42 protein-coding genes and 3 pseudogenes are annotated in these 46,918 nt (G+C 67.2%); 16 read left to right on the top strand and 29 right to left on the bottom strand.

Features of this window, described 5'->3' with window-relative positions; genetic code table 11:
• Together AC1DVI_RS25170 and AC1DVI_RS25165 are read right to left on the bottom strand one after the other, a co-directional pair.
• Nucleotides 1-131, bottom strand: a 131-nt coding sequence (locus AC1DVI_RS25170; protein ID WP_476960293.1) for an arsenate reductase/protein-tyrosine-phosphatase family protein, incomplete at its 3' end; no start/stop codon positions are given.
• Nucleotides 128-535, bottom strand: coding sequence for an ArsR/SmtB family transcription factor (locus tag AC1DVI_RS25165; protein ID WP_476960290.1), 408 nt, complete (start codon nucleotides 533-535; stop codon nucleotides 128-130). The genes AC1DVI_RS25165 and AC1DVI_RS25170, both read right to left, overlap by 4 nt.
• Nucleotides 536-1,075: 540 nt before the next feature.
• Between AC1DVI_RS25165 and AC1DVI_RS25160 the strand changes: the two genes are divergently transcribed.
• The 3 genes from AC1DVI_RS25160 to AC1DVI_RS25150 all read left to right on the top strand — a co-directional run bounded on the left by AC1DVI_RS25160 (nucleotide 1,076) and on the right by AC1DVI_RS25150 (nucleotide 5,800).
• Complete coding sequence (locus AC1DVI_RS25160) at nucleotides 1,076-3,253, top strand: ATP-dependent nuclease (protein ID WP_476960289.1); 2,178 nt, start codon at nucleotides 1,076-1,078, stop codon at nucleotides 3,251-3,253.
• Complete coding sequence (locus AC1DVI_RS25155; protein WP_476960288.1) at nucleotides 3,250-5,322, top strand: UvrD-helicase domain-containing protein; 2,073 nt, start codon at nucleotides 3,250-3,252, stop codon at nucleotides 5,320-5,322. Before AC1DVI_RS25160 ends, AC1DVI_RS25155 begins: the two co-directional genes overlap by 4 nt.
• Before the next feature lie 133 nt (nucleotides 5,323-5,455).
• Nucleotides 5,456-5,800, top strand: coding sequence for an ArsR/SmtB family transcription factor (locus tag AC1DVI_RS25150; RefSeq protein WP_476960287.1), 345 nt, complete (start codon nucleotides 5,456-5,458; stop codon nucleotides 5,798-5,800).
• 3 nt (nucleotides 5,801-5,803) lie between these two features.
• Here AC1DVI_RS25150 and AC1DVI_RS25145 read toward each other — a convergent pair whose 3' ends face one another.
• From AC1DVI_RS25145 to AC1DVI_RS25130, 4 genes are all read right to left on the bottom strand, one after another.
• A complete protein-coding gene (locus tag AC1DVI_RS25145) occupies nucleotides 5,804-6,469 on the bottom strand; it encodes a hypothetical protein (RefSeq protein WP_476960286.1) in 666 nt (221 codons plus the stop codon).
• Nucleotides 6,466-7,815, bottom strand: a complete 1,350-nt coding sequence (locus AC1DVI_RS25140; RefSeq protein WP_476960285.1) for an NAD(P)-binding domain-containing protein — start codon at nucleotides 7,813-7,815, stop codon at nucleotides 6,466-6,468. Before AC1DVI_RS25140 ends, AC1DVI_RS25145 begins: the two co-directional genes overlap by 4 nt.
• A gap of 246 nt (nucleotides 7,816-8,061) precedes the next feature.
• The gene (locus AC1DVI_RS25135) at nucleotides 8,062-8,880 is read right to left on the bottom strand and encodes a hypothetical protein (RefSeq protein WP_476960284.1); all 819 of its coding nucleotides are present in this window, start codon (nucleotides 8,878-8,880) and stop codon (nucleotides 8,062-8,064) included.
• 44 nt (nucleotides 8,881-8,924) lie between these two features.
• Entirely contained in the window at nucleotides 8,925-9,203 is a 279-nt protein-coding gene (locus AC1DVI_RS25130; RefSeq protein WP_476960283.1) for a hypothetical protein, read from the bottom strand.
• A gap of 296 nt (nucleotides 9,204-9,499) precedes the next feature.
• Between AC1DVI_RS25130 and AC1DVI_RS25125 the strand changes: the two are divergent.
• The 5 genes and pseudogenes from AC1DVI_RS25125 to AC1DVI_RS25105 all read left to right on the top strand — a co-directional run.
• A pseudogene (locus tag AC1DVI_RS25125) lies at nucleotides 9,500-9,571 on the top strand (hypothetical protein); the annotation flags it as partial.
• 661 nt (nucleotides 9,572-10,232) lie between these two features.
• Nucleotides 10,233-10,664 (top strand): hypothetical protein, encoded by a 432-nt coding sequence (locus AC1DVI_RS25120; RefSeq protein WP_476960282.1) that lies wholly within the window; start codon nucleotides 10,233-10,235, stop codon nucleotides 10,662-10,664.
• 115 nt (nucleotides 10,665-10,779) lie between these two features.
• Nucleotides 10,780-12,294 (top strand): efflux RND transporter periplasmic adaptor subunit, encoded by a 1,515-nt coding sequence (locus AC1DVI_RS25115; RefSeq protein WP_476960281.1) that lies wholly within the window; start codon nucleotides 10,780-10,782, stop codon nucleotides 12,292-12,294.
• Nucleotides 12,291-15,470, top strand: coding sequence for an efflux RND transporter permease subunit (locus AC1DVI_RS25110; RefSeq protein ID WP_476960280.1), 3,180 nt, complete (start codon nucleotides 12,291-12,293; stop codon nucleotides 15,468-15,470). Before AC1DVI_RS25115 ends, AC1DVI_RS25110 begins: the two co-directional genes overlap by 4 nt.
• An 11-nt stretch (nucleotides 15,471-15,481) precedes the next feature.
• Nucleotides 15,482-15,838, top strand: a complete 357-nt coding sequence (locus AC1DVI_RS25105) for a copper-binding protein (protein ID WP_476960279.1) — start codon at nucleotides 15,482-15,484, stop codon at nucleotides 15,836-15,838.
• A 64-nt stretch (nucleotides 15,839-15,902) separates the two neighbouring features.
• On the opposite strand, the gene AC1DVI_RS25100 is transcribed toward AC1DVI_RS25105, so the two are convergent.
• On the bottom strand, nucleotides 15,903-16,193 hold the full coding sequence (locus AC1DVI_RS25100; protein WP_476960278.1) for a hypothetical protein: 291 nt from the start codon (nucleotides 16,191-16,193) through the stop codon (nucleotides 15,903-15,905).
• Here AC1DVI_RS25100 and AC1DVI_RS25095 point away from each other — a divergent pair.
• The gene (locus tag AC1DVI_RS25095) at nucleotides 16,150-16,413 is read left to right on the top strand and encodes a hypothetical protein (RefSeq protein WP_476960277.1); all 264 of its coding nucleotides are present in this window, start codon (nucleotides 16,150-16,152) and stop codon (nucleotides 16,411-16,413) included. The genes AC1DVI_RS25100 and AC1DVI_RS25095 overlap by 44 nt on opposite strands.
• Nucleotides 16,414-16,482: 69 nt before the next feature.
• On the opposite strand, the gene mntR is transcribed toward AC1DVI_RS25095, so the two are convergent.
• On the bottom strand, nucleotides 16,483-16,941 hold the full coding sequence (gene mntR / locus AC1DVI_RS25090) for a manganese-binding transcriptional regulator MntR (RefSeq protein ID WP_476960276.1): 459 nt from the start codon (nucleotides 16,939-16,941) through the stop codon (nucleotides 16,483-16,485).
• A 191-nt stretch (nucleotides 16,942-17,132) separates the two neighbouring features.
• Between mntR and AC1DVI_RS25085 the strand changes: the two genes are divergently transcribed.
• Together AC1DVI_RS25085 and AC1DVI_RS25080 are read left to right on the top strand one after the other, a co-directional pair.
• Nucleotides 17,133-18,248 (top strand): multicopper oxidase domain-containing protein, encoded by a 1,116-nt coding sequence (locus AC1DVI_RS25085; protein ID WP_476960275.1) that lies wholly within the window; start codon nucleotides 17,133-17,135, stop codon nucleotides 18,246-18,248.
• Nucleotides 18,245-19,402: a ZIP family metal transporter gene (locus AC1DVI_RS25080; protein ID WP_476960274.1), complete on the top strand. Its 1,158-nt coding sequence runs from the start codon at nucleotides 18,245-18,247 to the stop codon at nucleotides 19,400-19,402. The genes AC1DVI_RS25085 and AC1DVI_RS25080 overlap by 4 nt, the downstream gene beginning before the upstream one ends.
• 124 nt (nucleotides 19,403-19,526) lie before the next feature.
• Here AC1DVI_RS25080 and AC1DVI_RS25075 read toward each other — a convergent pair whose 3' ends face one another.
• The gene (locus AC1DVI_RS25075; protein WP_476960273.1) at nucleotides 19,527-20,174 is read right to left on the bottom strand and encodes a tetratricopeptide repeat protein; all 648 of its coding nucleotides are present in this window, start codon (nucleotides 20,172-20,174) and stop codon (nucleotides 19,527-19,529) included.
• Nucleotides 20,175-20,350: 176 nt separating this feature from the next.
• Entirely contained in the window at nucleotides 20,351-21,373 is a 1,023-nt protein-coding gene (locus AC1DVI_RS25070) for a TMEM43 family protein (RefSeq protein ID WP_476960272.1), read from the bottom strand.
• Between the two features lie 441 nt (nucleotides 21,374-21,814).
• On the opposite strand from AC1DVI_RS25070, the gene AC1DVI_RS25065 reads away from it, so the two are divergent.
• Nucleotides 21,815-23,239, top strand: coding sequence for a nitrous oxide reductase family maturation protein NosD (locus AC1DVI_RS25065; RefSeq protein ID WP_476960271.1), 1,425 nt, complete (start codon nucleotides 21,815-21,817; stop codon nucleotides 23,237-23,239).
• 103 nt (nucleotides 23,240-23,342) lie between these two features.
• Here the strand turns inward: AC1DVI_RS25065 and AC1DVI_RS25060 are convergent, their stop codons facing one another.
• The 9 genes from AC1DVI_RS25060 to AC1DVI_RS25020 all read right to left on the bottom strand — a co-directional run bounded on the left by AC1DVI_RS25060 (nucleotide 23,343) and on the right by AC1DVI_RS25020 (nucleotide 32,400).
• On the bottom strand, nucleotides 23,343-25,442 hold the full coding sequence (locus tag AC1DVI_RS25060) for a protein-disulfide reductase DsbD family protein (protein WP_476960270.1): 2,100 nt from the start codon (nucleotides 25,440-25,442) through the stop codon (nucleotides 23,343-23,345).
• 92 nt (nucleotides 25,443-25,534) lie between these two features.
• Nucleotides 25,535-26,017 (bottom strand): DUF411 domain-containing protein, encoded by a 483-nt coding sequence (locus AC1DVI_RS25055; protein ID WP_476960269.1) that lies wholly within the window; start codon nucleotides 26,015-26,017, stop codon nucleotides 25,535-25,537.
• Between the two features lie 155 nt (nucleotides 26,018-26,172).
• Nucleotides 26,173-26,310 carry a hypothetical protein gene (locus tag AC1DVI_RS25050; RefSeq protein WP_476960268.1) on the bottom strand — a complete coding sequence of 46 codons (138 nt, stop codon included), beginning with the start codon at nucleotides 26,308-26,310 and terminating at the stop codon, nucleotides 26,173-26,175.
• Nucleotides 26,311-26,729: 419 nt separating this feature from the next.
• On the bottom strand, nucleotides 26,730-27,599 hold the full coding sequence (locus tag AC1DVI_RS25045) for a cation diffusion facilitator family transporter (protein WP_476960267.1): 870 nt from the start codon (nucleotides 27,597-27,599) through the stop codon (nucleotides 26,730-26,732).
• 180 nt (nucleotides 27,600-27,779) lie between these two features.
• A complete protein-coding gene (locus AC1DVI_RS25040; protein ID WP_476960266.1) occupies nucleotides 27,780-28,418 on the bottom strand; it encodes a DsbA family protein in 639 nt (212 codons plus the stop codon).
• Nucleotides 28,419-28,464: 46 nt separating this feature from the next.
• Entirely contained in the window at nucleotides 28,465-29,094 is a 630-nt protein-coding gene (locus AC1DVI_RS25035; protein WP_476960265.1) for an SCO family protein, read from the bottom strand.
• 7 nt (nucleotides 29,095-29,101) lie between these two features.
• A complete protein-coding gene (locus tag AC1DVI_RS25030; RefSeq protein ID WP_476960264.1) occupies nucleotides 29,102-29,560 on the bottom strand; it encodes a copper chaperone PCu(A)C in 459 nt (152 codons plus the stop codon).
• Nucleotides 29,561-29,674: 114 nt separating this feature from the next.
• Nucleotides 29,675-30,208 carry a signal peptidase II gene (gene lspA, locus AC1DVI_RS25025; protein ID WP_476960263.1) on the bottom strand — a complete coding sequence of 178 codons (534 nt, stop codon included), beginning with the start codon at nucleotides 30,206-30,208 and terminating at the stop codon, nucleotides 29,675-29,677.
• Entirely contained in the window at nucleotides 30,205-32,400 is a 2,196-nt protein-coding gene (locus AC1DVI_RS25020; RefSeq protein WP_476960262.1) for a heavy metal translocating P-type ATPase, read from the bottom strand. The genes lspA and AC1DVI_RS25020 overlap by 4 nt, the downstream gene beginning before the upstream one ends.
• Before the next feature lie 110 nt (nucleotides 32,401-32,510).
• Here AC1DVI_RS25020 and AC1DVI_RS25015 point away from each other — a divergent pair, with 110 nt between their 5' ends.
• Nucleotides 32,511-32,939: a MerR family transcriptional regulator gene (locus tag AC1DVI_RS25015; RefSeq protein ID WP_476960261.1), complete on the top strand. Its 429-nt coding sequence runs from the start codon at nucleotides 32,511-32,513 to the stop codon at nucleotides 32,937-32,939.
• Nucleotides 32,940-33,048: 109 nt separating this feature from the next.
• Here the strand turns inward: AC1DVI_RS25015 and AC1DVI_RS25010 are convergent, their stop codons facing one another.
• Entirely contained in the window at nucleotides 33,049-33,504 is a 456-nt protein-coding gene (locus AC1DVI_RS25010; protein ID WP_476960260.1) for a transposase, read from the bottom strand.
• 136 nt (nucleotides 33,505-33,640) lie between these two features.
• On the opposite strand from AC1DVI_RS25010, the pseudogene AC1DVI_RS25005 reads away from it, so the two are divergent.
• Nucleotides 33,641-33,787, top strand: a pseudogene (locus AC1DVI_RS25005) (IS3 family transposase); the annotation flags it as partial.
• 94 nt (nucleotides 33,788-33,881) lie between these two features.
• Here the strand turns inward: AC1DVI_RS25005 and AC1DVI_RS25000 are convergent.
• Nucleotides 33,882-34,658 (bottom strand): trypsin-like serine protease, encoded by a 777-nt coding sequence (locus tag AC1DVI_RS25000; RefSeq protein ID WP_476960292.1) that lies wholly within the window; start codon nucleotides 34,656-34,658, stop codon nucleotides 33,882-33,884.
• Nucleotides 34,659-34,902: 244 nt separating this feature from the next.
• Here AC1DVI_RS25000 and AC1DVI_RS24995 point away from each other — a divergent pair.
• Together AC1DVI_RS24995 and copM are read left to right on the top strand one after the other, a co-directional pair.
• Nucleotides 34,903-35,403: pseudogene (locus tag AC1DVI_RS24995) on the top strand (IS5 family transposase); the annotation flags it as partial.
• Between the two features lie 327 nt (nucleotides 35,404-35,730).
• Nucleotides 35,731-36,225, top strand: coding sequence for a CopM family metallochaperone (gene copM, locus AC1DVI_RS24990; protein WP_476960259.1), 495 nt, complete (start codon nucleotides 35,731-35,733; stop codon nucleotides 36,223-36,225).
• A 242-nt stretch (nucleotides 36,226-36,467) separates the two neighbouring features.
• Here copM and AC1DVI_RS24985 read toward each other — a convergent pair whose 3' ends face one another.
• From AC1DVI_RS24985 to AC1DVI_RS24950, 8 genes are all read right to left on the bottom strand, one after another.
• Nucleotides 36,468-37,724 carry a glycosyltransferase gene (locus AC1DVI_RS24985; protein ID WP_476960258.1) on the bottom strand — a complete coding sequence of 419 codons (1,257 nt, stop codon included), beginning with the start codon at nucleotides 37,722-37,724 and terminating at the stop codon, nucleotides 36,468-36,470.
• Between the two features lie 2 nt (nucleotides 37,725-37,726).
• Nucleotides 37,727-38,965 (bottom strand): glycosyltransferase family protein, encoded by a 1,239-nt coding sequence (locus tag AC1DVI_RS24980; RefSeq protein WP_476960257.1) that lies wholly within the window; start codon nucleotides 38,963-38,965, stop codon nucleotides 37,727-37,729.
• 531 nt (nucleotides 38,966-39,496) lie between these two features.
• On the bottom strand, nucleotides 39,497-39,751 hold the full coding sequence (locus AC1DVI_RS24975) for a DUF411 domain-containing protein (RefSeq protein ID WP_476960291.1): 255 nt from the start codon (nucleotides 39,749-39,751) through the stop codon (nucleotides 39,497-39,499).
• Between the two features lie 368 nt (nucleotides 39,752-40,119).
• Nucleotides 40,120-40,467 (bottom strand): copper-binding protein, encoded by a 348-nt coding sequence (locus AC1DVI_RS24970; RefSeq protein WP_476960256.1) that lies wholly within the window; start codon nucleotides 40,465-40,467, stop codon nucleotides 40,120-40,122.
• The gene (locus AC1DVI_RS24965; protein WP_476960255.1) at nucleotides 40,457-43,648 is read right to left on the bottom strand and encodes an efflux RND transporter permease subunit; all 3,192 of its coding nucleotides are present in this window, start codon (nucleotides 43,646-43,648) and stop codon (nucleotides 40,457-40,459) included. The genes AC1DVI_RS24970 and AC1DVI_RS24965 overlap by 11 nt, the downstream gene beginning before the upstream one ends.
• 18 nt (nucleotides 43,649-43,666) lie before the next feature.
• The gene (locus AC1DVI_RS24960) at nucleotides 43,667-44,929 is read right to left on the bottom strand and encodes an efflux RND transporter periplasmic adaptor subunit (RefSeq protein ID WP_476960254.1); all 1,263 of its coding nucleotides are present in this window, start codon (nucleotides 44,927-44,929) and stop codon (nucleotides 43,667-43,669) included.
• Nucleotides 44,926-46,197 carry a TolC family protein gene (locus AC1DVI_RS24955; RefSeq protein WP_476960253.1) on the bottom strand — a complete coding sequence of 424 codons (1,272 nt, stop codon included), beginning with the start codon at nucleotides 46,195-46,197 and terminating at the stop codon, nucleotides 44,926-44,928. Before AC1DVI_RS24955 ends, AC1DVI_RS24960 begins: the two co-directional genes overlap by 4 nt.
• 137 nt (nucleotides 46,198-46,334) lie before the next feature.
• Complete coding sequence (locus AC1DVI_RS24950) at nucleotides 46,335-46,703, bottom strand: hypothetical protein (protein WP_476960252.1); 369 nt, start codon at nucleotides 46,701-46,703, stop codon at nucleotides 46,335-46,337.
• Nucleotides 46,704-46,918: the final 215 nt, after the last annotated feature.

The raw sequence follows: 46,918 nt of genomic DNA, 5'->3' as shown, positions 1-46,918 counted from the left end.
GTCGGCTGGCTGCCGGCGCTGTAGGCGCGGAAACGGCCGCGGCCCTCGCGGTTGAGCAGGCATTCGGCCATGACGCTGCGGGCGCTGTTGTGGGTGCACAGGAACAGGACGTTGTAGACGCGGTCGGTCATCGCGGGATCGCCTTTTCCGGGCCGCGGGATGCGGCAGGATCGGTTCGGTCAGGCGCCGGGCCGCAGCCCGCCGGGCCGCAGGTCCCCGCCTGGACAAGGTCGGTGGAGCAGAGTTCGGGGCGCCCCTGGCAGCAATCCTCCATCAGGAAGGCGATCAGTTGCCGGGTGCCCTCGTAGTCGGAGGCGTAGAAGATTTGCCGCTGGACCCGCCAGGAGCGTAGCAACCCGGCACGCTCCAGCGTCGCCAGATGGTGCGACAGGGTTGATCCGGGCACGCCCACCTGCTGGGCAATCTCGCCGGCGGTCAGCCCGTTCGGTCCGGCCTGGATGAGCAGGCGGAACACGGCCAGGCGGGTGTCCTGAGCGAGCGCGGCAAAGGCCTCGATGGCGTTCTTCGGTTCCATATTTCTACCCTAGTCGAATAATGAATATGTGGCAAGCGCCTTGCCCGGTCCCTGCCACGCGCATGCGGCGTCGGACTGACCGTCTGCGCCATTGCCGCGCCCCGCAGCCGCCGGTAGATCGACAATTCGATGGATCGACTATAAACGAAAAAACCCACACGCCTTGCTGCGCGCGATGGGCTCCCTTCTCAACCATGGGACGTCGACATGCGGAACGATGAGGAAGCGGGGGCGGACGCCGACGCTCCACGGACGCGGTGGGCGGTTCTAGGAACCTTGGGCGCCACGCGCTTGGCGCCGACGGCATGAGCTTCAAGAACACCGAGTATCCCAACAGCCTGTGACGCCCAAACGCTGGAGCGGGGGCGGGATGGACAAGCGCTCCGCCCCCGCTCCACAGCTCCGCCCATCCAGGGAGGACGATGAAGAGTCCGAGACGAGCGGAGCGCCTTCGTTTCTTGATTTTAATGATGACTGGGTTGCTGAACGCCTTGCCGAGGGTGTAAATAATGGCAGTACACCAAAGGCGTGTGATATCTGATGCATCTGGCGGAACTCCACCTGGAGAATTTTCGGCTCTTTGCGCGTTTGGCGATCACACTGCGCCCCGGGCTGAACGTCCTCGTGGGTGAGAACGACGCAGGAAAGTCGGCGATCATCGATGCGGTCCGTTTGGTTGTTGGCGCCGCCGGACACGACACCGCACGGATCGATGCGGATCGTGATTTCCACTGGAGGAATGATCAGCTGGAGCCGGAAGCGCGGCTGTCGATCACCTGCAAGTTCGCCGGCATCTCCGAAGCCGACGCCTCCGGCTTTATCGAGCATCTCACTTACGAAGGCGCTCCCGAAGCACCGCAGGCGCCTGTTCTATACCTGACGCTGGTGGCACACCGTCCCACGAGAGCGGGCTCGGTCAAGGTCAAGCACGGCTCTCGCTGGCGGGTCTCGGTGGAGTTGCGGTCTGGAAAGGGTGGTCAGGGGCCCTGGTTCGAAGGACCCGCCCGAGCGCTTCTGGAAGCCACCTATCTAAAGCCTCTGCGTGATGCCGAACGTGAGTTGTCCTCCGGGCGGAACTCGCGTCTATCGCAGATTCTTCGTCACACGCTTGCCATTGCAGCGGAGGATGACGAGGCGTTCGACGTCGATGCCTTCGTCAACGCCCTCGGTTCGGGAGACTCGAACGTGTCGCTTCCGCAGACGCTGTTGCGGCGCGGTGAACTGGCCGATCATTTGATCGAAACCCACTCCGGGGTGAGCAAGGCGCGCGCCCGTCTGAACGAGGATTTTCTGCACCATCTCGCCTTGGGCTCCGATCGGATGTCCAGCCACATCGGCGTTGCATGCGGCGCCGATGAGATGCGGCTGCGGTTGTTGCTGGAGAAGTTGGAATTGCTGCTGCTTCCGAGTGCGCCGCCAGCCGCTGACACCGAGTCGTCGGGCGCGGCGACGGCACGCCGCCCCCGTCTGCTTCCGCGTGGGCTCGGCTATCAGAACCTGCTGTTCATGGCCTGTGAGCTGTTGCTTTTGGGACAGGACGAGGAAAAGATGCCGCTTCTCCTCATCGAGGAGCCGGAGGCGCATCTGCATCCCCAACTTCAGCTTCGCCTCATTGATTTTCTGCTCAGCCGCACCGAGCCAGGTCTTCGCTCCGCCGCCGGGGTGCGGAAGGAGGAACCGGCAGCAGATCCGGAACCGACGGACAGCGACCGGAACATCGGGAAGGTGGCGCCGTCGGGAACTGGCAATGGCGCGGCACGGCCAGACACCCGGTCGGAGCGCCCGGTGCAGGTGCTGATGTCCACCCACAGCCCGGTCCTTGCGTCGAAACTGCCGCTTGGTAGCCTGATCGTTCTCGCGGGTGGTCAAGGCTTCTCCTTGGCGGAAGGCCGGACCCGGCTGGACGCTGGAGACTACCGGTTCCTGCAACGTTTTCTGGACGCGACCAAGGCCAACCTGTTCTTCGCGCGCGGCGTCATTATCGTCGAAGGGTCGGCGGAGGCGTTGCTGTTGCCGACCATTGCGTCCCTGCTCGGCATCGATCTGGCCAAGCATGGAGTGTCGATCGTCAATGTCGGCGGAACCGGTTTGCACCGCTACGCCCGCATTCTTATGCGCAGTGATGACGCTCCAGGCCCCTGTCCCGTTGCCTGCGTGACCGATCGTGACGTGCTGCCGGATTGCGCGCGAGACATCCTCAACCTGAAGCCTGGAAGCCGGCAGAAGACAGAATCCCAGATCGATGCCGAAGCGTGGATGAAGACGAAGGTCAAAGCGGATGGGCAACGCGTGAAGACGTTCGTTTCGGATCACTGGACCTTGGAATACGATCTGGCGCGCGCCGGGTTGGAGCGCGAAGTCTTCATCGCCGGGCGTATGGCGGCACACGACAATGAGCTCGACGGACCGGGCGACATGGCTGGAGCGGCGTGGACAGTACGGGAAGCCGAGGCCGAACAAGCCTATAAGCGCTTGCAGGAAGGCTGCCCCGACCCGATCGAGCGGGCGGTACACGTCTACAAGGTGGTGGCGGCCGGTTCGAAGGCGGCGGCGGCTCAAATCCTAGCCCGTATACTGGAGGAGCGCTACGGCACGGCCGCCGAACGGCTGGTTTTCGCCGGCAAGGTGCCGCGCTACCTGAGCGAGGCCTTGCGGCATGCCACGGCCACCGACCAACCGATGCCCGTTGCCAGAGCCGAGGCGCTCGCCGACGAATGAGCGAGGCCTTTTCGCTGCCCGTCATTGATGACGCCGATATTTTCTGGATTGAAGAGGCGTTGGGATTGCGCTTCGAGGGCGAACGCCGGGATGTTCTGCGGGCCTTGGACTCCGGCGATGTCGAAGCCTGCCCAGGGAGCGGCAAGACGACGCTCCTGGTTGCCAAACTAGCCATTCTGGCGCGCAAATGGACGGCGCGGAGTCGTGGCATCTGCGTGCTCTCCTACACGACCGTCGCCCGCGATGAACTGGAAAAGGGGGTGCAGCGGGTACCGGAGGCGGCACGCCTGCTGGCCTATCCGCATTATGTCGGGACCATACACGGGTTCGTGAACAGCTTCCTGGCCTTGCCCTTCCTGCGGTCGTACCGTACAGGGCCGATTGGAGTTCGCTTCATCGACGATGACCGGTGTCGGGCCATCGCGCACCGGATCATTTGGGAGGATGATGGGTTCGAACCGATTAGAAATTTCGCCCGCATCCGCGCCCAGAATTCATCGCGGAAAGCCACGGCCGGCGCTCCGAAGAAGACCGTCACGGAAGTCCTATCTGAACTGTGCGATACACTGGAGTACCGAGGGGCTGATTTAGGTCTGGACCTGTCGTCCTTCCAATTGAAGGATCCGGAGCAGGCTACCTACAAATCCATGATTAAACTTCGGCGCCGCCTCCGCCAACTCGGGTGTTTCTTCCATAACGACATGTTCGCGTTCGGGGAACGGCTGATTGCCGAGGTGCCTCAGTACCCCGCTCTGATACGGCACCGCTTCCCCTGTGTTTTCATGGATGAGATGCAGGACACCCGCCCTTTGCATGCCGCCATGCTGTCACGGCTTTTCCCCAAGGACGCCTGTGCGCTGCGGCAGCGCTTTGGCGACAGCGATCAGGCCATATATGACGGAGACCGCGGCGAGCCCGAAGCCGTTCCGGTGGATGCCTTTCCGGACGCGCAGGCGCGCAGCCTGCCGCGCAGCAACCGGTTCGGGGGCTGGATCGCCGCGCGGGCGTCCGCCGTGGCGCCGAGCCGGCGTGAGATGGAAGGCGATGCCTTGCATCGCTGGGGGGCCTTGAAAGGCGAACCGACCGGCAGCCGTGGCCACACCATTTTCCTCTTCGGCCCCGAGGCCATGCATGAACGTCCGCTGCAAGCCTTCGGCGCGCTGCTGTGCCGAGAGTTCGACGGCGATACCCTTCGCCATGGGGTGTTCACGGCCATCGGGCGGGTTCACGCCCCTCCAGGTCAGCGCGCACGTAAGGCGGATCAGTTGCCACACTCCGTCCGTGACTATTGGAACCGGTACGAGCCAGAAGCCTCCCGCCGCACGGCGCGGCCGCGTGTTCTTGCCGATTACCTATGTCTGGCTCACCACCGACGAACCGAAAGCGGCGAACTGGGGCCAGCCATTACGGAACTGGCACTGGGTTTAATCCATCTGCTGGAAGCGTGCGGAGCGCCCGATTTCGGAACGCGCCACAACCCGCTTCGTCAACTTCGTGCGTATGCGTCCGAACGGCCGGCCTTGTGGCAGGCGCTGCAGAAATGGCTTTGGGACTGCGCGACCATGAGCACGCCTCCCAATCCAGCCGCTTGGCCTGTCATCAGAGTCGCGACGGAAGCGCTCCTTAAAAGCCACCAGGAAGGAGGATGGCATGGTTCGCGCCAAATGGAACCGATCGATGCGTTTTTAGCGTGGCCCGAGGAAGCGATTGTCCGGCCGCCCGAACAGCCTCCCCGCCACCTCTATGTCCACCAGGGCGAGGACGGGAGGTCGGTGAACATCCGGCTCGGCTCGATCCACAGCGTTAAAGGGCAAACCCACACCGCCACCCTGATCCTCGACACGTTTTTTTACTCTTGCCACATTGGACGACATTTTCGGCTGCTGGCTGGCCGTAAGAGCCCCATGGCCCTAGATGCACAGCGATTGCTTTACGTTGCCATGACACGGCCAAGCCATTTGCTGTGCGTGGCGTTGAGAGCCAATCATCTCGGTGAGGGCAAAGCCGCGCTTGGTTGGGAGCGTCGCCTGCAAGACGTTGGTTGGCGGATTGAGCGCGTTGCTCCTTAACCGTACCCCTCTCAGCCCGACGCCCGGTTGGTCCACTCAATTCGATGGTTCTGGAAACTGCGATGCTGGTGGCCCATCTTGTCCCCGAAAGCGGCGCGTGTCCCAGGCCGCCGCATGGAACGAGATGGCCCCGATGACCTCGCTGGATGTGACCACCGCCGCCCGTTGCTTCGCCGAGTTGGGCCATCCAACCCGGTTGGCGATTTACCAGCGTCTGGTGCAGGCCGGCGAAGGCGGCATGACGGTGGGCGCCATCGGCGAGGAGCTGGGCGTGCCGGCCTCCACCCTGTCGCATCACCTCAAGCAGCTGATGATCGTCGGGCTGATCGAGCAGGTGCGCGAGGGCCGCATCCTGCATTGCCGTCCGCTCTACCCGCAGATGGACGGCTTGGTCCGCTTCCTCACCGAGCAGTGCTGCGCCCGCCCGATGGCGCCCCGGGCGGCCGAGGCGGAGGCCGACGCCCAGACCTGCTGCTGACGGTCAGCGTGGCAGACGGCTTGCGGCGAAGCCGAAGCGTCCCACCACCACGAGCGAGGCGGTGATCGTCGCGGTCATCACCGGGCCGTAAGAGCCGTTCCATTGCCACAGCATGGCGGCCAGCGTCGGCGCGACGGCCTTGAGCAGCGCCGTCGGCACCGTCAGCATGCCATTGACCACGCCATAGGCCGAGCGGGTCAGCATGTCCGGCACCGCCGCGCCGCGCACGATGGTCATGATGCCGTTGGCGCCGCCGTAGAGCGGCGCGAAGGCGAAGCCGGGTTCGTAGAGCGTCATCGACTGGGCGAGTCCAAGGCCGATGAAGACCAGCACGAGCGGACAGCCGCCGGGAAGCGCCGACCAAGCCCACAGCAGGACGCCGGCCAGCAGCGAGCCCGCCGTCATCACCGCCCGCCCATGGCCGCGGTCGATGGCGCTGCCGACCGGGATGGCGGTCAGGCCGGAGCAACCCAGCGCCAGCGACGCCAGCAGGTAGACCTCGGCCTTGCTCCAGCCGAGTTCGGCCGCCATCGGTTCGGCGAGCAGCGGGAAGCTGTAGATCAGGGAGCCCCAGGAGACGATCTGCGCGGCGCCGAGGCCGGCGATGAAGGCTTGTGGCGAGCGCAGCGCCCGGACCGGCGCCTGCCCGTTGGACAGCGTGCCTCTCACGGCGCGCCCGGCCTGCAGCAGCCACCCGCCTGGACGGAAGCGGCGAGCACGGGCTCGGGCGCGCCGCAGCAGCCGGCGTCCTCCGGGACGCCCGCGGCGCTGGGAAGGTCGCTGCTGCACACCCCGGTTTCCGGCAGGTCGAGATGCACCGCGTGGGCGGCGTCGAGATCGCCGGCGAGGAAGGCGGCGATCGAGCGCACCTGCTCGTAGCCGGTCGCCATCAGGAAGGTCGGGGCGCGGCCGTAGCTCTTGACGCCGACGGTGTAGAAGCCCGGCTCGGGGTGCGTCAGCTCGCGCACGCCGTGCGGCCGCACCGTGCCGCAGCTGTGCAGATTGGGGTCGATCAGCGGGCCCAGGGCGTCGGCGCATTCCAGCCAGGGATCAAGGCGGAGGCGCAACTCGCGCAGAGGCGCGAGGTCGGGCCGCTGGCCGGCGGCCACGATGACCTCGTCGATCCCCGCGATGCGGCGCCCACCGCCGTCCTCGACGGCGAGGCGGCCGTCCTCCGCCACCACCGCGGCGGCGCGGAAGCCGGTGACCAGCGCGATGGCGCCGCCTTCCTGCCGCTGGCGCAGCGCCGTGCCCAGGGCGCCCCGCGCGCGCAGCGCGTCGGCGTCGCCACCGCCGAACACCCGCCGCAGGTCGTCGCTGCCGCGCACCGCCCAGACCACCTCGGTGCCCGGCTCTCCCTCGGCCAGCGTCGCGAGATCGAGCAGCGCGTTGGCGGCCGAGTGGCCAGAGCCGATGACGAGAACTCGCTTGCCGGCGTAGCGGGCACGCGCCGCTCCCAGCACGTCGGGGATGCCGTAGGCGATGTGGGCGGCGTTGGCCGTCTCGCCAAGCGCCGGCAGGCCGTTGGCGCCCATCGGGTTGGGCGTGCTCCAGGTTCCCGAGGCGTCGAGAACCGCGCTCGCCAGCAACTCCGTGTCGCCCGCCGGGGTCGAAACCCGCAGGACGAAGGGGGCCGCGGCACGGCCGGCGGTCTTGACCTTGTCGACACTCTGGCGGCTGATCGCCGTCACCCGGTGGATCAGGCGCAGGCGGGCGGCGATCGACGGCAGGGCGGCCAGTGGACGCAGGTAGCGGTCGACCAACTCGCCGCCGGTCGGCAGGGCGTCGGGCGGCGGCGCCTGCCAGCCGCTGGCCTCCAGCAGGGCGCGGGCTACGTGGTCGACGTTGTAGCGCCACGGAGAGAAGAGCTGGACCTGGGCCCAGTCGCGGACATGGGCGGCGATGTCAGGGGCCGCCTCCAGAACCAGCGGCTCGAGGCCGCGGTCGAGGAGGTGGGCGGCGGCGGCCAAGCCGACCGGCCCGGCGCCGATCACGATGATGGGAAGGGACGTCATCTCCGGACCTCCAGGCAAGGGAGTGAGATTGCGCGGACCGGCGCACTCGGCGATTATAATTCTATGAAACCAGAAATATCGTACCTTCTCGGTCGGGTCAAAGGATAGTTCCAACTTCATCGAAATGTCTGAACGAGAGACAGCGCCGTTCGATGAGTCGATGGGGGCCTGCTGCGCTCCCCGCCTGTAGCGCGTGGCCCGGGGCCAGTCCCTTCCCCGGATCATCAGGGTGCGACTGCGTCGTGCCTAAGGGTCTTGGGTGTGGAAGTCTGGACACGGCCCATGCGGAATGGGTGCTGGTGCAGGACCCTGCTCCATCTTTAGCTGTTCTAACTGGTAGCTGGCCTCCTTCATCATGCGAAACCACGCTTGCCGCCGGGACTTTGGGTCCGTCCGTTGGGCTCGGGAAGGACACTCCATGGCGATGGCGGCACGCGCCGCTGCCAAAAACAGGTTAGGGGAAAGAAGACGGGAGGATGGCTCAGGCGCCGGTGGGCGCGGCGCATCGTGGTCTGGCAGATTTTGTGCGGGAGCTTTTGCTGTGATCACATAGGGCGGCACCCTGTCGGCGACCGGCTGGTCATTGTCCGTGTTCGGCGCATGACGAAGCGCCAGCAACTCGTCCACCGTCAGCAGGTCATGATCACGGAGCCTGTGGAACTTGAGCAGGAGGAGATGGTGATCAAGAGGTGAGCCTTCCGTAATGGGAACGAACACATCGTCGTCTTGGTGGCGTTCCGCCACTCCATGGCGCTCATCCTCCGCGTCGTGCATGGCTGTGAAAGCCGCTTCGAAGCGCTCGGCAAGGGGCGGTGCCCAGGCCTTCGACTGATTGAGGAGAGCGGCGTGCGTCTCCGGGGCTGCGGCACACAGCAGTTGCGCGAGCGGGTCTGCGAGGCAATAGACGCGCCAATCCTCCCGCGAGGGAGACCATCGCCGCAGGGAAATCAGCCGCTCGGCACCGCTGAGCATCGTGTAGACCGCCACCAGAAGGTCGAAGCGCTCCGGACCAGCAAGTGTGCCGAAGTCGGAGAGGAGGTTTGTCGGAACCCAACCAGGGGTCACGACACGAAAGTTTCGACTTTGCGCATTTGGGGACACTTGTCCTGTCATGCGCGGGTCCAAAAGGCTGGCTCATCGGTGATGAAGGCGAGGGCCTCGTTCAGTTCGAAGACGGCACCGAAGGCTCCAACCGGCCCCCAGACGTCTCGCCGCCACCACAGGATTTCCACCCGCTCGCCACCGCGGCAAGGCCGCAGGCGAGCGACCGGTACTCCGGTCCGGGCGCTGAACAGGGAGTAGCCGTGGTTCACACGGCGGGCCACGATGCCGCCACGCGGCCATGGGTGAGCGGCGATCCGCTCCAGGACGGGGTCATGCACGGGCATCGCGATACCGTCTGCGAAAGGCTGTCGGCTGGTCAACGCCCGACCACACCACAGGTGCCCCATGGCACATCCCTCTGTCTCTCTTCCCCGTACCTTCGTCGCTTGGTTGTGGCCCTATCTGGATGCCTTCTCGGGACGCACCCGCTCCACGGCGGCGCTCGCCGTCGATGCGGTGCTGACGGTCGGTCCGCGCACCGTCAGCAACCTGCTGCGCACCCTCGGCCTGGCCGGCGAACCCGGCTTCGCCGCCTTTCACCGCGTGCGCCCGGCGAGCCGCGGCAGCATCATCTCGCCCCGTGAGCCTGGTCGAGCGGAGGGCCGAGCGGTTGCCCTTCCCGGAGGACAGCTTCGACACGGTGGTGGTGACGTGGTCGCTGTGCAGCATCCCCGATCCGATCGCCGCGCTGCGCGAGGCGGGCAGTTGCGCTTCGCCGAGTACGGGCTGGCGCCCGCGATCCCAGCGTCCGGTGGTGGCAGCATCGCCTGACGCCGTTGTGGATGAGGTGCGCCGGAGGTTGCCACCTGGACCGGAAGATGGACGACCTGGTCCGGGCCTCCGGCTTCGGCCTGTCCGACCTGAAGGCGGGCTACCTGCCCGGCATCAAGCTCCTGGCCTTCATGTACGAAGGGACCGCCATCCGTTGACGGCCATGCCGTTCAGCTTCGGGATCGCAAATACTTGACCAGTGCCGCAATGCCGAGGACGACGAGCACGAGGATCAGGACCCAGAGGAGTCCCATTCCACCCATCATCCCGCTCATGCCGTTCATCATCGTAGGCTCTCCTTGGGTTTTCGTGGATCACCGTCCGCGAGGCAGCGTGCCGCCAACCGGGCACGAGCGCTGCTTCCGCCATCGCGGCGTAGCAGGCCACGGGCCAGTGCCTCCTCCCATCGGCACACCTTGACGCTCCCCGGGGACGAGTTCACATTGCCGTGACTTGCCGGAAGGCACCGACATACAACAACCTGGAAAAGGTAAACCGGCGCTGCACCTGCCTTGGGAGCGGCGTAGTTGCACTGGATAGAGATGGCACTCTTCGGCACGTTGGCTTCACACGGATGCAGACGGCTCGCCGGATGGCGGGGCCGGACGCTGTGGGTCGCCTGGGTTGCCGCGGTCGCCTTCGTCCTGTTCCAGATCTCCGTCACCCTGATGCCAATGCCCGCCGCGGCCGCGCCGACGGTGGCCCCTAGCGACCCCTGCCAGTCCATGATGATGAACGGCGCCCCGATGGACATGGGCGGCGACCAAGCTCCGGCCCCGGACGCCGATCACGGCATGAACGCGACCTGCCCGCTGATGAAGGTCGGTGGGTGCTTCGCCATTTGCGCCACTGTCCTGCCGTCGCCGCCCGCCGTTCCGGCCACCGAGCGAACCACGTTGACGCTCCAACTCATCGAGATCCAAGGGGCGCCCCTCATCGTCTCCCCACCGCAGCGCCCCCCAAGACGCACCTGACGCCACAGTTGTGACCCGGCATCCATAGCCGGACCGCATCCGCATGCGCGTCCAGGCTTCCGCTGCGCACCCGCGCGGCGGTGGATGCCATGGCCATCCATCGTCCAGGTGTCCAATGAAACCGAAAACACTTCTCGTTGCCCTGCTCGGCATCGCGGCCGGGCTCGGCGGCGGCATCCTGTTGGAGCGTCAGGTGCTGTCCGCCCCCGCACCGGCGCCGCAGCAAGCCGAGAGCGGCCCGCGGATCCTGTACTGGTGGGATCCGATGATCCCAGACTTCAAGAGCGACAAGCCTGGCAAGTCGCCGATGGGCATGGACATGTTCCCCGTCTACGAGGGCCAGGAGACCGGCCGGGCCGAGGACAAGGGCGCCGTCACCGTCTTCCCGGCGGCCGTCCAGAACCTCGGGATCCGCACCGCAAGAGCCGAGCGGACGGACCTCGTACCGGCCATCGAGACCTTCGGCTCGGTCAGCTTCGACGAGAGCCGGACCACCCACCTGCACGTTCGCGGCCGCGGCTGGATCGAGCGGCTCTACACCCGGGTCATGGGCGAGCACGTCGAGCGCGGCCAACTGCTGATGGAGGTCTTCTCGCCCGAGCTCGTGACCGCCGCATACGAATACGTGCGCGAGGCCGAGCGCGGGCCGTCGGGCAACACCGACGGCGCCCGGCGCAAGCTGACCGCGCTGGGCGTCTCCGACCGGCAGATCGAGGAGATCCGCCGGACCAGGGCCGTGCCCGAGCGCATCAAGGTGTACGCGCCGCAGCCGGGCATCGTCGAGGCGCTCGGCGTGGCGGAAGGCATGTACGTCGAGTCCGACGTCACGCTCATGTCCATCGTCGACCACGCCTCGGTATGGGTGATGGGCGAGGTGTTCGAGAGCCAGGTCGGCCTCGTGTTCCGCGGCATGCAGGCCGAAGTGCGGATCGCGGGTCAGCCCGGCCGGACGTGGACCGGCGCGGTCGACTACGTCTACCCGGAACTCAAGCCCGACACCCGGACCGCCCGGCTGCGCATCCGCCTCGACAACGCCGACGGCGCGCTCCAGCCCAACATGTACGCCTCGGTGCGGCTCGTCACGAAGCCGCGGACGAACGTCCTGGCCATCCCCAACGACGCTCTGATCCGCACCGGGCAGGCCGAGCGCGTGGTGCTGGCGCTCGGCGAGGGGCGGTTCAGGCCGATCCCGGTCAAGGCGGGGCTGGCGGTCGGCGACAAGGTCGAGATCGCGGAGGGGCTGAAGGAGGGCGACCGCGTCGTCACCTCGGCGCAGTTCCTCATCGACAGCGAGAGCAGCCTGTCGGCCGGGCTGGCGCGCATGCAGGACGCCGAGTCGCCGACGGCGACGGCCGCCGCCCCAGCCATGGGCGAGGGCGAGGTCACGTCCGTCGCCGCCGACGGCGGCACGATCACCATCAGCCACGGGCCGATTCCCGAGTTCTCCTGGCCGTCGATGACCATGGAGTTCGGCGTCGGCCCCGGCGCCTCGGCCCAGGGCGTCGCCCCCGGCGACCGCGTCCGCTTCGGCGTCGTCCCAGGGGCTGGCGGCACCTACACGGCCGCCACCATCGAGCGCCTCGGCGGAAGCGGAGCCGCCCCGGCCGGTTCGCGGGGGAGGACGCCATGATCGAGGCCCTGATCCGCTGGTCGGTGGGCAACCGCGGCATCGTCCTGCTGCTGGCTGCCGTGCTGGCCGGATGGGGCGTCTGGGCGGTGCGCCACACGCCCGTGGATGCCATCCCCGATCTCTCCGACGTCCAGGTGATCATCAAGACCACCTACCCCGGCCAGGCACCGCAGGTGGTAGAGGACCAAATCACTTACCCGCTGTCCACCGCCCTGCTCGCCGTCCCCGGTGCCACTACCGTGCGCGGCGTCTCGATGTTCGGTGACAGCTACGTCTACGTCCTCTTCCGCGAGGGCACCGACCTCTACTGGGCGCGCTCGCGCGTGCTCGAGTACCTGAGCCAGGTCGCCCCGCGGTTGCCGCCCGGCGCCCGCCCGGCGCTGGGGCCCGACGCCACGGGAGTCGGCTGGATCTTCCAATACGCCCTGGTGGACCGCACCGGACGGCACGACGTCGGCCAACTGCGCGCCCTCCAGGACTGGTTCCTCAAGTTCGAACTCCAGGCCACGCCCGGCGTCGCCGAGGTGGCGCCGATCGGCGGCATGGTCCGACAGTACCAAGTCGTCGTGGACCCGAACGCGCTGCGCGCCTACGGGCTGCCGCTGGCGCAGGTGCGCGAGGCCATCGAGCGCGCCAACCAGGAGTCCGGCGGGTCGGTGCTGGAGATGGCCGAGGCCGAGTACATGGTCCGCGCCAGCGGCTACATCAAAGGCGTCGAGGATCTCCGGAACGTCCCGCTCAAGGCCAATCCGGCCGGGGTTCCGGTCCTGTTGAAGGACGTCGCCGACATCCGCCTCGGGCCGGAACTGCGCCGCAGCGTCGGCGAACTGGACGGCCAGGGCGAGGCGGCCGGCGGCGTCGTGGTCATGCGCTGGGGCGAGAACGCGCTCACCACCATCGACGCCATCAAGGCCAAGATCGAGCGCCTGCGCCACAGCCTGCCCGAGGGCGTGGAGATCGTCACCACCTACGACCGCTCCGACCTGATCGGGCGCGCTATCGACAACCTCAAGGACAAGCTGACCGAGGAGTCGATCGTTGTCGTCCTGGTCTGCGCCGCCTTCCTGCTGCACCTCCGGTCGTCGCTGGTCATCATCCTGACGCTGCCGCTCGGCGTGCTGGCCGCCTTCGTCGTGATGCACGCCCAGGGCATCAACGCCAACATCATGAGCCTGGGCGGTATCGCCATCGCCATCGGCGCCATGGTCGATGCCGCCATCGTGATGATCGAGAGCCTGCACCGGCGCATCGAGCACGAACCGCTCACGAGCGAGAACCGCTGGCGGCTGGTCGCCGAGACGGCGGCCGAGGTCGGCCCGGCGCTGTTCTTCTCGCTCGTCATCATCACGCTGAGCTTCCTGCCGGTCTTCGCGCTGGAGGCCCAGGAGGGCAGGATGTTCAAGCCGCTGGCGTTCACCAAGACCTACGCCATGGCGGCCGCCTCGGTGCTGTCGGTGACCCTCGTGCCGGTGCTGATGGGCTACTTCGTGCGCGGGCGGATCCTGCCGGAGCGCCAGAACCCGCTGAACACCCTGCTGATCTGGTTGTACCGCCCGGTCCTGCGCGGCGCTCTGGCGGCGCCCTGGGTGACCATCCTGGCCGCCGTCCTGCTGGTCGCCAGCATGGCGTGGCCCCTCCAGCGCATCGGCTCGGAGTTCATGCCGGACCTCGACGAGGGCGACCTGCTCTACATGCCGAGCCTGATGCCCGACGTCTCCCTCGGCAAGGCGCGCGAGGTGCTCCAGCAGACCGACCGGCTGATCCGGACGGTGCCCGAGGTCGAGGCCGTGTACGGCAAGATCGGCCGCGCCGAGACGGCGACCGACCCGGCGCCGATCTCGATGTTCGAGACCACCATCAAGCTGAAGCCGCGCGAGCAATGGCGGCCGGGCATGGACATGGCGGGCATCCGGGCGGAGCTCGACCGCGCGGTCAGGGTGCCCGGCGTGACCAACGTCTGGATCATGCCGATCAAGAACCGCATCGACATGCTGGCCACCGGCGTGAAGACGCCGGTCGGCATCAAGGTGGCCGGACCCGACCTCGCCGAGATCGGCCGCATCGCTGCGCAGGTCGAGGCGGCGGTCCGGGCCATCCCCGGCACGGCCTCGGCCTACGCCGAGCGCCCCGTCGGAGGCCGCTACGTCGACGTGGACATCGACCGCCGGGCGGCGGCGCGCTACGGCCTGAACATCGCCGACGTGCAGCATGTCGTGCGCACCGCCGTCGGCGGCGAGGAGGTGACGCAGAGCATCGAGGGGCTCCAGCGGTTTCCCGTGAACGTCCGCTACCCGCGGGAGTGGCGGGACACGCCGGATGCCCTGGCGGCGCTGCCCATCGTGACGCCGAGCGGCGCCCACATCGCGCTCGGCGACGTGGCCAAGGTCCGCATCTCGGACGGCTCCGGGATGATCCGCACGGAGAACGCGCGGCTGAACGGCTGGGTGTTCGTTGACCTCGCCGGGCGCGATCTGGGCGGCTATGTGGCCGAGGCGCGGGACGTCGTCGCCCGGTCCGTCCGGCTGCCGCCGGGCTACTCGCTCAGCTGGTCGGGGCAGTTCGAGTACCTGGAGCGCGTCCGCGGGCGGCTGATGGCCATCGCGCCGCTGACCGTGGCACTGATCGCCCTGATGCTCTGGTTCACCTTCCACCGTCTCGGCGAGGTGCTGGTGGTCATGGCGTCGTTGCCGGTGGCCTTGGCGGGCGGCGTCTGGCTGCTCTGGTACTTGGGCTTCAACCTGTCGGTGGCCGTCGGCGTCGGCTTCATCGCGCTGGCCGGTGTCGCCGTCGAGACGGCCATCGTGATGCTCGTCTACCTGAACCTGGCGCTCGAGCGCCACCGGGCCGAAGCATCGGCCGAAGGGCGCGCGCTGACCCCGGAGGACGTCGAGGCCGCCGTGATCGAGGGCGCGCTGCTGCGGCTGCGGCCCAAGGTGATGACGGTGGCGACCATCTTCGCGGGCCTGCTGCCAATTATGGTCGGCGGCGGCACCGGCTCGGAGGTGATGCGCCGGATCGCCGCGCCGATGGTCGGCGGCATGGCCAGCGCCACGGCCCTGACGCTGATCGTCATCCCCTCCGTCTACCTGATCTGGCAGCGGTTCCGCTTGCGGACCCAGGCCGCTGCCGAAGCGGAGCATCTCCGCGCCCACGGGACCGCACACCCAGCCGAATGAGGACAAGCACGATGACCGCTACCAAGACCGCCGTTCTCGCCGTTGCCGCCGCGCTTCTGGCCGGACCGGCCCTGGCCCAGTCGAACCAGGGCATGCAGGGCATGTCGGGGATGAACATGGGGGCGCAGGCGAGCCAGCCGATCACCGGCAAGGGCGTGGTGAAGAAGGTCGACCCGGCGAAGAAGACGGTGAACCTGAACCACGAGCCGATCCCGGCCATCAACTGGCCCGCGATGACCATGGACTTCGCCGTGGCGCCGAGCGTCGACCTCTCCAAGGTCCAGCCGGGCCAGCAGGTCGACTTCGGGCTGGAGAAGGGGGACGGGGGCAACTACACCGTCACCAGCATCACGCCTGCGGCGAAGTGACGGCGGTCCCGGAGTCCCGGCCGGGCCGGGGCTCCGGGCCGCGCGGGTACCCCGCGGACGTCCGTCAGACGGCCCCGGCCGCGGCGGCGGTCACGGTGACCTTGATGACCGCGGAGACGGGCGGGACCTGGAACTCGTGGCCCGCCGCCCGCACCGGCTTGTCCTCGGACGGCCCGGTGTTCGGCTTGCCCTGCCGCGGTGCTTGGTTCGGGCCGACGCCGGGCGGCTCGTTGGCCTCGGTTCCAGCGTCGATCAGGAGGCCGGTCCGGACGGTGACGTTGGCTGACCAAGCGGACCGGCCGTGCGGCGAGATGGACGACCTCGTCGCCGAGCAACTACACGAGGTCGAGCGCAAGATCGCCGTCCTCCAGCGCCTGCGCGAGGATCTCGACCGCCTTGCCACCAGTGCCGCCGCGGGGGGCACGACGCCATTGTCCACCGTCATCGACGATGGTGACGGTCAGCATCGTGCCTCGGATGGGGCTGCTGCCGGACAAGTCAACGTGGCCTGGCCCAACCTCGACCGGCCTGAGACCGGAGAAATAAGGACTTCGCGTCCCGGCACTCCGCCTTGAACCGGGGCGAGCGGGGGCGTGGCGGGGTCGCTTCACGGCCAAGCTCCTGCCGCGTTTCGCCGAATCGCCTCACTCCGACGACCGGGCCTTGATCACCCGTTCGAAGGCTGCGAGCGTTTCGTCGCTCACATGATGCTCGACGCCTTCGGCGTCGCGCTCCGCCGTCTCGTCGCTCACCCCGATCGCCTTGAGGAAGCCGACGACGATCGCATGACGTTGGCGGGACCGTTCGGCCATGGCGCGCCCGGCGTCGGTCAGGAAGATGGAGCGGTAGGGCTGAGTCTCGACCAGACCGTCCCGTTGCAGGCGGGCGATCGTCTTGACCACGGTCGGGTGGGCGACGCCGAGGCGCCGGGCGATGTCGGCCGCGCGGGCCTCGCCCGTCGTGTCGATCAGGTCGGCGATCAGCTCCACATAGTCCTCGGCGACCTCGGTCTGGTGGGCCTCCCGGACCCGCTGAAAGTTGGCCGCCTGCCGGTCCGCGTCCGGCATCGCCACCGGTGTCCTGCGCGCACGCTCAGCGTTCACTGTCCCACCCCTCCCATCGAACATGCATTGTGCCACACCCCTGCGCCGCCGTGGCAGCGGGGCTTCCAATTCCCCCAAAGGAGCCGTTGACCTGCCGGACACCGTTGAGAATTATAGCCGAGGCTACATGTTATAGCGTACGACACATCGCCGGGCCGGTGCGGCACCGGCCCCGAGGCGGGAGCGGCGACATGGCGTCCCTGTTCGGTCTTCCCGTAACGCGACGGTTGCTTCTGGCGGGCAGCGCCTTGCTGGGCGGCGCCCAGGCCGCCGGGCTCGCCCTGCGCCGCGCCGCGGCCCAGCCACACCGTGCCGGACACCCCCCCCCTTCGGCTCCGTCCCCCGCCGCCCATGCCATGCACGGCGGCATGATGACGGTCGGCGACGTTGACCACGCCCACAATGGCTTCGACCCGCACGGCATGCTGACGGACTGGGACACCGGCACGATGGTCCAGGACCCCGATGGCCAAACCTGCCGCGAGTTCGAGATCGTCGCCGAGGACAAGGAGATCGAGATTGCGCCGGGCATCCTATTTCCGGCTTGGACCTACAACGGCCGCGTCCCGGGGCCGACCATCCGGGTCACCGAGGGCGAGCGGGTGCGCGTCCGTTTCCGTAACCGCGGATCGCACACACATTCCATCCACTTCCATGGCATTCATGCCGCCCGCATGGACGGCGTGCCGGGCGCCGGGGACGTCCTGCCGGGTGGCGAGTTCGCCTACGAGTTCACCGCCTTCCCGTTCGGCTGCCACCTGTACCACTGCCACACCGTTCCGGTGAAACGGCACATCCACAAGGGGCTGTACGGCGCCTTCGTCGTCGATCCCGATCCGGCACGCCACGTGGAGCATGAGGCAACCGCGCGGTCGCGCCTGCTGGGGACGGACGAGAACCGGGAGTGGCAGGAGTTCGTGATGGTGATGAACGCCTTCGACACGAACTTCGACGAGGAGAACGAGGTCTACGCCGCCAACACGGTTGCCCACGCCTACTCCAAGCGTCCCATCGTTCTCGACCGCACGCGGCCGGTGCGGGTCTATCTGATCAACGTGACCGAGTTCGATCCGCTCAACAGCTTCCACCTGCACGGCAATTTCTTCGACTACTACGACCACGGGACGACGCTGACGCCGACGCTCCGGACCGTCGATACGGTGATGCAGTGCCAGGGGCAGCGCGGCATCCTCGAGTTCAGCTTCAAGGAGCACGAACCGGGCCTCTACATGTTCCATGCCCATCAGTCCGAATTCATCGAACTCGGCTGGATGAGCGTGTTCGACGTCCGGGAGAGCGTCGCATGACCGCACCCGGCCGCACCATCCTCGCCGTTGCCGCGCCTCTGCTGCTGATCGCCGCCGTCGCGGCCGCGTTCCTCGCCGCCGACCCGTTGCGCCCGCTGACCGGATCGGTGCCGCCGGTCGAGCGGGTCACCGTCGAGCGGCACGTCCTCGACAGCGACGGCATTGGGCTCCTGGTCCGCGCCGGAGGCACGGAGCCCCTGCGGATCGCCCAAGTGCAGGTCGACGGCGCCTACTGGAGCTTCGTCCAGGATCCGCCCGGCGACCTCGGGCGGCTGTCGACGGCGTGGCTGCGCATCCCCTATCCATGGGTGCTCGGCGAAACCCACAAGGTCGTCGTCGTCACCCGGACCGGACTCACCTTCGAACACACCATCGACGTCGCCGTGGCGACGCCGGGGCGCAACAGCCTCGGCCTGCTTGGCCTCGTCGGGGTGTTTGTCGGCGTCGTGCCGGTCGTCCTCGGGATGCTGTTCTACCCGGCCCTGCGCGCGGGCGGTTCCCGGACCCTCGGCTTCGCCCTGGCGCTCACCGTCGGCCTGCTCGGGTTTCTGCTCGTCGACACGCTCGGCGAGGCGCTAGAACTCGCCGCCGGGTCGGCTCCCGGCTTCAAGGGCGGCGCCATGGTGTGGATCGCCGCTGCCCTGACCTTCGCGCTGCTCATGACGGTCGGCCACCGTAAAGGCGGTGAGGTCGGGGCCATGGGTCTCGCCACCGCGATCGCGTTTGGGATCGGACTGCACAACCTCGGCGAGGGACTCGCCATCGGCTCGGCCTTTGCCACCGGCGCCGCGGCGCTCGGCACGTTCCTGGTGCTGGGCTTCACGTTGCACAACGTGACCGAGGGCATCGGCATCGTCGCGCCGCTGGTCGGCGAGCGGCCACGCTGGCCCAGCTTCATCGGCTTGGCTGCGCTCGCCGGGTTGCCCGCCGTCGCGGGCATCTGGCTGGGCAGCTACGCCTTCTCGCCGCACTGGGCGGCTTTGGCGTTGGCCGTGGGTGCCGGGGCCATCCTCCAGGTCGTCGTCGAGGTCGGTGGCCTGATGGTCCGTCAGGCACGCCGACAGGGAGGAACATGGACCACCCCGTCCGCCCTCGCCGGAGTGTTCCTGGGCGTGGCGATCATGTACGGGACGGCGCTGCTGGTCCAGGTCTGAGAGCATCCCCGCGCCGAGGCTCCAGGAACGTTCTGCTGTCTCGCGGCCCGCTTCCTTGGCGCTCCCGATCAGGCGGATGGCCGGAGATTGGAGGCGGACTCCGGTCGAGTGAATCGCGAAAGGACTATCGGCGTCGGCTCCAAAGACGAGGATCCTGGGTGATCCGCTCAGCCATCTGGCGCTCTCGGGCCGAGAGCGTGTCGCAGTCCTCCTGAGCGCCGAGATCGGTTTCGACGCCCAGGTTCTCAGCCGCAGCGAGCAATCCACATCCCAAAATCCGGTCGCGCGGAATGCCGTCGCCGTTCATGTACATGATGGCAAGGTTGTAGACGGCGTCGGGAAATCCCTGGAGGGCGGCCCGCTCGAACAGCTCGACCGCCTTCCCCGCGTCGTGTTCGACGCCGTGGCCCATGGCATAGGCGACACCAAGGTTGTACTGCGCCTCGGGGTTTCCGTGGCTCGCGGCCTCGCGGAACCACGCGGTTGCCCGTGCTGGGTCCTTCTCGAGAAAACCAAGCTCCATTTCGGCGCCAGGATGATGCAGGGTCGCCGCCGTTCCAAAATGGCGACGCGCTTGCGCTTCATCGGGGGCGGCGCCATCGTCCCCCTGAAGCACAGCCAGCCCCTTGCGGTAGGCCGCCTCAGCCGCGTCGTCGACCGCGCGGGCGATCGATGGAACGCCTGAGGCCACCGTGCCGACAACGATGCAGACAAGCGCGAGCGCGCCTCGTTGCGATGGGAGGATCTTCGGTGTGAGCGGCCGCCTGCCCATGATGTCTCCCGGCACGGACTTCAGACGACCCGGGTGACGCCAAACGGCGACTGCCGGTGGCCCCCACCTGAAGGGTCGCGAGGGAGACACCGTAGCGTTCCTTGCGGTCGAGCGCGACCCGCTTGAGGAGTTCTTCGGTGACTTGGCACGGTGCTGCGACGCGACCCACGACCGGATCAGACCAGGATGCCGCGCCGCCGGGCGGCCAAACCGATCAGCAGCACGTACCCGAGCGCAACGGCTTGGCCAGTGAGAAAGCTGCCGGCCACGCCACCCGGCACGGCCGCGACCGTTGCGGCCGTGAGTGTCGCGAGGATACCACCCAAGGGGACGATGGTCAGAGCGATCCAGCGCCGCACCGGCGCCCAGAACGCCGGGACCAGGAACAACACCCACCCGGCGGCGAGAGTCCAGAGCATGGTTTCGGCGCGCGCCGCGTTGGCCTTCTTCAGAACATCGTCGACCATGGTCGCGGCATCGACGCTTCCATTCGCCAGAAGCGCCACGTCGTCCCCGTCGATGCGTAGCGGCACCAATCCGTGGCCGCTCCGGTCGACCGCAGCGATCACGCTCAAGGACCCGTCCCGCAAAGTCCGGTAGATGAGTCGACGGTCATTGGCCGCCGGACGAGACACCGGGTCGTGATCCTGTGCGCTGCCACTTGGTTGATAAGCCGCGTGGGGATCGCTGACGGAGCGCACCATACCCGCGGGCAACCGGTAATCCTCGCCTGGGCGCAAGGTTTCCAGCGCCGAGGGCATCGCGGCCAGAAGCGGGTCCGTCAACGCCCAGCCGTCAAGACGCGCGCCGGACGATGGCATGAACTGCGTCTCCTCCGGGCTCCAGCCTGCCTTCCGGCCGCCGCGGTACCGCTCCACGACCCTCTGGGTGATCAACGTGTTTTCGAAGGTGACGCCCGTGCTGGCGTCGGTGATCGGCTGCCCAGCCGCTGCTTTTCCCCGGACGTAGACGACGCGCCCGGCCAGATCCGGACCGGGCTTGGCGGGTTCGAGGCTGGCGAGCCGAGACCGGAGCTCGTCCACGCGGGCCACCCGCACCGCGGCGTCGGTATGGAACCAGGCGTAGGCGCTGACGAGCAGAAAACTCAGGAAGAGGAACGTCACCGACGCCATCATGAACAGAACCGTCCGCTGCCTCCAGGGCACGCTCGGCTTCGTGGATGCGAGGGTGTCGGTCATGGCGTCCGTTCTTGTGATCATGGCAGGTCCAGCCCCGACGATGTTCGGGTTGTGGGGAAGAGGAGAACAGCGGGTGCGATGACGGCGACCGCCGCCCGCGCGCCAACCATTCCGGCGAATGGACGACCGCGTCGGCGAAGAGTTCGTCGGCCTCGATCCCCCCATCGCTCGAACGCCTCAGCGGGCACGGGCCGAACCTTACCCCGCCGAGTCGGAACGCGACTTGACTTCAGGCAAGTGAACCATCACTCGGAACCGACCGCAAACCCGACAAGACCATCGGCATCAAGGCGCTCAACGTGCAGGCCGGGCATCGAAACCGGCCCGACTTGTCGTTGGTCAAGGCACCGCGCCTCTCAGCGGGCTTTATGGTGCTGGACACAGACAATCCCGAGGCTCGTGGGTGACGCCTTCCTGCAGCACAGCGGAACAGACCGCACCATGACGACCAAGACGGCGGCTGTGTCCGGCCGCGGGCTGTCCCAGGGGTGTTGGGCTCGAGCGGTTCGCTCCGGAGTGCTCGGCATCGCCGCGACCATCGTCGCCACGGCCGCCGCGGCTGGCACCGTGCGCGTTCCCGCGGGCGAAGAGGCGTTGCAGGCGGCCGTGGACGCCACCGCGGACGGCGACGTGCTCGTGCTCGACCTGGGCGTGCATCTCGGCCCCGTCACGGTGACGCGCCCGTTGACGCTCCACGGTGAAAGCGGCGCCGTGGTCGACGGGCGCAGCCGGGGCCCGGTGATCATCGTCAAAGCTCCGGACGTCACCGTGCGCAATCTGGTCGTCCGGAATTCCGGCACGGACCTTGAGCGGATCGCGTCCGGCATCCACCTCGACCGCGCCGCCCATCGGGCGGTGATCGATGGCAACCGTCTCGAAGGGAATCTCTTCGGCGTCTACCTCTGGGGACCGTCCGACGCCCTGGTGCGGGACAACACGATCATCGGCCGCGACGACCTCCGGATGTCGGAGCGCGGCAACGGGGTGTCCGTCTGGAACAGTCCGGGCACCCGCATCGTCGGCAACCGGATCGTCAACGGTCGTGACGGCATCTTCGTCAGCAAGACCCAGCGGAATGTCTTCAGCCGCAACCGGCTGGAGGGCGTGCGGTTCGGCATCCACTATATGGACGCCAACGACAGCGAGGTGTCCGGCAACATCTCGGTCGGCAACCAGGTCGGCTACGCGATCATGATGTCCAACCGCATCGTCGTCCGGGGCAACCTCTCGCAGGGCGACCAAGACCACGGCTTCTTGCTGCACTCCGTCAACGGGTCGCGGTTCGAGGCCAACGCCGTGAAGGGACGCTTCCTGGGCATGGCCCCGATCCAGAGCGGCCGGGACGATCCGGACCCGGATGTTCCACGGGAAGCGGTACCGGCCGACGGGCCGCGGATCGGCACCGGCAAGTGCCTGTTCGTCCTCGGTTCCGTCCGGAACGAGATCCGCGGCAACCGGTTCGAGGGCTGCGAGATCGGCGCCCACATCACCGGCGGCGCCGAGCGCAACACGATCGTCGGCAACGCTTTCGTCGACAACCACATCCAGGTGAAGTACGTCGGTGCCCGCGTGGTCGAGTGGTCGGAGAAGGGGCGCGGCAACTACTGGTCCGACAACGCCGCGTTCGACCTGAACGGTGACGGCATCGCCGACGAACCGTACCGGCCGAACGATCTGGTGGACCGCCTCATGTGGGCCTACCCCGTTGCCAAGCTGCTGCTCAACAGTCCCGGCATCCAGGCAATCCGCTGGGCGCAGAAGCAGCTTCCCCTGCTTCAGAAGGGAGGCATCGTGGACACCAATCCCCTGATGACGCCCCCCGAGACGGGCATCACACTCACGCAAGCGATCGGGAATTCCCGGTGATGGGGCTGTTGGCGGCAAGCTCGGTCGAGCAGGTCCGACGCCACCCCCGAGCTAGCGAATCCACCCCTGTGCCGTTCCTGTCCGGCGGCGGCGCTGTTGTGCCTCAGCGAGCTTCGACCATGTCTTCTTGTGTGGTCCCTTGTCCTTTGGCGGTCTGGAGGGCCTTGAGAACCGCTTCCGTGGTGAGAAGCTCTGGCAAGACGATCCCACTCGGCGCTCCGGGGCCGTACACGGCGTTGAAAGGGATGCCGTAGCGGTCGTTCCGGGCAAGGTAGTCCGAGATGCGTTGATCGGGGCGTGTCCAATCGGCCCGCATGGGGAAGACATCCCGGCCCGCCAGCGCGGTGGCGACCTCGCTCCGGTCGATGACCAGCCTCTTGTTGGCTTGGCAGGTGATGCACCATTCCGCAGTCACGTCGACGAACACCGTCTTGCCCTGGGCGACCAGACGGCCGATCTCCATAAGGTCGAAGGGCGCCCATGCCGTCGCCGCCCCGGTCGGCTCCAAAGTCCGGCCCAGCATGGCCGGAGAGGCCAGTCCGCCGGACAGCGACACGACGACCACCGACACCGCGGTCACGACACCAAGGTGGTGCCGAAGAAGCAGCGCCGCGCTCAGCACGGCCAACGCAACCGCGACGGCGGCCATCGCCATCCACGAGGTCTGGACGGCTAGCACGGCCAACAGCCAAGCCGCTGTCCCGAGAAGCGCCATCGCCAGGATCCGGCGCAGCGTGCTCATCCACCGGCCGGGTCGTGGAAGCAGCCCGGTCAGTCCGGGGAAGGCCGCCACCAGAAGATAGGGGGAGGCCAGCCCGATGCCGAGAGCGGCGAAGATGGCGAGGATCTCCGCCGGACCGCGGGCGAGCGCAAAGGCGACGGCCGTACCGACAAACGGGGCCGAACAGGGCGTTGCCAGAGCCGTTGCAAAGGCCCCCGTCGCGACGTCGCCGCCAATGCCTGTCCCTCCCGCGGTGCCAAAAGCCGTGGCAAGCCGGGGCGGCAACGGGATCTCGAATCCACCCGCGAGATTGATTGCGAAGGCGACCAGCAGGGCGGCCATCGCGACCAGGAACACGGGCTGCTGGAACTGCACGCCCCAACCGACCGTCGCACCCGCGAGCTTCAACCCGATGAGCACGCCCGCGAGCAGGAGCATGGAGGCCAGAACACCCGCCGCGGTTGCCAGGAACCCGAAGCGTACGCGGCGCCGCTCCACGCCGCTCCGCTTGATCACCGAAAGCAGTTTGAGGCTCAGCACGGGCAAGACGCACGGCATCAGGTTGAGCACCAAGCCGCCAAGCAGCGCGATGCCGAGGATGGGCAGGGTTGCTCCGGGCCAGGACCCCGTTCCGGATTGCCCCTCCGAGGCCGTAAGGCTCGCTTCGGCGGCCCGCGTCCCGTCGGTGAGGGTCACCGTGATCGCCTTGTCCGGCATCGTCACGACGTCGGGGCCGGACACGACTGGCAGCCTTGCGATGGCCTCGCGGCCATCCACGGTGAACGAGAACTCAGGCTTGCCGAAGGTCCAGCCGCTGCTCTCGACGAGCACGTCGGGCTCCTGGAACGGCCGGTCGGAGACGATGCCGATGCTCAGAATCCCCGGTGTGCCCGGTTCGACCACGGCGTTCTTCGCAAGCAGCCCGGAGCGGCTGCCGTCGTCCGGGATCTGTGCTTCGAACCGGGCGATCAGGTTGGCCGTCTCGGGATCGGCGACCGCGTCTCCCGCCGGGAGGTCGAGCGCGACGTCGAGGTTGGTCGGGATGCAGACGGTGCTGCACACCAGGATGTCCGCCCGACCGCGCAAGGCCACCGGTTCACCCGGCCGCTCGACTCGAACGCTCAGCGGGAAGACGACCTCCTCCTGATAGCCGAAGGTCTCAAGGCCGAACAGGGTGAAGCGATGGGGCGCAGGCCACCGGAAATCCACCCCTGCAAGGTTCCGGGAACCCGTCCAGTCGACGGTCGGCGGCGCTCCGGCGTCGCCCGGCGAACGCCAATAGGTCTTCCATCCATCGGTGAGCCGCAGATGCAGACCGGCCGCTATGGTTTCGCGGCCACCGGTCGCTTCCACCGACGTGACCAGCCGGACCTGCACCGTATCGTGTTTCGCCCAGTCGCCGGTGGCGGCCTGCGCCGCACCGCTCCATGCCGCCGCGGCGAGAAATGCCGCGACTGCGCGCCCAAACGTGTGTCGTCTCATTCCCATGCTCCCGCTGCCGCTGGGGCGGCGCTCGCGGAAATCCCCGCGCCACCCCAGCGGTTCATCCCGGAATCACCATCCGTGGTTTGCGCTCAGTGGTTCGCGTAAACCCACATCTTGCCGTCCGGGGTGCCGAAGAGGACGACCTGATAGGGCTCGCCCGTCTTCATGTCCATGCCCGGCGCATCCTGCGGCATGCCGGGGGCCGACAACCCCTTGGCCTGCGGGCGCTCGGCGAGCAGACGCTTCACATCCTCGGCCGGGACATGTCCCTCGATCGCGTAGCCATCGACGACGGACGTGTGACAAGACTCCAGGGCTTCGGGGATGCCGTTCGCGTCCTTGACCGGTTCGACGTCCTCGATCTCGTGGACTTTCACGTCAAATCCGGCGGCGATCATGTGCTTGACCCAGCCGACGCAGCATTCGCAGGACCGGGACTTCCACACCTCGACGATCGGCGCCGCCGCTGCGGAGCCGCTGGCGAACAGGACATTGCCGCCGATCGCGGCGCCCCCGGCCAGAACGGCGCCGAGAGCGAGGGCGGCCGCAGCCTTCTTGGACTTCATGGACATGGTTTGTGTTCCTCGTGGGTGGCATCCGTTCTCACCTGGGGCGGATGCCAGCCTGGGCTTCACCAGACGTGAATCGTGGTGCCGTGGCGCGCCTGAGGGCGCGCGCTTTCCTGCCCGCGCGTGGCGACGGGACATGGCCCGGCTTGGCCGGGCGATCAGATGAAGGAGCGCGGTGGCTTCAGCGCCGGATCGACCGCGATGCCGTCTAACAGATCGATACCGGACGTGGTGATCGAGACTGGAAGCGGATTGATGGGAAGCGGTGCGACGCTCATGGGCAGGCTGGCGGGCATGGCGTGGCAACCCACGGCCGTGCAGCTGTTGCCGGGTGCCGACTTTCCGTCCGGGCCTGGGCAACAGGTTCGGTCCATCGCACCGCCCGGTGTTGTTGGCTTGGCAGCGGACGCGCACGGCGATGCGCCGGAGTGACCGGGATGGGCAGCGACGACAGGCCCAGCACCCGTTGGTCCGGTGCTGTGGCCGCACGGACCGGAGAGGACGCTGGCCAGAGCCGGGGCGGCCGAGGGGGCGAACGGCACGATCAGCATGGCCAGCACAAGCAGGCCAACCGCCACGCACCGAAGACCTGCCCCGAAAATCCCTGACATGTCCCTCAATTCCTTCCCCTGACCGGGGCCGCAAAGTCTATCGTCAGCCTACACCGCCCTGCGCGTCCCGCGTTGATTTCCGTCAACCGCCACGTCGCTCACCGTCATGGATGCTCCTGGTCGGCGTGAACGCACCCACCGTGCTCCAGCTGCACCGTGGCGTGCCCGATGCCGAACCGTTCCTCCAGGACCCGGGTGACGTCGCGCAACACGCGGTCCCGGTCGGCGCCGTCCTCGACGACCGCGTGCAGGGTCAGCAAGGGACGCTCCGTGTTGAGCGACCAGACATGGACATGATGGACGCCCAGCACCCCGGAAACCTCACGCAGGGCGGCGCCGACGCTGGCGACGTCGATGCCCGGCGGGGAGCCTTCGAGGAGGATGTGCCCGGCCTCCTTGGTGATCCTCCATGCGCTGCGCAGGATGAGCAGGGCGACCACCACCGACAGGATCGGGTCGATGGGCATCCAGCCGGTCCACAGGATGACCAGCGCCGCGGCGATGGCGCCGACCGAACCGAGAAGGTCGCCGAGGACATGGACGGCAGCCCCGCGGACGTTGAGGTTCCCGTTCCCGCCACGGCTCAGGATCCAGAACGCGAGGATGTTGACCAGCAGCCCCAGAGTGGCGATGACCAGCATCTGGGGTCCCATCACCTCGACCGGATCGAAGACGCGCCCGACCGCCTCGACGACGATCCACAGCGCTATGGCGAACAGGCTGATGCCGTTGGTGTAGGCGGCCAGCACCTGGAAGCGGTGGTAACCATAGGAGCGTTGCGGATCGGCCGGACGGCGGCCCAGGCGGAAGGCAAACCAAGCAAGTGCCAACGCCGCGAAGTCGGTCAGCATGTGCCCAGCGTCCGCGAGCAAGGCCAGCGAGCCCGAGACGATGCCGCCCACCACTTCGGCCAGCATGAAGCCGCCGGTCAGCAGCATCACCCAGAAGACCTTGCGCTCGCTGCCCTCGGTCACCGCCGGGATGCTGTGGCTGTGGCCCGGTTCGCCATGTTCGTGGCCGCTTCCATGGTGGTGTCCGGAACCGCCGTGCGCTTCATGCCCCCTCTCCCGGGGTGTGTGATCATGTGCCATGAGTCCAGTCGGAAAGCCGTGTGCCGAGCCTGGTAACGGTCGGGATCGAATGAGGTCCCTTCATCAAGTCGGCGGCAGCAGCGGCTGCACGGCCTTGAGGAACGCCTCGTAGCTCAACACGCCTTTGTGCGTCTTGCCGCCGATCACGAAGGACGGAGTCGAGTCGACCTGATGCTTCTCCGCCCCCTCCAGGCGCGACTGGAAGATGGAGTCGCCGAGAGCCTTGTCGTTCAGGCACGCCTGATAGGTTTCCTTGGCCAGACCGGCCAGCATGCCATAGCGGGTCAGTTGCTCGACCGGAGTCTTGGCGTGCGACCAGTCGTCCTGCTTGGCGAACAGCACCGACAGTACGGGGAAATACCGGCCGGGATCGACGCACCGCGCCATCACCGCCGCCTCGAAGGCGGCGCGGTCGAGCGGGAAGTCGCGGAAGACGATGCGGATCTTGCCGGTGTCAATCAATTCCTTCTTCACCTGCGGCAGCACCTCGTTGTGGAAGGTGGCGCAGTGATGGCAGGTGAGCGAGGCGTACTCGATCACCTCGATCGGGGCGTCCGGGCTGCCGAGCACGCGGGGGCTCGTCGCCGAGGACGGCACCGCGGGGGTCTGCGCCGAGGCGGGGGCGGTGGAGGCGACCAGCAGGATGCCGATGGCGCCAAGGGCGGTTTTCAGGGCGCCGTGCAGGCGGGTGACGGTGCGCATGGTCTTCTCGCGGGTTCGGTTGCAGGGAGAATGCGGGGTTCGGGCATCAGGATTTCGCCGCCGGTCGGTTTTCGTCCTTCAGCAGGAGACGGACCTTGTCCGCAGCGATGCCGGGCTCCTCGTGGATGTCCAGGGTGCTGCGGAGGCGGCCTTCGCCGTCGAGCAGAAGCATGGTCGCCGTGTGGTCCATGGTGTAGCCGCCGTCCTGGGGGACCTTCTTGGCGTAGACCCCAAGATCCTTGGCGGCCTTAGCGACCTCTTCGGGAGTGCCGGTCAGGCCGACGATGCGCGGGTCGAACAGGGCGACATACTCGGCCATGACCGCCACGGTGTCCCTCTCCGGATCGACGGTCAGGAAGGCCGGACGGACCGACTCCGCCTGGGGGCCAAGCGCCTTGAGCAAGCTGGCGACGTATCCCAGCGACGTCGGGCAGACGTCGGGGCAGTGGGTGAAGCCGAACACCAGCAACGTCGGGCGGCTGTTGAGGTCGGCCGGCGTGAACGGCTGGCCGGTGTGGTCGGCGAGCGTCCAGTCGGCGTCGGCAACCGGCGGCCCGACCGTGACGAGAGCGTCCGGTTTCTGCGGAGCGGTCAGAAGGGGCCACGCCAGAACCCCAAACAGCAGGGCGGCGACGGCGGTGACCGCCCAGAGGACGAGGCGGAGTTTGCGCAGCATCGGCGGCTCACTCCGGTCCCATGGCGCCGGGCTTGCCAACCGTCACGGGCACCTGCACGGCTCCGGCCTTCTCGAAGGTCACGGTGAGCGGGAACTCCTGGCCGGGCTTCAGGGCGCCCACGAGGTCCATCAGCATGATGTGCGTGCCGCCCGGCTTCATCTCCAGCGCGCCGCCCGGCGGCACCGTCAGCGGGGCTTTCTGCATCTTCATGACGTCGCCATCCCGCCGGGTCTCGTGCCCCATGGCGTGCCCGGCGACCGGTGCCGTGATCGCCGCGACGCGGTCGGCCTGGGTTCCGCCATTGCGGATGGTCAGATAGACCGCCCCGGTTTTCGCCGAGGGCACCGTGGCACGGGCCCATGCCTGCTCCACGATGATGTCCCCGGCGCGCACCGGCTCGGCGTTGGCGGGGACGGATGCGAGCAGGGCCAGGGCGATAGCGCCCGCCGCAAAATACAGTCTCATGGGGGTTCCCTCCTTGTGTCGTTCAAAGCCCGTGTCGGTGCGGTTGGCAACGCCACGAGCGGACCTGTGGACAAGGCCCGCCATGTCATGGCCTCCCAACCGGCATGGCATCGTTCAGGGGGCGGCTTCGCGGGTTTCATCCGCCTCCGGCGCCCGGCGGCGTTGTATCCACCCGTGCACAAGCAGCAGGCCGACGCCGCCGGAGATGCCGACGTCGGCCAGATTGAACGTCGGCCAGTGCCAGCCGAAGGCGTGCAGATCCAGGAAGTCGGTGACCGCGCCCTGCCGGACGCGGTCGATGACGTTGCCCACCGCTCCACCGATGATGGCGCCGAGCGCTGCGGCTTCGGCCCGGCTGGCACTGCGCCACGCCCACAGGGCCAGGGCGACGATGATCGCCACCGCCAGGGCGCTGAGCAGCCAGGGCCCCGCCGCACCATCGCCCAGGAAGCCGAAGCTGACGCCGCGGTTGAAGCCAAGGGTCAGGTTGAAGAAGGGGGTGACCTCGATGAGGCGCGGGGGGGTCATGACGTGTTCGAGGACGGCCCACTTCGAGGCTTGGTCGGCCACCATGGTGAGCAGGCCGACCGCCAATGCCAGCCGAAGCCCCGGCCATCCGCGCAACGCCGCTCCGGTATCGGTCATCATGATGCCTTTCCTTTGCCTTGGCGCAGCAGACGCAGCGCGTTCAGGGTGACGATGACGGTGGCGCCGGTGTCGGCCAGGATCGCCAGCCACAGGTCCGTCACGCCGGTGAGCGTGGTCACCAGGAACACCGCCTTCAGCCCGAGCGCGAACACGACGTTCTGGCGGATGTTCGCCAGGGTCGCCCGCGACAGCGTGACCAACTCGACGACGCCCCCGACACGGTTGGCCAGCAGCGCGGCGTCGGCGGTTTCCAGGGCGACGTCGGTTCCGCCGCCCATGGCGATGCCGACATCCGCCGCGGCCAGGGCCGGGCCATCGTTGATGCCATCGCCGACCATCGCGACAGGAGCCTCAGCCTTCATGGCCGCGATCTGCCGCAGCTTGTGCTCGGGCAGCAGTTCGGCCTTCACATCGACGCCCAGCGCCTGACCGATGGCTTGCCCGGTTCGGCGATTGTCGCCGGTCAGCATGACGCTGTGGACGCCGAGTGCGCGAAGCGCTGCGATCCCTTGCGCGGCGTCCGGGCGCGGCTCGTCGCGCAACGCGATGAAGCCGACCGGCTGCGCGTCGGCGACGACCACGACCACCGTCTTGCCCTTGTCCTCCAGGGCGGCGATGCGGTCCGCCGGAAGGCTCGACAGGCCGCACCGCTCGGCGGCGTGGCGCGGCGAGCCGACTTCGACCAGCTTGCCGGTGACGACGGCCTGCGCCGCCTTGCCGGGAACCGCCTTCTGATCGCGGGCCGGACGGAGCGGGACGCCCTCAGCCTCCGCCTTCTCCAGGATGGCGATGGCGATCGGGTGGCTGGACCCCTTCTCCACGGCGGCGGCGAGGCCGAGCAGGGAGCGGTCGGTCCCGCTCAGCGGAACGACGTCGGTCACCTGTGGCCGTCCTCGGGTGAGGGTACCGGTCTTGTCGAAGGCGATGGTCCGGACCTTGCCGATGGCCTCCAGCGCGGCCCCCCCCTTGATCAGCAACCCGCGCCGCGCCCCAGCGGCGATGCCTGACGTAATGGCGGCGGGGGTCGACAGGACCAGGGCGCAGGGACAGCCGATCAGCAGCAGAGCGAGGCCGCGGTAGATCCAGGTGTGCCAGTCCTCGCCAAAGCCGAGCGGCGGCACCAGGATGGTCAGGACCGACACGGCGATGACGGTGGGGGTGTAGCGGGCGCTGAACCGCTCGATGAAGCGGGCGGTGGGCGCTTTGCTGGCCTGCGCCTCCTCAACGAGGTGGATAATGCGGGCGATGGTGTTGTCGGCGGCGGCCCGCGTCACCCGCACCCGCAGCGCCCCCGTGGCGTTGATGCCGCCCGCGAAGACCGGTGAGCCGACCTGCTTGGGAACTGGGACGGACTCGCCGGTCACCGGGGATTCGTCGACGTCGGACTTGCCGTCGGTCACCTCGCCGTCGGCGGGCACGCGGTCGCCGGGACGGACCAGGACGGTCTGGCCGATCTCCAGGCGGGAGGCCGGAATCTCGCGCGCGGTCTCACCGTCGAGGAGCAGCGCGGTCCGCGGAACCAGCGCGGCGAGCGCCTTGATGCCGGACCGGGCGGTGCCCGCGGCCACGCCCTCCAGCAATTCGCCGACGGAGAACAGCAACACCACGATGGACGCCTCGGCCGTCTCGCCGATGACCAGTGCGCCGGCCGTGGCGACCGACATCAGCATCTCGATGCTGAACGGACTGCCCGCGCGGGCGAGCGCGACGGCGCGACGCCCGAAGACGGCCAGACCGACCAGTGCGGCGGGGATCAGTGCGTAATCTTCCAGGCCCGGCACCGTCCACGACACCAGATATCCCAGAGCCACGAGAAGCCCGATCAGCGCGGTCAGCTTGGCCTTCGGGGTGACCCACCAGGGCCGCTCGGCGGGGGCGGCGGAACCATCGGCGTCCCAGGCGGCGTCCCGGGCCTGGGCATCGGAGACCACCTGGACCCGGTCCATGTCCTCGATGCCGAAGCCGAGGCCGCGGATGGTGCTCTCGAAGGTCTCCCGCGATGTGGCCGTCTCGTCCAGCGTCAGCTTGAGGATCTGGGAATGGTAGCTGAGGCTGACGCCGTCAGTGCCGGGCAGGCGCCGCAGCGCCGTCTCGATCTTGGTGGCGCAGCTCGGGCAATCCATGCCCGCCACCCTGTAGCGCAGGTTCGGCCTGCTCGTGTCTGCGGCCAGGGCTGGGGACGGTTCCTGCATGACAGTCTCCAACGGACGAGGGGCGGTTCGCGGATTTTGGATGCTGCGGTTGCGCCTTCCGTTCCGTAAGATGGACCCTCTAGCCACTAGAGGGTCAAGGGGGTGTTTCGATGAAATCGGGGCTGAGCATAGGGGCGCTGGGCAAGGCGACCGGCACCAAGCCGGAGACCATCCGCTTCTACGAACAGGTCGGCATCCTGCCGGAACCGGCGCGCACGTCGGGGAACTACCGCGTCTACGGCGCGGAGCATCTTCGGCGGCTGTCTTTCGTGCGCCGCGCCCGCGACCTTGGGTTCCCGCTTGAGACGGTGCGGGCGATGCTTGACTTCGCTGACCAGCCGGACCGGCCATGCGGGGAGGTTGATGCGCTGGTGATCGAACAGTTGCACGAGGTCGAGCGCAAGATCGCCGACCTCCAGCGCCTGCGGGACGAACTCGACCGCTTGGCCCACCAGTGCCGGAGCGGCGGGCGCATGGCGGACTGCCGGATCATTGAGGCGCTGACACCGCATGGTGAGGATCTGGTCAAGCGTCCTTGAGCGTGCTGGCCGTCTACGTCGCCGAAGCCGAAGGAAACATTGCGGGCTGTGTTGTTGTCAGGCGACACGGCAAACTGGTCCATCCGCAAATTCGACACTGCTGGCGAAATCAGGTGGCGCCTGCAAGTCCGACGAGTTGGCCGAAGTGCGACCGCCGGGTTGGCGCAATCGGGACGCCGGCCAACCAGCCGCCGATCCTGACCAGGTTCATGGCGGCGGCGATGGCGACGTGCTGGAGACGGGTCTTCGCGAGGCCGACGTACCGAGCCCGGCGCAGGCCGAAGCAGCGCACCCCTTGGGACAGTGTCGCCTCCACCCCGGCCCGCAGCGCGTGCACGGCCCGGAACTCCGGGGTCCGTTCGCGCTTGCGCGCGGCCTGAAGCGCTTCGAACTCCCGTCGATCGTGCAGCGTCATCACCCGGCGCGACGCCGTCGGACCGGCACAGTCCGCGCGGTTCGGGCACGGCTTGCAGTCAGCCTGGGAGAACTTTACTTTCACCGTTTCCCAGCCGAACTCGGTGCTCGCTGTCCAAGCGGAACTTTTAGCCCCTCTGGGACACGTCACGTGCCGGGCCTTCCAATCGACCTGGAAGGCGGCTGCGGCAAAGCCCGTTCCCCGGCGCGCCTGCCATTGCAGGTCGGGGCGGGTCGGCCCGACCAGGTCAACGACCGGTCGGCGTCAGAACCCCAAGCCGATTCACAAGTTGGTCCACCAGCAGCGCTATCCGACACGCGAGGCCGCCAAACGGGACCTGTTCGCCAACATCGAAGGCTACTACAATCGCCAGCGAATCCATTCGGCACTTGGCTACATCAGTCCAGAGCAGGCCGAGCAACAGGCCGCATAACCCGGCGTCCATTCTCCCGGGAGAAGCTCAGACGCCCGGCCAACGCACGGCCGCACAACGGCGGCGCGTCGCCGCTCTAACCGACGGGGTCGCTCTAATGCCGGGGCGGGAGGGCGCGGGGGGATGGTGCAACTGGCCACCACGCCGCTGGCTCTGAGCCATACGCCGCGAGGGTTTCGTCGATCCAGGCCCGGTAAGGCGCCAAAACGGTCAGCCCAATCCTGTGAAAGCACAAGCGCTCGCTGTAACTTAACAGGCTGCGGCTGACGATCGCGAGAACCCCGAGGTCCCCGGAGTTGGTCAGGAACAGAGGGCCACCAGAGTCTCCCTCGCAGCTACTCCCATGCACCGTTTCCACCAGCAGCTCGGTTCGGCCCCATGCCCACGGGGGTGCCTCCACATCAAGGGCGAACAGATGCCCGGGGCGGAGACGGTGGAACCAGCTTTCGTTGCCGTATCCGGCAAGAATTCCTCTAACCGTCTGTCGTTCCGGGCCGGGTCCGATGAGAGTCCGGGTGTCTGCGTCCACGAGAACGGCGGGTGTGTAAGCCTGGGGGATTGGGCGGTCCAGGATGGCAAGAGCCAGATCGCCACGATCGACCGAGGCGTTCTGCCGCTCATCCCAAGCAGGCGCCGCCACGAACGCATTGGCGGCGATCGCGGAGCCCGCGTCGATGGGGCGTCTTGTGTCGGTCTGGAAGATCACCGTGACGGCTTGGTCCGAACTGGCGCAGTGCGCGGCCGTCAGCACGGCAGTGCGAGTGACGACGACCCCCGTGCACAACGCTTCGGTCACCGCGTTGTGCACAGCGACCACGCGGTTTGCGACGACGGAGCCTTGTGGTGCGGGATGCCCCCCCTCTATAGCCATTGAAGGCTTGGCCAATGCGGTGATGGCGGCAAGGGCAGTCGTAGCGACAAACGGGAGTCGCATAGGAGGCGCTTTCATGACTGACAAGCTCGTCGGCGGCTCGTCCGCCACGGCCGGCGCACCTCTGATACTACGCTCGATGGAGTCTGCTCGCACCTGCTACGAAGGATGACGTATCCCTCCAGGGGGATAGGAGTCGGCCCGAGCCATGCCAACAACCTCAATCTGAAGAACCGCCTGCGCCGGGCCAACGGCCCAGGTGATGATCGACTCCACGGCGGTGCGTGCCCATCGTTCGGCGAGCGGCGGCAAAGGGGGGAACGGGCTCAAGCCATCGGACCGTCCCGAGGCGGGAGAACCACCAAAATCCATGCCCTGAGCGTTCCGCTCGGTCGGCCGCTTGCTTTCCTGCTGACCGGCGGTCAGGTGGCCGACTGCACCGCCGCCGACCGTCTGCTCGACCGGATGCCCGCCACCGATCTTCCACACGGTGACAAGGGCTACGACAGTACCTCTGTCCGCCGGAAGATCGAAGAGGCCGGGGCCGCGCCGAACATTCCGCCACGCGCCAACAAGCGCTTGGAAAAACTGCTTCTCTCCATACCTCTATCGGAATCGTAAGGTCATCGAACGCATGTTCGGACGGCTCAAGGACTTCCGGCGCATCGCCACCCGCTATGACCGCTCCGCAACCAGCTTCATGGCTGCCGTCTACATCGTGGCAACTATCGCATACTGGTTATGAGTCCGGACCCTAAGCTCAAACCGGCAAAGCGGCAGATGTATGGTCGCGGCGAGCTCGACATCCTTCAGGCGCGCGTCATCGGCATCGGATAACGTCGCACCATCGAATCTGCGACAGAACCCTTTCCCGCGCCGATCCAGGGCCCGATCTCAAGCCGATTGACAGAGGAGGGAGACTGACAGGGTAGGGGAACGAAGTTTCGGACGATCCTGTTCGCTCATTAGATGGCAGTGCTATGGGGCCGTGATTATCGACAACCTCGGCCACCATACACAACCACCCACAGCATACCCGACCAGAAAAATGCCCAATGCAGAGGAGCGCGCCGTGAACGCTCATCGAGTTTGCAGCTTTATCGCCCCGTTGGCCGTCGTGACAGCCCTGATCGCCGGAACCGCGGCGGCCCAACAACCCCAGTCCCAGCAAGCTCCGCAGGGTCAGAGCACTGCGCCGACGGGCGGGGCGGGCATGGGCCAAGGCCCTGGTATGATGGGGCAAGGCCCGGGAATGCACCAGAGCGGCCAGCGTGCCCATGCCATGCCCAAGGACCCGGCGTCGCAGGCCTATATGCAAAGCATGGGCAAGATGAACCGGGATATGCGCAGCAAGCCGATGACCGGGAACGCCGATCAGGACTTCGCGCGCATGATGGTTTCCCATCACCAAGGCGCTATCGACATGGCCCGCGTCGAGCTCGAACATGGAACCGATCCGACTCTCAAGACCATGGCGCAGAAAGTGATCGACGACCAGACGAAGGAAATCCAGGAGCTTCAGGACTGGTTGAAGCAGCATCCGGCCAAGCAGGCCGCCAAGAAATAGGGGAAGGTTTCGCGGAGAGGTGGCGGCTGAACTGTTTGGGACGGTCGGCGCGCACGGTGTATCTGGGCAACGCGACGATGATGCGGGATTAGGGTATTGCGTGGTGCCCTGGAGGCGTGTGCCGACGGGCTCCGGCCTGAGGGCGCACCCGCATTCTACGCCGCCATCGAGGGCTAACCCGACGGCGTCATCGCGTGTTGGCGGACCTGTAAAACCATGGTCTCAGATCGACCGTGCAACGTTCAGCCACGTCCAATGCTCGTAGCAGTTATTAAGCCGCTTACTCCGGCGAAGCGGGCATGGAGCAAGTCGATACCCGCTTCGCAGCCGAAGTCACGGCGCACACGTGCCCCCCCGGCCTTACCCAGGACCGTACGCCCGGCCGGATCGCGGATGAGCGGTTGCAGCGCCGCGGCCAGGACAGCGGAGTCCTCTGGCTCGACAAGCCATCCAGTGCAGCCATGCTCAATCAGCTCCGGAACCGCAGAGGTGCGAGTGGAAAGGCAGGCCAGCGACTGTGACTGCGCCTCCATCAACGCGTTGGGCAGCCCGTCGCGGTCGCCGTCGCGCGCGGTGCGGCAGGGCAGGACGAACAGGTCGGCGCGGCGGTACTGGGCGATCACCGCGTCCTGGGCCTTCACCCCCAGCCAGTCGATCCGCCCCTCCAGCCCCAGCGCCGCCGCCTGCGCCTTCAGAGCGGACAGCCGGTCGCCGTCGCCGATGTGGGTCCAGCGCCAATGCAGCCCGGCCGGCAGGCGGGCCAGCGCGTCGAGCAGCAGGTCGAAGCCCTTCTTCTCCACCGCCCGCCCGACCGACAGCAGCCGCACGGGGTCGGCGGGGTCGGACCCGTTGCGCGCCGGGCGGGCGTCCGGCGGGCCGGGGAAGCGGCTGAAGTCCAGCCCGTGGTAGAGCAGCTCCACCCGCTCCGGCTCCGGCGCCAGTTCGCGCAGGCGGGCGAGGCCGAGCGCGGTGCAGGTCACCCCCCAGCGCGCCTCCGCCAGCTTGTCCCGCAGGTCCCAGTCGGGAGAGGTCCAGATGTCCTTGGCGTGGGCGGAGAAGCTCCAGGGCAAGCCGGTCAGCAGCGCGGCGTAGCGCGCGACGCTGGCCGGGGTGTGTAGGAAGTGGGTGTGCAGCCAAGTGACGTCCGCCGGCAACTCCGCCGCCAGCACGCAGGCTTGGCCGAAGCGGCGGACGCGGTTGCGGCTGGGGTCGCGCCGCAGGTCGGCCAGCCAGGCGGCCCGTGCCGCGCGCCAGCCGGGCAGCCGATGCGCCGCGGTCAGCGCGTGCAGCACGCGCGCCGGCTCCTCGTGAAGATATTCAGGCAGGTAGGTGACGGCGGCCCTAATGCGTCGGTTCAGCGCGTGTACCACCGTGTCGGTCGGGCGACGCAGGCTGACGATCAGTTGACGCAACCCCCGCTGCTCCAACCCCAAGATCTCCTGCGAGATGAAGGTTTCTGACAGGCGCGGCCAGCCTTTGACGATGACGGCAATGGTCATGTCTACTCCTCAGCGGCCATTTTGCGTTCGGGCAGCAGGTTGGAAAGATGGTCAGCCCCTACCTGCGTTGGCAGGTGCCGACCGGCGAGGCGATTGACGCTCTCCAGCCCATTGAGCAAGCGCGGCACGGTGATCGAAGACGGGGCGGGTTGCCAAGGCAGTCGGCGCAGCGCCGCCGCCATCGCCGCGGCGTCGCGCACCCCGTCGTCCGTTAGGACGGAGACCAGACCCAGCTCCTGCGCACGGGCGGCGCGGATGGTCTGCTCGCGCCGCGGCACCTCACGCGGGACGATCAGCGCCTTCTTGTCGAAGGACAGGATCTCGCAGAAGGTGTTGTAGCCGCCCATGGCGACCACCCCCACCGCTCCCTGCATCAGCCGCTCGATCCGCGCCTCGAAGGCGGTGGCCTCAACGTTCGGCAGGGCGTCGGCGCGGGCCAGGAATTCGGCCTGGAGGTCCGGCTGCATGAAGGGGCCGAACACTAGCACGGCGCGGTAGGGGATGCCGGGATCGCTCTCGTAGGCGCGCAGCACCCAGTCCACCAGCGCATCCCCGTCGCCGCCGCCGCCGGGGGTGACCAGGATGTAGGGCTCGCCCGGCAGACCGGGGTCGTGGGGGAGCGCCGGGGGCACGGTGCGGTGCAGGTAGCCGGTGTACACCATCTTGTCGCGCACCGACTGCGGGACCTCGATCCCCTCCAGCGGGTCGCAGATCTGCGGCAGGCCGTAGGCCCAGATCTCGTCGTACAGGGTCTCCAGCGCCGGCAGCACCCTCTTGCGCTCCCACTCCGGGGCGAGCAGGGCCGGCTCGTCCATCACGTCGCGCAGGCCCAGCACCAGCGGCACGCCGCGGCCCTTCAGAAGCTCCAGCGTCTCCCGCACCTCGCCGCGCAGGCCCAGCGGCTCCTTGTCGACGATGAACAGGTCGGGCTGGTAGATCTCCGCCGTGTGGCGGATCAGCGAGGCCCGCATGGACAGGATCTCGTCGATGTCCAGATGCAGGTTCAGCGCCGTGTATTCGCCGTTGCGCAGCTTGATGACGCCGGGGATGCGCACGAAGTCCACCCGCGTGCGGAAGTCGAAGCTGCCGACGATGGGCGAGCCGGACAGGATCAGTACGGACAGATTGCTGTAGCGCTCGACCAGCGCATGGGCGATGGCCCGGCAGCGGCGCAGATGGCCGAGCCCGAACGCGTCGTGGCTGTAGATGAGCACGCGGCCTAAGGTCGGACGTTCGCTCATGAGCTTCCCTCCCCTTGTGTCTGGCTACCGGTGCGTGGCGCCTGGCCGCACGTTGCGTCATGTTCGCAAGGCAATCTTTCCGCGACACCGGGAGCGTGGGCCCGATGCCGTTGCGAGCACGGCCCTGAGGAATCGCGCGCCAACCTGGGTGTCCCATTCCTCACCCCGTCCCGCAGTTTGGATGACCGGTTCATGTAGGACCGAAGATCGGCAGCCGTGAATGGCGCACCGCTTAGTTTGTGCACGCCGGCTCTTACCAACTCCGTGGCAATCGCCGGCCATGCGATGCGTCGTCGACGTGCCTTGGTGATCTCGTCCAACAAGGGAGCTAGCACGAGCCCATTCGACACGCCGGCCGTACGGAGGCCCGCGGTTGAGCGTGGCAACCGAGCCACGGCGTGCCGAAACCGCTGGGCGACCACAATAAGGTCCATGCCGGTCCCGGTTAGTCCTTGCCCCCGGCTGGGTTCCGGCGCGGTGCCGCGAGCCTTCTGCTCGTCCACGCGCTCATCCTCCGCTCGGTTTCCACCTTTAATGACTGGCATAGAGGCCATCGCCGGTCCTCCCGAACGTGACGACGTCGTACGGGTGGTTGGGATGGTCCATGTCTGGCGCGCTCGCGAGCATGCCGGGCACCGATAGCCTTGTAAGCGTAGGGTTCTTCGTCCACAGCCGGGTCACTTCCGAAGCCGGCACCTGTCCCTCCAAAACACAGCCGTCCACGACGACGGTATGGCAGGACCCTAACGGCTGGTGCCCCCCCTGTCCGGGCTTGATTCGGAGCATGTGCTCCACGTCGCGCACAACGGTGGAGAACCCTGTGGCCCGCATGAGCTCGATCCACTTGGCACAGAAACTACAGGTTGACGATTTCCAGGTTGTAAGCTCACCGGCCTCGGCTGACGAGTTCTCGAAGAGCGCGGAACCGGCGATCAGATGGACGCCCACAAGCCCGACACCAAGCAAAATTCCCCAGCGCGCTTCCCGGAGCGGTCGCATTACCGCACCGTGGGCATACGGCGACCGGGTGGTTGCCTTCCTTTTTCGCTTTCTCATAGTCATGACGGTCTTTCTGCTCTACGCCCCCCCTCCCCCCCGAGCGGTCGGTCTGGACGACGTCGCGCGGGCAGGGGAGCAAGGGTCTTTTCGTGCCCCTATTTCGAAGGCCTGAGCGTCTCGATGCGGTACATCCCAGCAGGGTCCTTTCCAATGGTGAAGACGACCGGGTCGCCCGGTTTCACAGCGTTGAGATCCACACCCGGGGCGACCACGAAGTCCATGGTCATCGCCGGCCAGCCGAGCGCCGCGATCGGACCGTGGCTGAGGTTCACAAGGCGCTTCGCCGGATTGACAGCGTTGACCAAGCCGGTCGTGCCCGCGGCTCCCGGTTGGGTGACCGCCGTGGCATGACCACGATGGTCCATTTGGGCTGACGTGGCGGCGGGCAGGACCGTCAACGCGGTCAGCGCGGCAAGCATGGCTGCAGCGATCTTACGGTGCATGGATAATCTCCTTGGGTTGAGCATCAACGGATGGAAGGTCACGGCGAAGCGGCGGCCACGCGGCCGCCTGGCGGCGGATCGCCGGTGTCTTGACCAGGGCGTAGATGGCGGGGATGACCAGCAACGTCAGCACGGTGGAGGAGACCATGCCACCGATCATCGGCACGGCGATGCGCTGCATTACCTCCGAACCGGTGCCGTCGCTCCACATGATTGGCAGGAGACCAGCCATGATGGCGACCACCGTCATCATCTTCGGGCGCACGCGCTCGACGGCGCCCTCCATGATGGCGTCATAGAGGTCGGCCACGGTCATGGGCTGCCCTTCGGCGGCACGGCGGCGCTTTCGATCCTCGAGCGCGTGGTCGAGGTAGATGAGCATCACCACTCCGGTCTCGGCAGCGACGCCGGCGAGAGCAATGAAGCCGACGGCCACGGCCACGGAGAGGTTGAAGCCGAGCAGCGCCATGTACCAGACACCGCCTACCAGCGCGAAGGGCAGCGAAAGCATGACGATCAGCGTCTCGGCGATGCGCCGGAAATTCAGGTACATCAGCAGGAAGATGATCGCGATTGTCACTGGAATGACGATCTTCAGTTTCGCCGCTGCGCGTTCCATGTACTCGAACTGGCCGCTCCAGGTGACATAGTAGCCAGCAGGCATCGGCACTTGCTCGGCGACCATCTTGCGAGCGTCGGCGACATAACCGCCAATGTCGCGATCGCGTATGTCGACGTAGATGTAGGCCGACAACAGCGCGTTCTCGGTGCGCACCGTTGCTGGTCCCTTGGTCAGCCGCACCGAGGCAAGCTGGCCGAGCGGGATTGCCCCGCCCATTTCCGGGTGCAGCAAGATGCGGCTGGCAATTGCGTCGGGGTTACTGCGCAACTCCCGCGGGTAGCGGACGTTGACGGAGAAGCGCTCGCGGCCTTCCACGGTCGTCGTTACCATCTCGCCGCCGAGTGCCGTCAGGATGGTGTCCTGCAGATCGCCCACCGTCAGGCCGTAGCGGGCCAACTGCTCCCGGTTGGGGTCGATCTCCAGGTAATAGCCGCCAACAATGCGCTCGGCGTAGGCGCTGGTCGTGCCGGGCACCGCTTTGACCACGGTTTCGATTTCGCGGGCCAGCCGCTCCATCTCCTCCAGGTCCTTGCCAAACACCTTGATGCCGATCGGTGTGCGGATGCCAGTGGAGAGCATGTCGATGCGCGCGCGCAACGGCATCGTCCAGGCGTTGGAGATGCCGGGCATCTGCACCGCCTTGTCCATCTCCGCCACAAGCTTTTCATAGGTCATCCCCGGCCGCCAGTCGTACGGCGGCTTCAGGTTGATGACCGTCTCGAACATCTCGGTCGGTGCAGGGTCGGTTGCGGTGGCGGCGCGCCCGGCCTTGCCATAGACCGACTCCACCTCGGGGAAACTCTTGAGGATGCGGTCCTGCGTCTGGATCAGTTCGGCCGCCTTAGTAATCGACAGGCCGGGAAGCGTGCTCGGCATGTAGAGGATGGTGCCCTCGTTGATCGCCGGCATAAACTCGCTGCCGAGCTTGCTGGCCGGAACCACCGACCAGCCCAGCACACCGATCGCGATCAGGATGGTCAGGATCTTGGCGCGCAGCACCAACGTGATCAGCGGTCTGTACAGCCAAATCAACAGGCGATTCACCGGATTCCGGCGTTCGGGGATGATCCGGCCACGCACGAACAGCAGCATCAGCACCGGCACCAGCGTGATCGACAGGAAGGCGGCGCCAGCCATAGCGAAGGTCTTGGTGAAGGCCAGCGGTTTGAACAGTCGGCCTTCCTGCGCCTCCAGCGTAAAGACCGGCAGGAAGGACACGGTGATCACCAGGAGGCTGAAGAACAGCGCGGGCCCGACCTCCACCGCCGCGTCGATCAGCACCTTGGCGCGATTGGCGTCCGGAGGTGCGTGCTCCAGCCGCTTGTGAGCGTTCTCGATCATCACGATGGAGGCGTCCACCATAGCACCAACGGCGATGGCGATACCGCCCAGGCTCATGATGTTCGACGTCATGCCCATCCAATCCATAACGATGATGGCGATGAGCACGCCGACCGGTAGCGTGACGATGGCGACCAGCGCGCTGCGCACATGCAGCAGGAAGACGATGCAGACGAGCGCGACGATCACGCTCTCCTCGATCAGCGTCACCTTGAGGTTGTCCACCGCTCGCAGGATCAGGTCGGATCGGTCGTAGACGCTCTCGATGCTCACGCCCTCCGGCAGTCCGGCCTTCAGCTCAGTAAGCTTGTCCTTGACGTTCTGGATAACGTCGAGCGCGTTTTGTCCATAACGCTGGAGCGCAATGCCGCTGACGACCTCGCCTTCGCCGTTCAGCTCGGTCAGGCCGCGGCGCTCGTCCGGGCCGATCTCCACCCGCGCCACGTCGCGCAGCAGGATCGGCGTACCGCGATCGACCTTAAGGACGATGTCCTCGATATCGGTGATGCCGCGCAGGTAGCCACGGCCGCGCACCACGTACTCGGTTTCCGCCATCTCCACAACGCGGCCGCCAACGTCCTGGTTGGACGCGCGGATCGCCTGTGCAACCTTGTTCAGTGGCACACCGTAGGCCTGGAGCTTTTGGGGATCGACGACGACCTGGTATTGCTGGACGAAACCGCCGACACTGGCCACCTCGGCGACACCCTCCGCCTTGGTGAGCTGGTAGCGCAGGTACCAATCCTGCAGCGTACGCAGTTCCGCCAAGGTGCGGTCTTTGGCAAGGACGACATATTGGTAGACCCAGCCCACGCCGGTGGCGTCCGGTCCAAGCGTCGGGGTGACGCCGTTGGGCAGCCGTTTGGCGGCGAAGTTCAGATACTCCAGCACGCGTGAGCGCGCCCAATAGATGTCGGTGCCGTCCTCGAAGATGATGTAGACGAAGGAAGCACCGAAAAACGAGAAGCCGCGGACCACCTTGGACTTCGGCACGCTGAGCATAGCGGTGGTGAGCGGATAGGTGACCTGATCTTCGACCACTTGCGGGGCTTGGCCGGGATAGTCGGTGTAAAGGATGACCTGGACGTCAGACAGATCGGGCAGCGCGTCGAGCGGAATACGCGACACCGAATAGGCGCCGACTCCGATAAGGAACAGAGTGCCCAGCAGGACCAGCGCGACGTTGCGCGCCGACCAGCGGATGATGGCGGCGATCATGGCTTTGCTCCCCGCCGGCTATTGATGCTGGTGCTGGCCGCCACTGCCGCCGAAGGCGCTCAGGGCTGCACGCAGGTTGCTTTCGGAATCGATCAGGAAGTTGGCGCGTACGACGACGCGTTCGCCCTCCTCCAGCCCGGCGAGAATCTGGACGTAGCCATCGGCGCGCGCGCCGGCCCTGACGTCACGCGGCTCATAACGGCCCTCACCGGTCTCCACCAGCACCGCCTGCCGCCTGCCCGTATCGAGTAGAGCGGAGTCCGGCACGGCCAACTCCGCCGTGGCGCCCGGGGAGACGTTCAGATCGCCGTTCAGGTGCACAGTGGCGTAGAGGTTCGGCTTGAGCAGGCCGTCGGCATTGGGCAGTTCGATGCGCACCTTGCCGGTTCGGCTCTCAGCGGTCAGCGTGGGGTAGACGAAGCTGACCTTCCCTGTGAAAGATCTGCCCGGCAGCGAGTTGACAGTGACGTCGACCTCTTGTCCCGGCTTGATGTAGCCGAGATCTTGTTCGAACACGTCGGCGATCAGCCAGACATTCGATAGGTCGGCGATGCGATAGAGTGCCTCGCCGGGCATGAAGCGCATTCCGCGCACCGCACCCTTTTCCAGCACCACACCTCCGGCAACTGCGCGGTAGGTCAGGCTGCGCGACACCTTGCCGGTCTTGCGCAGCCTTTCAATTTCCTCTTCCGGGATGTCGAGGTTGCGCAGCCGCTGCAGCGACGCCTCGGCGAGTTGGCCGCCGTCACCGCTTCGGCGGGCGACGAGGTATTCCTGCTGGACCAACACCAGCTCCGGACTGTAGATCTCCATCAGCGGCTGTCCTTTGCGGACGGTGGCTCCGGTGGTGTCGACCAGGAGGGTTTCGATCCACGCTTCGAACTTCGGGGCAACAACAAAGAGGCGACGTTCGTCTACCTGGACCGTGCCGACCGCCCGAACTTGTCGGGAGACTATCCGTCGCCTCGCCGCTTCAGTTCGCACGCCGAGCTTCTGAACCTTGTCGGGGCTGATGGTCACGGCGCCGGATGCGCTGTCCTCGCCCTCGTAGACCGGGACGTAATCCATCCCCATCGGGTCCTTTTTGGGCACCGGAGAGGTATCAGGCAGGCCCATGGGGTTGCGGTAGTAGAGGACCTTACCCGGACCAGCGGGAGTAGCCGCAGCGGGGGTGCCGTGCCCACCATGGCCTGTTTGAGCCAGAGCGGGCGTTCCGGCCATGATGGAACCGGCTACCAGGACGGCGAGTACTGTGGGAAGACGGGTCGATGGGCGGCTCATAGTTCACCTCCGATCAGGCGTTCGATCTCGGCGAGCCGGATTTGTTCCTCGAACGTCACATTCACGTACTCGACCAACGCGCGGCGCAGCGTCTGCTCGGCAACCAAGAGGTTAGCGAACTCTTCCCGCGACAGTTCGTAGCCGCGTGCTGCGGACTCCAGCGCAATGCGCGCCTGCGGTAGGGTGATCTCCCGCACGATCCGCTTACGCTCCTTCAGTGCGGCCAGCATGGCGTAAGCCTCATGCACGTCGGTGGCGACGTCGAGACGGAGCTGTTCCAGCTTGGCCCGCGCCGCTCCAGCCATTGAAGCAGCTTCGCGTTGCTCGGCCCGGCGGCGGTCGGCATAGAGCGGAATGTTGACCTCGACCATCGCTTGATAGCCGTCGAAGCGGCCATCGCTCCGCATAACGCCGAGACCCAGTTCCACGTCTGGATAGCCGTTCTTCTCGGAGAGACGGCGCGTGCCGTCCGCCGAGTCGATCTGTGCAAGCTGGGCGCGGATCGCCGGGTAATCGGATCGGGCGCGGTCGACCAGCGCATCGACCGGCAGCATCTCCAGCGGCGGGACCGGTCGGGGTTGAGGTTTCGTCGGCAGTGGGGTTTCCGGGGACCGGACGAGCAGCCCGTTCAAACGCACCTGGGCGCGGTGGCGATCAGCGTCCATGCGCGCGACATCGGCGGCGAGCGTCCCGGCTTCGGCGTTGGCGCCGGTGACGTCCTGCTGCTTGCCGGGACCCTGGGCGTAACGGGCACGCGCCAGATCCGACAGGCGGCGAACCGTGCCGAGCAGCTTACGGGTCTCATCGGCCGCCAGATGCGCCGCGTGATATTCGGCATAGGCGACTTTGACGCGATAGGTGATCTGGTTTGCCACCTCCGCCTGGGCAGCGGCGGCCTTGCGACTGTCCGCCGAGGCGATCTCGCGCTTCAGGTCGCGCTTGCCCCACAGCGGGAACATCTGGCGGACCTGATACAGCTCCCGCCCGGCGCGATCGCGCGGCAGGTAGCCAGGCTCGTTGCGTGGCAGTTCCAGCTCTACCTTGAGCTTGGGGTCGTCGAGAGCGCCCGCGGAGTCGATGCGTGCCGTAGCAGCATCGACCTCCAAGGCCATCGCGGCAGCTTCCGGGTTCAGGCGTCGGGCGATGTCGACGAGATGGGAGATGTCGGTGTTCGGCTCAGCCGCGACGGCGGCCACGCTGCCAAGCAGCAGGATCGCGGTTGCGGCAAGCATCCCACGCGAAAGGCGCAATCGGTGTGGTGCGGTCATAGTCTTGATTCCGCGCAGCCGGTCGGCCTGCCCCTGGCTGACTGCAGGGCGGCAGGACTCGGACGGCGTCCGTTCGAGGGATAGTGATGAGGCGTGTAACCTCCGCCGCAAGCGAGTGCAGCAGGGATGGAAACATGTCAGTGGAAGGATTTGGGTGGAGGCGAATCCGGTGTGATCCGGCGCGCATCAAACCGCTCTTCTTGATCTGGGCTCCAGCCGATGCGGAGCGCTCCGAACATGCCGGTAACGGCATCGACCCAAGCCAAAGTTCCAAGGTTCTGGCAGCAAGGTGCGGTCATTTCCATCGCGAGAGACCGGCCTGGATCGACTGCATTGCACGATGCTGTTTGACGATGGTCATGACCGAGACATGGCGTCTCGGGGTGGGTTGTCCCGACGCCATCGGAGTGGTCCATGCGAGCATGCGCGTGCACCCCACCCACCGCCCCGAGCACCAGGACGGCAACAAGCGTTATTGCCGTCAGAAAATGGCTGATGCTTTCCATCCCGCCCTCCGGGTTCCAGAATGACGGTACACCATCAGGACCCAAGGTTGCCGAACCGGGGGCGAGGCGCACCGGCGCTGAGCGGTATCAGCTGTGATAGCCGAAAGCCGCTTGGCCGATGGCGAAGTCGAGATAGCTGTGCGCCTGCGCGTGGTTGCCCTGGTTGTGCAGGTAAGTGCCGTAGGCGGCGTTGCGCTCGGCAATGCTCCGGGTGA

Source organism: Azospirillum sp. P4_B5 (genome assembly GCF_056402275.1).
Note: the sequence above shows the minus strand (reverse complement) of the source record. Positions and strands in the feature narration are given on the sequence as shown.

Excerpts from the sequence above, each read along its gene's own strand:
- AC1DVI_RS25015 (WP_476960261.1), top strand. The coding sequence starts at position 32,511 with ATGAAATCGGGGCTGAGCATAGGGGCGCTGGGCAAGGCGACCGGCACC.
- AC1DVI_RS24960 (WP_476960254.1), bottom strand. The coding sequence starts at position 44,929 with ATGAGCCGCCCATCGACCCGTCTTCCCACAGTACTCGCCGTCCTGGTA.
- AC1DVI_RS24970 (WP_476960256.1), bottom strand. The coding sequence starts at position 40,467 with ATGCACCGTAAGATCGCTGCAGCCATGCTTGCCGCGCTGACCGCGTTG.
- AC1DVI_RS25070 (WP_476960272.1), bottom strand. The coding sequence starts at position 21,373 with ATGACCGACACCCTCGCATCCACGAAGCCGAGCGTGCCCTGGAGGCAG.
- AC1DVI_RS25165 (WP_476960290.1), bottom strand. The coding sequence starts at position 535 with ATGGAACCGAAGAACGCCATCGAGGCCTTTGCCGCGCTCGCTCAGGAC.
- AC1DVI_RS25020 (WP_476960262.1), bottom strand. The coding sequence starts at position 32,400 with ATGCAGGAACCGTCCCCAGCCCTGGCCGCAGACACGAGCAGGCCGAAC.
- AC1DVI_RS25085 (WP_476960275.1), top strand. The coding sequence starts at position 17,133 with ATGGCGTCCCTGTTCGGTCTTCCCGTAACGCGACGGTTGCTTCTGGCG.
- AC1DVI_RS25110 (WP_476960280.1), top strand. The coding sequence starts at position 12,291 with ATGATCGAGGCCCTGATCCGCTGGTCGGTGGGCAACCGCGGCATCGTC.
- AC1DVI_RS25160 (WP_476960289.1), top strand. The coding sequence starts at position 1,076 with ATGCATCTGGCGGAACTCCACCTGGAGAATTTTCGGCTCTTTGCGCGT.
- lspA (WP_476960263.1), bottom strand. The coding sequence starts at position 30,208 with ATGATGACCGATACCGGAGCGGCGTTGCGCGGATGGCCGGGGCTTCGG.
- AC1DVI_RS25105 (WP_476960279.1), top strand. The coding sequence starts at position 15,482 with ATGACCGCTACCAAGACCGCCGTTCTCGCCGTTGCCGCCGCGCTTCTG.
- AC1DVI_RS25120 (WP_476960282.1), top strand. The coding sequence starts at position 10,233 with ATGGCACTCTTCGGCACGTTGGCTTCACACGGATGCAGACGGCTCGCC.
- AC1DVI_RS25055 (WP_476960269.1), bottom strand. The coding sequence starts at position 26,017 with ATGTCCATGAAGTCCAAGAAGGCTGCGGCCGCCCTCGCTCTCGGCGCC.
- AC1DVI_RS24985 (WP_476960258.1), bottom strand. The coding sequence starts at position 37,724 with ATGACCATTGCCGTCATCGTCAAAGGCTGGCCGCGCCTGTCAGAAACC.
- AC1DVI_RS24965 (WP_476960255.1), bottom strand. The coding sequence starts at position 43,648 with ATGATCGCCGCCATCATCCGCTGGTCGGCGCGCAACGTCGCGCTGGTC.
- AC1DVI_RS25065 (WP_476960271.1), top strand. The coding sequence starts at position 21,815 with ATGACGACCAAGACGGCGGCTGTGTCCGGCCGCGGGCTGTCCCAGGGG.
- AC1DVI_RS25080 (WP_476960274.1), top strand. The coding sequence starts at position 18,245 with ATGACCGCACCCGGCCGCACCATCCTCGCCGTTGCCGCGCCTCTGCTG.
- AC1DVI_RS25040 (WP_476960266.1), bottom strand. The coding sequence starts at position 28,418 with ATGCGCACCGTCACCCGCCTGCACGGCGCCCTGAAAACCGCCCTTGGC.
- AC1DVI_RS25140 (WP_476960285.1), bottom strand. The coding sequence starts at position 7,815 with ATGACGTCCCTTCCCATCATCGTGATCGGCGCCGGGCCGGTCGGCTTG.
- AC1DVI_RS24980 (WP_476960257.1), bottom strand. The coding sequence starts at position 38,965 with ATGAGCGAACGTCCGACCTTAGGCCGCGTGCTCATCTACAGCCACGAC.
- AC1DVI_RS25075 (WP_476960273.1), bottom strand. The coding sequence starts at position 20,174 with ATGGGCAGGCGGCCGCTCACACCGAAGATCCTCCCATCGCAACGAGGC.
- AC1DVI_RS25060 (WP_476960270.1), bottom strand. The coding sequence starts at position 25,442 with ATGAGACGACACACGTTTGGGCGCGCAGTCGCGGCATTTCTCGCCGCG.
- AC1DVI_RS25150 (WP_476960287.1), top strand. The coding sequence starts at position 5,456 with ATGACCTCGCTGGATGTGACCACCGCCGCCCGTTGCTTCGCCGAGTTG.
- AC1DVI_RS25095 (WP_476960277.1), top strand. The coding sequence starts at position 16,150 with ATGGACGACCTCGTCGCCGAGCAACTACACGAGGTCGAGCGCAAGATC.
- AC1DVI_RS25130 (WP_476960283.1), bottom strand. The coding sequence starts at position 9,203 with ATGCCCGTGCATGACCCCGTCCTGGAGCGGATCGCCGCTCACCCATGG.
- AC1DVI_RS25000 (WP_476960292.1), bottom strand. The coding sequence starts at position 34,658 with ATGGCTATAGAGGGGGGGCATCCCGCACCACAAGGCTCCGTCGTCGCA.
- AC1DVI_RS25035 (WP_476960265.1), bottom strand. The coding sequence starts at position 29,094 with ATGCTGCGCAAACTCCGCCTCGTCCTCTGGGCGGTCACCGCCGTCGCC.
- AC1DVI_RS25030 (WP_476960264.1), bottom strand. The coding sequence starts at position 29,560 with ATGAGACTGTATTTTGCGGCGGGCGCTATCGCCCTGGCCCTGCTCGCA.
- AC1DVI_RS24975 (WP_476960291.1), bottom strand. The coding sequence starts at position 39,751 with ATGCTCCGAATCAAGCCCGGACAGGGGGGGCACCAGCCGTTAGGGTCC.
- AC1DVI_RS25050 (WP_476960268.1), bottom strand. The coding sequence starts at position 26,310 with ATGCCCGCCAGCCTGCCCATGAGCGTCGCACCGCTTCCCATCAATCCG.
- AC1DVI_RS25115 (WP_476960281.1), top strand. The coding sequence starts at position 10,780 with ATGAAACCGAAAACACTTCTCGTTGCCCTGCTCGGCATCGCGGCCGGG.
- AC1DVI_RS24950 (WP_476960252.1), bottom strand. The coding sequence starts at position 46,703 with ATGGAAAGCATCAGCCATTTTCTGACGGCAATAACGCTTGTTGCCGTC.
- AC1DVI_RS24955 (WP_476960253.1), bottom strand. The coding sequence starts at position 46,197 with ATGACCGCACCACACCGATTGCGCCTTTCGCGTGGGATGCTTGCCGCA.
- AC1DVI_RS25155 (WP_476960288.1), top strand. The coding sequence starts at position 3,250 with ATGAGCGAGGCCTTTTCGCTGCCCGTCATTGATGACGCCGATATTTTC.